Here is a 46037-nt window from a genome sequence, read left to right as displayed (position 1 = left end):
AAGAATTGCTTGACGACCATAGAGCGTTGGAACCACCTGATCCCATCCCGAACTCAGTAGTGAAACGACGCATCGCCGATGGTAGTGTGGAGTTTCTCCATGTGAGAGTAGGTCATCGTCAAGCTCCTATCCCAAGACCCCTGGTCAGCTTCGCTGGCCGGGGGTTTTGCTTTTATGGCGCGAAAAAAGGACGCCGCTCGACGTGGAAACGTTGATCTCTACCTTCATCCTGCTCGGCGTCCTGAGCCTCAGCGTCGGTCAGTTGCTTGCCTTCGGCCTGCTTGTTAAACGAGCTGGGCCAGCTGCGATTCTCGCCTTGATCATCCCGGGATTCGGCTTCTTTCTCGGGCGCCGGCACGGCATCTACAAATGGCTCCTGCTGCCGTACCTGGTGTGCATGGGCTGCTTCCTCGTGGCCATGATCATGGCGGGTTGAGGCGCGCTGCGCGCCGCAAACGTTCGCTGGCTGAGCTGAGAGCAGCGCTCATGGCCTCTCTAGAACGGCCATTTCAGCCCTTCTTTTCCTCTCCTGCGGGTAGCGGCGCTCCTGTTACAAAACGCCTGCTGTCTCACTGATGGCATTTCATCCAACTGTCACATTCGCGTCATAGAGTCTTCATGCGGCCTGACGATACTGGCCCCCGTTCCATCCAACCCCATTCTCCTCAAGGAGCAAGGCATGAAACTCAAGCGTTTGATGGCGGCCCTGACTTTTGTCGCTGCAGGCGTAGGCACCGCCAGTGCGGTAGCCGCGATCGATCCGGCCCTGCCGGAATACCAGAAAGCCAGCGGTGTGTCGGGTAACCTGTCGAGCGTCGGTTCCGACACTCTGGCCAACCTGATGACCATGTGGGCGGAAGAGTACAAGCGTCTGTACCCGAACGTGAACGTGCAGATCCAGGCCGCCGGCTCCTCCACCGCGCCGCCGGCTCTGACCGAAGGCACAGCGAACCTCGGCCCGATGAGCCGCAAGATGAAGGACGTCGAGCTGCAGGCCTTCGAACAGAAGTACGGCTACAAGCCGACCGCTGTTCCGGTTGCCGTGGACGCCCTGGCGATCTTCGTGCACAAGGACAACCCCATCAAAGGCCTGACCATGCAACAGGTCGACGCCATCTTCTCCTCCACCCGCCTGTGCGGCGGCAAGTCGGACGTGAAGACCTGGGGTGACCTGGGCCTGACCGGCGACTGGGCCAACAAGCCCGTCCAGCTGTTCGGCCGTAACTCCGTGTCCGGCACCTACGGCTACTTCAAGGAAGAAGCCCTGTGCAAAGGCGACTACAAGCCGAACGTGAACGAGCAGCCGGGTTCGGCTTCCGTGGTTCAGTCGGTCAGCCAGTCCCTGAACGGCGTTGGCTACTCCGGCATCGGTTACAAGACCGCTAGCGTGAAGACCGTTGCCCTGGCCAAGAAAGAAGGCGGCGAGTTCATCGAAGACAACGAGGCGAATGCCCTGAACGGCACTTACCCGCTGTCGCGCTTCCTCTACGTCTACGTCAACAAGGCGCCGAACAAGCCGCTGAACCCGCTGGAAGCACAGTTCCTGAAGATGGTGCTCTCCAAGACCGGCCAGCAGGTTGTCGTGAAAGACGGCTACATCCCGCTGCCGTCCAAAGTCGCCGAAAAAGCGATCAAGGATCTGGGTCTGTAATCAGCCCTCCAACCGGGCGGAAACCGCCGCCCGGCATGGGCTGACGCTTACTCGACCGGGCCCGCCAGCATGGCTCTGCTGGTGGGCTTTGTCGCGTCACTTCCATGTCATCTTTCTGTCATACAGAGCCGCTAGGGTGTCACCCCATGAACGACATGGCCAACTCCCCGATGACTTCTTCTCTCCCCGAGCGGATCGATTTCAATACGCCTGCCCTGCAGCGCAAGCGCCGTATTCGCGCGCTCAAGGATCGACTGACCCGTTGGTACGTCCTGGTCGGCGGTCTCGCCGTGCTGGCGGCCATTACCCTGATTTTCTTCTACCTCGCCTACGTCGTGTTGCCGTTGTTCCGCGGCGCCGAACTGGAGACCCGCGATCCCCTGGCGCCCGCCTGGCTGAAGACGGCCCAGGCGCCGCTGCTGCTGAGCATCGAAGAGCAGAACATGGTGGGTATGCGCGTCGCCGCCAACGGCGAAGTGGTGTTCTTCGACGCCAAGAAAGGCGACGAGATGCAGCGCGTTGCGCTGAAGCTGCCCGCCGGCGCCAGCGTCACCTCCATTGCCGAGGACCAGCCGGGTCATCCGACCGTGGCGCTGGGCCTGTCCAACGGCCAGGTGCTGGTGTTCAAGCACAACTACCAGGTCACCTATCCGGACAACAAGAAGACCATCACGCCGCACATCGACTATCCCTACGGTGAAGCGCCGATGAACCTGGATCCCCAGGGGCGCCCGCTGGAGCACGTGGCGATTGTCTCGGGTGATGACAGCCTGTTGCTCGCCGCATCCACCGGCAGCGAGATGCTGCTGCTTGGGCTGACCCAGCAGGAAAACATGCTGACCGGCGAGAGTACCCTGCAGGAAGAGCGCATCAACCTGCCGCAGATCGCCGAGCCGGTGAAGGCCATCTACATGGACCCGCGCAAGCAGTGGCTCTATGTGCTCAATGGCCGCGCCCAGGCCGACGTGTTCGACCTCAACAGCCACCAGCTCAACGGCCGCTACAAGCTGCTGGATGACGCCTCCGCCGAAGTGACCGCCAGCAGCCAGCTGCTGGGTGGTATCTCGCTGATGGTCGGCGATTCCAAGGGCGGCATCGGCCAGTGGTTCATGGCCCGTGGCGAAGATGGCGAACCGCGCCTGTCCCACGTGCGTGACTTCAAGCTGGGCGACCAGCCGATCACCAGCATCGCGCCGGAGCAGCGCCGCAAGGGCTTCCTGGCCCTCGACAAGCAGGGCAACCTGGGCGTCTTCCACAGCACCGCGCACCGCACGCTGCTGGTGGAGAACGTCGCACCGTCCTCCGGCCCGATGGCCCTGTCGCCGCGCGCCAACCGCCTGATCCTCGAGCAGGGTGGCGAGCTTCGCCGCTTCAGCCTCAGCAACCCGCACCCGGAAGTGTCCTGGAGCGCGCTGTGGGGCAAGGTCTGGTACGAGAGCTACGACAAGCCGGGCTACGTCTGGCAGTCCACCGCTGCGACCACCGACTTCGAACCCAAGCTGAGCCTGTCGCCGCTGACCTTCGGTACCCTGAAGGCCGCCTTCTACGCGATGATCCTCGCCGCGCCGCTGGCCATCGCCGCCGCCGTCTACACCGCGTACTTCATGGCTCCGGGCATGCGCCGCAAGGTCAAGCCGGTGATCGAGCTGATGGAGGCGCTGCCGACCGTGATCCTCGGCTTCTTCGCCGGCCTGTTCCTGGCGCCGTACGTCGAAGGCCACCTGCCGGGCATCTTCAGCCTGCTGCTGCTCACCCCGCTGGGCATCCTCGCTGCCGGCCTGATCTGGAGCCGCCTGCCCGAACGCATCCGCCTGAGCCTGCCGGCCGGCTGGGAAGCGGCGATCCTGATCCCCGTGGTCCTCGCCACCGGTGCCTTCGCCCTGTGGATGAGCCCGCACCTGGAGACCATGTTCTTCGGCGGCGACATGCGCCTGTGGATCAGCCACGACCTGGGCATCACCTACGACCAGCGCAACGCCCTGGTTGTGGGTCTGGCCATGGGCTTCGCGGTGATCCCGAACATCTTCTCCATCGCCGAAGACGCCATCTTCAGCGTGCCGCGCAGCCTGACCTACGGCTCCCTGGCCCTGGGCGCGACGCCCTGGCAGACGCTGACCCGCGTGGTGATCCTGACCGCCAGCCCGGGCATCTTCTCCGCGCTGATGATCGGCATGGGCCGCGCGGTGGGCGAGACCATGATCGTGCTGATGGCCACCGGCAACACCCCGGTCATGGACGTGAACATCTTCCAGGGCATGCGCACCCTTGCGGCGAACGTCGCGGTGGAAATGCCCGAGTCGGAGGTGGGCGGGACTCACTACCGCGTGCTGTTCCTCTCGGCACTGGTGCTGCTGTCCTTCACCTTCGTGATGAACACCCTGGCAGAGCTGATCCGTCAGCGCCTGCGCAAGAAATACGCGTCGCTCTAAGCGACGCCCGACGAGGCTACGTTCCGTGAAACAGAAACAGGAATCCGTCAAAGCGTGGTTTGCCAGCGGTTCTCCCTGGGTGTGGATGAACGCGGGTGCGGTATCCATCGCCGTGATCATGACCATCGGCCTGCTCGCCGTGATCGCCGTGCGCGGTCTCGGCCACTTCTGGCCGGCGGACGTGATCGAGGCGACCTACACCGTCCCCGGTGAAGCACCCAAGACCCTGATCGGCGAAGAAGTGCAGATCGAGCAGGTGCCGCGCGAGCGTCTGCGCGGCGCCGGCCTGCCGGTGCCGGACAACGGCCCGGAGTTCATGACCCGCGAGCTGCTCAAGCTGGGCAACCGCGACCTCTACGGCAGCGATTTCTCCTGGGTGATCGGCGAGTGGCTGAACGACCGTCGCCACCCGGCTGACCTGGTGACCCTGGAGCGCCGCGAGTGGGGCAACTTCTATGGCTACCTGCTGAGCGTGAAGGAAAACGGCAAGGTGGTCGCCGAAGGCCCGGGCGCCATGGCCGAGCTGCAGACCCGCCTCAAGCGCGTCGATGAGCTCTACGCCAAGCTCTACCAGCTGGAGAAGAAGGACATCGGCGGCATCAACCATGGTCTGGAGCGCCTGCGCCTGAAGGAACGTGGCCTGCAGTTGAACAACAAGCTGGATGCCACCGCCGAGGCCGACATCGCTGCCGGCCGCGCCGAGCTGAACGCCCAGTATAAGGTGCTGGAAGAGCAGCTCAACGCCCTGCACCAGGAGTTCAACCGCGACAGCATCGTCATGCGCGATGCCAGCGGCCAGCAGACTGAAATCAGCATCGGCAAGCTGGTGCATGCCTACCAGCCGAACCAGATGGGCGTGGCCACCAAGCTGAGCTTCTACTTCAAGAAGCTGTGGGAATTCCTCAGCGACGACCCGCGTGAGGCCAACACCGAAGGCGGCATCTTCCCGGCTATTTTCGGCACCGTGATGATGACCCTGGTGATGGCCGTGATCGTCACCCCGTTCGGTGTGATCGCCGCCGTCTACCTGCGCGAGTACGCCCGCCAGGGTCTGCTGACCCGCATCATCCGCATCGCGGTGAACAACCTCGCGGGCGTTCCGGCGATCGTCTACGGCGTGTTCGGCCTGGGCTTCTTCGTCTACGTGCTGGGCGGTTCGCTCGACCGGATGTTCTTCCCCGAAGCCCTGCCGGCGCCGACCTTCGGCACGCCGGGGTTGTTCTGGGCTTCGCTGACTCTGGCCATCCTCGCGGTGCCGGTGGTGATCGTGGCCACCGAGGAAGGCCTGGCGCGCATCCCGCGGGCCACCCGCGAGGGCTCGCTCGCCCTGGGCGCGACCAAGGCCGAGACCCTGTGGAAAGTGGTCCTGCCGATGGCCAGCCCGGCGATGATGACCGGCCTGATCCTTGCCGTGGCCCGTGCCGCCGGTGAAGTGGCGCCGCTGATGCTGGTGGGCGTGGTAAAGCTGGCTCCGGCGCTGCCGGTGGACGGCAACTACCCGTACGTGCACCTGGACCAGAAGATCATGCACCTGGGCTTCCACATCTATGACGTCGGCTTCCAGAGCCCGAACGTCGAGGCCGCGCGCCCACTGGTGTACGCCACCGCGCTGCTGCTGGTGATGGTCATCGCCCTGCTGAACTTCTCGGCCATCGCCATCCGTAACCGCCTGCGCGAAAAGTACAAGGCGCTGGAAAACTGATTCTGCCGGCGGCGGGCCGTGCCCGCCGCCAAGCCTCCCAAGGAGACTGAACATGCAACATGAAACCGCAACCCACGGCATCGACATCGGCGCGCTCGGCCGCGGCGACCGCCAGGGCATGAACCTGGAGAGCGAGACCGTCGCCCTCCAGGTACCCGGCCTGAGCCTGTTCTACGGCGAGAAGCAGGCATTGTTCGACGTCAGCATGAACATCCCCAAGCAGCGCGTGACCGCCTTCATCGGCCCGTCCGGCTGCGGCAAGTCCACCCTGCTGCGTTGCTTCAACCGCATGAACGACCTGGTCGACGGTTGCCACGTGAAGGGCGAGATCCTGCTCGACGGCCATAACATCTTCGCCAAGAACGTCGACGTCGCCGAACTGCGCCGCCGCGTCGGCATGGTGTTCCAGAAGCCCAACCCGTTCCCCAAGAGCATCTACGAGAACGTGGTGTACGGCCTGCGCATCCAGGGCATCAACAAGAAGCGTGTGCTCGACGAAGCCGTCGAGTGGGCGCTCAAGGGCGCCGCGCTGTGGGACGAGGTGAAGGACCGCCTGCACGAATCCGCACTCGGCCTCTCCGGTGGCCAGCAGCAGCGCCTGGTCATCGCCCGCACCATCGCCGTGGAGCCGGAAGTCCTGCTGCTCGACGAACCCTGCTCGGCACTGGATCCGATCTCCACCCTGAAGATCGAAGAGCTGATCTACGAGCTGAAATCCAAGTTCACCATCGTCATCGTGACCCACAACATGCAGCAGGCCGCGCGCGTCTCCGACTACACGGCGTTCATGTACATGGGCAAGCTGATCGAGTTCGGCGATACCGATACCCTGTTCACCAACCCGGCCAAGAAGCAGACGGAAGACTACATCACCGGTCGTTACGGCTAGTTTCGCGGGCTTGCGTGCGCGGTAGAACTTCCCGGAGAACATCACAAGCCAGCGGCCCGGAGCCTGCGGCTTTCGCGGAGCGAACATGATCAACAAAGAAAGCCTCACCCACCACATCTCGCAGCAGTTCAACGCCGAGCTGGAAGATGTGCGCAGCCATCTGCTGGCCATGGGCGGCCTGGTGGAGAAGCAGGTCAACGACGCGGTCAACGCGCTGATCGACGCCGACTCGGGCCTGGCCCAGCAGGTGCGCGAGATCGACGACCAGATCAACCAGATGGAGCGCAACATCGACGAGGAATGCCTGCGCATCCTCGCCCGCCGCCAGCCGGCCGCCTCCGACCTGCGCCTGATCATCAGCATCTCCAAGTCGGTGATCGACCTGGAGCGCATTGGTGACGAGGCGTCGAAGATTGCCCGCCGCGCCATTCAGCTGTGCGAGGAAGGCGAGTCGCCGCGCGGCTACGTCGAGGTGCGCCACATCGGCAACCAGGTGCGCAAGATGGTGCAGGAGGCGCTGGACGCCTTCGCCCGCTTCGACGCCGACCTTGCGCTATCGGTCGCGCAGTACGACAAGACCGTCGACCGCGAATACAAGACCGCCCTGCGCGAGCTGGTCACCTACATGATGGAAGACCCGCGCGCCATCTCCCGCGTGCTCAACGTCATCTGGGCCCTGCGTTCGCTGGAGCGCATCGGCGACCACGCGCGCAACATCGCCGAGCTGGTGATCTACCTGGTGCGCGGCACCGACGTCCGCCACATCGGCCTGACCCGCATGAAGGAAGAAGTGCAGGGCACCGCCGGCAAGGCCGACAAGGCCGAATAAGCCTGACGCCCGTACCAGAACGGACCCGGCCCTGGCGCCGGGTTCGTCATTTTATGGCCGAGCGGTCCCTCACCAATGGCATGTAGCCACCCGGCAAGGCTATCCTTCGCCCTATCGTTTTCGGGAGATGCCGATGGGCAAGGTCAGTGTACTGGTCGTGGATGACGCTCCGTTCATCCGCGACCTGGTGAAGAAAGGGCTGCGGGACCATTTCCCCGGTCTGCAGATCGAAGAAGCGGTCAACGGCCGCAAGGCGCAGCAGTTTCTCGCGCGCCAGGCCGTGGACCTGATCCTCTGCGACTGGGAAATGCCCGAGATGTCCGGCATCGAGCTGCTCACCTGGTGCCGCGAGCAGGACAGCCTGAAGACCACGCCCTTCATCATGGTCACCAGTCGCGGCGACAAGGACAACGTGGTACAGGCCATCCAGGCCGGCGTCTCCGACTTCATCGGCAAGCCGTTCTCCAACGACCAGTTGGTGAGCAAGGTGAAGAAGGCGCTGTCGCGCGCCGGCAAGCTGGAGGCCCTGGCGGCCCAGGCTCCGCAGCGCAGCCTGGTGGGTTCCATGCCCAATGACTCGCTGGCCGCCCTTACCGGTGGCAAGGCCGAGGTGGTCCGCCCCGCCGCCGTACCCGCTGCGCCGCGTCCGGCGGCTCCGGCAGCGGCTGCCGCTGCTCCGGCCGCCCGCGGTGGCGCCAAGGGCCAACAAGGTCAGTTGCGCCTGCCTTCTGCCAGCCTGCCTTGCGTGATCAAGGCCCTCAGCCTCAAGGAGGCGCTGCTGGTGGTGAAACGTGGCGCGCCGCTGCCGCAGGTGCTGGAAAGCGCCGTGCTCGATCTGGAGGAAGACAGCGACGTTGCCCGCCTCAACGGCTACCTGCATGCCGTGGCGGCCCTGGAGCCCAGGCCGGACAGCGAGTGGCTGCAGCTGACCTTCCGCTTCGTCGACCGCGATCCGCAGAAGCTCGACTACCTGTCGCGCCTGATCGCACGAGGCAGCTCGCAGAAGCACTACGTGCCCGGCGCCTGATCGGTTACAAAATGCACCGGCCGCCGGGTAGTACTGCTTCACACCCCGACCGGCGGCAGGTCGCGACGCAAGGGCTACGCTGCTAGTCTTGCCTGCGTCGCCATACCTATAACCAGAGTCGACATGCTAGGGCGCAGTATCCTCCTGTGCGGTCTTCTGGCCGCATCCGGGACGGCTTCGGCCGTGACCATCTACAAGTACACCGACGCCAACGGCGTGGTCACCTACACGGACAAGGCCGTGGCGGGTGCGGCTGTCTTCGTTTTCCGCGACCGCATGGTCGAGCACCTGGAAGAACAGGTGAAGCTCGAGACCAGGAAGCACGCTGGCGGCGAGACCCTGCAGGTGCGCAACGACCTGTATGCGCCAGTGGAGGTCGAGCTCAGCGTGAGCGGCGCGCAGAACGCCGTGGGCGCGCCGGAACGACCGATCCGTTGGGTACTGCCGCCGCGCAGTTCGATCCGCCTGGCGACGCTGACGCCGCTCGATCCCGCCAAGCCGCTGCGCTACAAGCCGAAGCTGCGCTATGCACTGGGTGATCCGCGTCCGGCCCCGCTGTCCTACCAGTACGCCCTGCCGTGGGTAGGCGGCCCGTTCCGCCTGACCCAGGGCGCCAATGGCCGCTACAGTCACTACACCCGCAAGGGCCGCTATGCCATGGACATCGCCATGCCAGTGGGCACGCCCATCGTTGCGGCGCGGGGCGGCACCGTGGTGAAGATCGAGAACGGCCAGAGCGGGCGTGGCAAGAATCCGTCCGGCAATTTCGTGCGGGTTTTGCATGACGACGGCACCATGGGGGTCTACCTGCACCTGATGCGCGGCTCGGTGCTTGTGCGAGAGGGGCAGCGTGTCGCCACCGGCTCGCCGCTGGCAAAGTCGGGCAACACCGGCAACAGCAGCGGGCCGCACCTGCACTTCGTGGTGCAGCGCAACGTCGGCCTGGACCTGGTTTCGATTCCCTACGACTTCGCCCAGCCGGTGGATACGCTGCCGAATTTCGCGGTGGTCCGGGAGCACTGAGCGCAGCGCGGTGTCCGTGTCGGGGCGCGCTTGCTCGCGAACCCGTCCGGCTCCGGCGTATCGGCGAGTACTGTTCGCGAGCAAGCTCGCTCCTACTCAGAGCCCAAGAAAAAGGCTGCCCGAGGGCAGCCTTCTTCGTTCAGGGGGTGAAGTGCTCAGTCGAGCTTCACCACCTTGGCGAGGACGATCTTCGGGCCCTTCATCTTCTTCACGATGATGCGCAGGCCTTCGGTATCCAGTACTTCCTCTTCTTCCGGCACACGCTTGAGGGTGTCGTAGACCAGGCCGGCAAGGGTGTCCGCCTCGACATGGTCCAGGTCCAGCCCCAGCAGGCGTTCCAGCTTGAACAGCGGGGTGTCGCCGCGCACCAGCAGTTTGCCGGGCTGGTAGGCCACGATGCCGCGCTCGGCCTTGCGGTGTTCGTCCTGGATATCGCCAACCAGCACTTCCAGCACATCTTCCATGGTCAGGTAGCCGACGACCTTGTGGTCGGCTTCCTCCACCAGCGCGAAGTGCGAGCCGCCCTGGCGGAACTGTTCCAGCAGGCGCGCCAGCGGCAGGTGCTTGGTGACCTTCTCCAGCGGATGGGTCAGTTCGTCGAGGTCGAAGGACTCCGGCAGGCTGTCCAGCGTGGCCAGAGCCAGCAGCAGGTCCTTGATGTGCAGCAGGCCGATGAACTCGCCCTTCTCGCTGTCGTACACGGGGTAGCGGCTGTACTTGTGGCGGCGAATGGTGGCGAGGATGTCGTCCAGCGGCGCGTTGCGCTCCAGGTAGACCAGGTCTTCGCGGGAATTGGCCCAGTCCACCACTTCCAGCTCGCCCAGCTCCACCGCGGAAGCCAGCACGCGCATGCCCTGGTCGCTGGGGTCGTGGGCGCGGCTGGAGTGCAGAATCAGCTTGAGCTCGTCACGGCTGTAGTGGTGCTCGTGGTGCGGCCCCGGCTCGCCTTGCCCGGCGAACTTCAGGATGGTGTTGGCACTCGCGTTGAGCAGCCAGATGGCCGGGTACATCGCCCAGTAGAACAGGTACAGCGGCACCGCCGTCCACAGCGACAGCAGCTCCGGCTTGCGGATGGCCCAGGACTTGGGCGCCAGCTCGCCGACTACGATGTGCAGGTAGGAAATGATGAAGAACGCAGTAAAGAACGACACGCCGCGGATGACTTCCTCGGAGTGCACACCGACCATGGCCAACAGCGGTTCGAGCAGTTCGGCGAAGGCTGGCTCGCCGACCCAGCCCAGGCCCAGGGAGGCCAGGGTGATGCCCAGCTGGCAGGCGGAGAGGTAGGCGTCGAGCTGGTTGTGCACCTTGCGCAGGATGGTGCCGCGCCAACCGTGCTGGTTGGCGATGGTCTCCACGCGCGTGGAACGCAGCTTGACCATGGCGAACTCGGCGGCGACGAAGAAACCGTTGAGCACGACGAGGAACAGGGCGAACAGGATCAGGCCGAAATCGGCGAAATAGGTCAGGAAATTGCTACTAGGGGAAGGGTCCATGGTTCTGTTGGTTCAAGAATGGACGGACAAGAATGCGGTTCTCGGGGCCTGGCTGGCAAGCCCGTCTATACCAGAGTCGAAGTCAGCCGCCGTTATGCGCGGCTCTCCACCTGCTGCGGCGGGAAGTGGCAGGTGAAGCTGCTGCCCTTGCCCGGCACGCTGCTGATGTCCAGGGTGCCACGGTGGCGCAGCAGCACGTGCTTGACGATGGCCAGGCCCAGGCCGGTACCGCCGGTGCTGGCGTTGCGGCTGGAATCGACGCGGTAGAAGCGCTCGGTCAGGCGCGGCAGGTGCTTGGGGTCGATGCCAATGCCGCTGTCCTGTACGGCCAGGTGCGCACCTTGCTCGTCCGCCCACCAGCGGATGCGGATCTCGCCTTCGTCGGGGGTGTACTTCACGGCGTTGAACACCAGGTTGGAGAAGGCGCTGCGCAGTTCCGCCTCGCTGCCCTTGAGCTTCACCTTCGAGTCCGCTTCCAGGCTGATGCGGTGGCCGCGCGTGCCGGACAGTGCCTGGGCGTCGTTGCGGATCGACAGCAGCATCAGGTCCACCGCCACCGGCTTGTTGTCCGCCGGGTAATCGGTGGCTTCCAGCTTGGCCAGCAGGAGCAGGTCGTTGAGCAGGTTCTGCATGCGCCCTGCCTGCTGCTGCATCTGCTGCAGCGCGCGGGTCCAGCGCGGGTTCACGTCGTCGACGTTGTCCAGCAGCGTCTCCAGGTAGCCGGCAATCACCGTCAGCGGCGTGCGCAGCTCGTGGGAGACGTTGGCGACGAAGTCCTTGCGCATCTGTTCCAGCTGGTGGACGCGGGTCACGTCGCGCACCAGCATCAGGTGCTCGCCGGCGCCGTAGAGGGTGATGTGGAACTGCAGGCGCAGGTTGTCGTTGATCGGCGATGGGAGCTCCAGCGGCTCGCGGTAGTCCTCGCCCTCGAAGTATTCCTTGAAGCGCGGATGGCGGACCAGGTTGGTCACCGGCTGGCCACCGTCCTGCGGGCTCTTGAGGCCCAGCAGGCGCTCGGCGGACTGGTTCCACCACTCCAGGTTGCCGTCGCGGTCGAGCAGGATCATGCCGTCGCGCAGCGCCGCGGTGGATTCCTGCATGCGGTCGATCACCGCCTGCAGCCGCCCGCGGGCGCGCTGGTTGCGCCGCTGCAGGTGGTAGATGCTGTCGAATACCTCGCCCCACAGGCCGTAGCCATCGGGCGGGGCCTCATCGGGCTGGTGGTTCTTCAGCCACTTGTGCAGGCGCAGCAGCTGCCAGGTCGACCAGCCTAGGTAGGCGGCCAGCGCCACGGCGATGGCCCAGCCGTACTGGCCGGTGATCAGGCCGAGCAGCGCGCCCGCGGCTACGACCAGCAGCAGGTGGCGTATCAGCACGCCACTCCAGTTCTGGGTCACGACATTCCGTTCCTTGTGCCCGCCAGATGAGAAGCCGGGTCAGCTTTTGGTCGAGAAACGATACCCGGTGCCGCGCACGGTCTGAACCAGATTTTCGTAGACCTCGCCCAGGGCCTTGCGCAGCCGGCGGATATGCACGTCGACGGTGCGCTCCTCGACGTAGACGTTGCCGCCCCAGACCTGGTCCAGCAGCTGGCCGCGGGTGTAGGCACGCTCCTGGTGGGTCATGAAGAACTGCAGCAGGCGGTATTCGGTGGGGCCCATTTCGGCGGGCTTGCCGTCGATGGTGACGCGGTGGCTGATCGGGTCGAGCAGCAGGCCGCCGACTTCGATCGGCGTCTCGCTGTCGCCAGCGCCGGTGCGGCGCAATACGGCCTTCAGGCGGGCAACCAGTTCGCGCGGGGAGAAGGGCTTGGTGATGTAGTCATCCGCACCGACTTCCAGACCCTGGATCTTGTTGTCCTCTTCACCCTTGGCAGTGAGCATGATGATCGGGATGGCCGAGGTCAGCTCGTCGCGCTTGAGGCGGCGCGCCAGCTCGATGCCGGAGGTGCCGGGCAGCATCCAGTCGAGCAGGATCAGGTCCGGCTTGCGATCGACGATCACCGCATGCGCCTGCTGGGCGCTGTCGGCCTCCAGACATTCGTAGCCGGCCATCTCCAGGGCCACGGCGATCATTTCCCGGATCGGAGCTTCGTCATCGACGATGAGGATTGTCTTGCCAACCATGCTGAGGCCTCAGAATTTCTGTAATGCGCCGCATTAGATAACGGAAATATTTCATGAATGTGACACCGCGATGGTAGCCGAGCCTTGTCGCAGAGCGCTCGTCTATGCTGAAAGGCGCGCCGCACGATCCCTGCGCGGCACACAAAAAACCTCCGGCCTTGTCGGCGGTGTGCCCTGCAGCGAGCCTGCCGGAGCCTTGCGATGACGGTAGCGAGGGCCTTGTCGATGTCGCCCTGGCCGGCCCTGCCTGCAATCCCGCCGGCCTTTGCGCCGATGCTCGCGCCGTTTCCACCTCACCAGAGGAGAAGCCTGATGAAACTGCTATTCCCGGCCCTGGCACTGGGTCTGATGCTGCCGGCGATGTCCGCCCTGGCCGCCGAGCCCGGTATGGAGAAGAACGGCATGCTGGTCGATGCCAAGGGCATGACGCTCTACACCTTCGACAAGGACGGCGGCGGCAAGTCGGCCTGCAACGGCGGCTGTGCACAGAACTGGCCGCCGCTGATGGCTTCCGCCGATGCCAAGGCGAAGGGCGAGTGGACCCTGATCAAGCGCGATGACGGCACTGTGCAGTGGGCCTACAAGGGCAAGCCGCTTTACACCTTCGTGCAGGACAAGAAAGCCGGCGACATGGCCGGCGAAGGCAAGATGGGCGTCTGGCACATGGCCAAGCCCTGAGGCTCTGCGTAGGAGCGGACTGTGTCCGCGATGGTCTCCGGCACAGTATGGACCTATCGCGGACGGAGTCCGCTACTACGCCATGTCCAGCTTCAGCGCAGGGCGAAATCCAGCACGGTGCCGAGGAAGATCGCCAGCCCCGCCCAGTGGTTGTGCAGGAAGGCCTTGAAACACTTCATCGGCTCGCGGTCACGGGTCGAATGGAACTGCCAGGCGAAGCAGCCCGCCGCCACGGCCAGGCCCAGGTAGTAATAGAGATGCATCGCCAGCTTGTTGCCGGCCAGGATCAGCAGCAGGAGCATCAGACCCTGCAGGCTCAGGTTGATCACCCGGTCGGCGTCGCCGAAGAGGATCGCCGTGGACTTCATGCCCATCTTCAGATCGTCTTCACGGTCGGTCATCGCGTAGTAGGTGTCGTACGCCACCGTCCACAGCACGTTGGCGAAGAACAGCAACCAGGCCACCGCCGGCAGGGTGCCGCTGGCCGCGGTGAAGGCCATCGGGATGCCCCAGGAGAACGCCGCGCCCAGCACCACCTGCGGGTAGTAGGTGTAGCGTTTCATGAAGGGGTAAAGCGCCGCCACCGCCGCGCCGCCGAAGGACAGCCAGATCGTCTGCTGGTTGGTGCACAGCACCAGCAGGAAGCTCAGCCCCAGCAGGACGAAGAAGGCGATCCAGGCCTCGCGTACGGTGATTCTGCCGGTCGCCAGCGGGCGTGCCTTGGTGCGCTCGACGTGGCCGTCGAGCTTGCGGTCGGCGAAGTCGTTGATCACGCAGCCGGCGGCGCGCATCAGCACGGTGCCGACGACGAAGATCACCAGGTTCTTCACGCTGGGTATGCCACCGCTGGCCATCCACAATGCCCACAGCGTCGGCCAGAGCAGCAGGTAGATGCCGATAGGCTTGTCCATGCGCGTCAGCTGGATGAAGTCCCAGGCGCGGGGATGCAGGCGGGCGAGGGGTTTGATCAGGGCGACGAACATGGTGGCCTCCGGAAACGATCCGGGAATTATACGGGCTGTTGTTCCACGCGGCGCCACAGGGAGGGCAGGAAAACCTCGGCGACCAGTACGCCCAGGCCGTCGCGGCTGAAGCAGGAGCGGCGGCCCCACAGGCGCTCGGCGCGCACTTCGGCCGGCAGGCTGGCGGCCGGGTAGCGGCACACCTTGATGGGGCCGCGCTGGAAGGCGCGGTCGCTGAACAGCAACTCACCCAGCGAGCGCGTGCCGAGCAGCCGCAGGTCGAAGCCGGAGCCTTCCAGTGCCGAGCGCGCGGCCACGCTGCGGGCAAACACCCAGGGCGTGTCGTGGCCTTTGAGGTACACCTCGCGCACCCAGCCCTGGCTGCCGTCCGGCACGCCGAGCGCGGCGCACTCGTCGGTGCGCAGGCGGTGCCAGCCCTCGGCCAGCGGCTGCACGGCGAAATGGTCAGCGCAGAGCGCGGTCAACCGGCGCGTTAGCGAGCCTTCGTCGAACAGCCAGTCCACCACCTGGGCGGCGGGAGCGGGGTGCAACTGGGCGGCGGTGAGCCAGCGGGGCGGGTGGATCAGGGCGGCTTCGGGCACGGCGTGGACTGCGGTTGGCCAGGGACGCGGCAGCTTAACACGGCGCCTTTGCGCGGCCGATTGCGTTGTCCGCAAGGGTGCATTACGCCAGACCCCACCAAAGGTTTGGCCGGCCATCCGAGGTTTTTCCAGGGACTTGCGCGCCAAGCCCATCGCCAGTACAAAGCCGGACATTGGATGCACCGACGTCCAAGCGACAAGAACCTGAAGGTGATAGCTGATGAAGAAGTGGCAATGCGTGGTTTGTGGCCTGATCTATGACGAGACCAAGGGTTGGCCGGAAGAGGGCATCGCCGCCGGTACCCGCTGGGAAGACGTGCCGGAAGACTGGCTGTGCCCGGATTGCGGCGTCGGCAAGCTGGATTTCGAGATGATCGAGATCGGCTGATCCCGACAGGATGGGTTCCCGCGACGGCGGCCTTCGGGCCGCCGTCGGCGTTTGCGCACCCGGCAGGCCGACGCCTGACACGGTAGACTGCAAGTGCGCCGGGTTGGCCCTGCTGACGGAGCCCGGCGTCGCGCCCGCCGTTGGCCGGTGCGCGCCGATACGTTAGCTTCAGCGCAAATCGCAGGAGGGCTTGGCCGATGCGCAAATGGCAATGCGTGGTCTGTGGCTTCATCTACGACGAGGCACTGGGCCTGCCGGACGAGGGCATCGCCCCCGGCACGCGCTGGGAAGACATCCCGGCGGACTGGGTCTGCCCGGATTGCGGCGTCGGGAAAACAGACTTCGAGATGATCGAGATTTCCTGAACCCGACCCGACGAATTCATGCGGCAGCCTTGCCGCCTTTACGAAATGGCGTGTTTTGAGGTGAGAGAGCAATGAGCGACAACGCACCGCTGGTGATCATCGGAACTGGCCTGGCCGGCTACAACCTGGCCCGCGAGTGGCGCAAGCTGGACAGCGAGACGCCGCTGCTGCTGATCACTGCCGACGACGGTCGCTCCTACTCCAAGCCGATGCTCTCCACCGGTTTCTCCAAGGACAAGGACGCCGATGGCCTGGCTATGGCCGAAGCGGGCGCCATGGCCGACCAGCTCAAGGCGCGCATCCTCACCCACACCCGTGTCACCGGCATCGACCCCGGCCACCGGCGCATCTGGATCGGCGAGGAAGAAATCCACTACCGCGACCTGGTGCTGGCCTGGGGCGCCGAGACCCTCCGCGTACCGGTCGAGGGCGATGCGCAGGACCTGATCTTCCCGATCAACGACCTGGAAGACTACGCGCGCTTCCGCAGCGCCGCCGCCGGCAAGCGCCGCGTGCTGCTGCTGGGCGCCGGCCTGATCGGCTGCGAGTTCGCCAACGACCTCTCCAGCGGCGGCTACCAGCTCGACGTGGTGGCGCCGTGCGAGCAGGTCATGCCCGGCCTGCTCCACCCGGCCGCCGCCCAGGCGGTCCAGCAGGGACTGGAAGGCCTGGGCGTGCGCTTCCACCTTGGCCCGGTGTTGAACAGCCTGATGCGCGGCGCAGACGGCCTGGAAGCGCACCTCTCCGATGGCCAGGTGATCCCCTGCGATCTGGTCGTCTCCGCCGTCGGCCTGCGCCCGCGCATCGACCTGGCCGCTGCCGCCGGCCTGGATATCAATCGCGGCGTGATGGTCAACCGCGAGCTGCGTACCTCCCACGACAACATCTACGCCCTGGGCGACTGCGCCGAGGTCGATGGCCTCAACCTGCTCTACGTGATGCCACTGATGTCCTGCGCCCGCGCGCTGGCGCAGACCCTGGCCGGCAAGCCGACGCCGGTGACCTACGGCGCCATGCCGGTGACCGTGAAGACGCCGGTGTGCCCGCTGGTGGTGTCGCCGCCGCCGCGTGGCAGCGAGGGCGAATGGCACGTGGAAGGCTCTGGCCCGGACCTCAAGGTGCTGTGCCGGGATACCGCCGGTCGATTGCTCGGATATGCCCTGACTGGGGCCGCCGTGAGCGAAAAACTCTCGCTGAACAAGGAGTTGCCGGCTCTACTGGCGTGACAGGCGTCGCCAATGGCGTTTTTGCCTTGGGAAAGTGCCCGCAAATTGTCAGACGATACTGGCGTACCAGCCGGCGGCGTGCCATTCTCCCCCCGTCTGCCGCAGCCTAGAGCCTGTACGGCAAGCCTGCGGTGCCTTGGGCGCTGTTGGGAAGACAGCACGGACACAACAACAACAAACCGTCAAAGAGGCATTTATGCGTAAACCAGAACTCGCCGCCGCGATCGCCGAGAAGGCCGACCTCACCAAAGAACAAGCCAACAAGGTGCTGAACGCGCTGCTGGATGAAATCACTGGCGCGCTCAACCGCAAGGACAGCGTTACCCTTGTCGGTTTCGGTACCTTCGTTCAGCGCCATCGTGGCGCCCGTACTGGCAAGAACCCCCAGACTGGCCAGCCGGTCAAGATCAAAGCCAGCAACACCGTTGCATTCAAACCGGGCAAGGCGTTGAAAGACGCGGTCAACTGATCGCTCTTGGCCCGGAGCCAGAGCGGCTCCGGGTTGCCTCCTCCAGTTACACAATCCCTCCAAAAGACCGGATGTAGTCCGTTTTTAAACTGGCTACAATGCGCAGACTATTGTCTCGAACGTCGAGGTTTGTGCATGAAATTCCGTCTACTCCTGTGGATGCTCGGTCGCCTGATGGCCAAGGCCAGCCGCGAAAACCCGGCGTTCCGGAAGCAGCTCGAAGGCAAGGACCTGGTGTTCCAGCTCCACACCCTCGACGGCAAGGTCGCCCGCCACTACATCGTCCAGGATCTCAAGGTCAGCGCCCGTCGCGGCACCCATCCGCAGCCGGCCTTCGCGCTGGGCTTCAAGGACGGCGCCTACGGCTTCGCCACCATGACCTCGAAGAACCCCCAGCTGGCCTTCATGCAGGGTATCCAGAACAAGGACATCCAGATCCAGGGCAACCCCGGCCTGGTGATCTGGTTCCAGGGCCTGGTGAAGTACCTCAAGCCGAAGAAGAAGGCTGCGCCGGGCAGCGACAAGAAAGCCGCCTGAGCGTTTCTCGCGGACGGAAAAAAGGCCCCTGACGGGGCCTTTTTCGTGTGGCCATCGCGATGCTTCAGTGCGCGGGATTGAACTGGCTGGCCAGCTCGCGCAGCACCGCTTCGGCGTCGAGTACCTTGCGCACAGCGTCCTCGGCCTTCTCGCGCGGAATATCCAGGCGATCCAGCAGGTCCTGCGGAATGTCGGTCTCGGGGCCGCTGCCGATGCCGTGGTTGCGCAGCAGGCGGGTGGCCAGGCACACGAGGTTGGCGTAGGCCGAGCAGTCGCCGGCGTAGGTCGGGTCATGCTGGAAGCGCAGCGCGGTGTAGATCTCTTCCGGCATGTCCCAGGTGCGCATCAGCCAGGCGCCGATCTGCTCGCGGGTGATGCCCAGCAGGTGCTGCTCGACGAGGTTGTGCTCGACGTGCGGGTTCACCTCCAGGTGCCGGCAGATCAGCGAGAAGTGCGGCGGGAAGATGTGCGCCAGGACCAGGTAGCCGATGCTGTGCAACAGGCCGCCGAGATAGGTCAGGCCAGCTTCCGGGCGCTCGGCGCGCGGCACGGCGCGGGTCAGGCCCTCGATCACCGCGGCGGTGTAGATCGCCTGGTGCCAGTAGGGCGTGGCGTGTTGCGGCTGGTCCTTGGGCAGGCTCAGGGTCTTGCCCAGGGCCAGGCCGAGGGCGAGGTTGATCACCAGGTCGAAGCCCAGTACGCGGACGATGGCATCTTCCACCGAGCGAATCTTGCCGGGCGCGGCGTAGTAGGGCGATGCCGCCCAGCTGACCACCTGAGCCGCCAGCGCGGGGTCGGTTTCCACCACGCCTGTGATGTCGTCCACCGTGGCGTTGGGGTCCACACGCAGCTTGATGATCTTCTGCGCGGTTTCCGGCAGCGGCGGGATCTCGATGGTTTCCTCGAGGCGCTGCTGGATGCGGCGGGCGGTGAAGGCCTGCACGGCCTGGGAGATTTCCTTGCGGTCGTCGTCCGGGCGGTCGAGGTTCGGTCGGATCGATTCCAATGCCACGCCAAAGCGCGCTGCGCTGGCTTTCTCCAGCAGGCTGCGGAAGGACGCGGTGGGAATCTCCAGCAGCGTGCCGGCCGTGCCGGACTCGATCAGCAGCTGGGATTCCTGCAGCAGGCGCTCGTCATACAGGCAGGGCGAGCTGGTCAGCGGCGGCAGCGCCGGCAGACGGCCGAGCTGGTGCTTGCCGAGCATGCGCTCCAGGCGATCGGGCTTGACCGCCACCAGCTTGCGCCCGGTGAGTTCGGCCAGGCGGTTCAGGTCCAGCAACTGGCTTTGCGGGAACAGCACCAGCAGGGTGCCGACGGCATCCTCCAGCAGGCTCGCCTGCACCCGGCGCGCCGCCGGAAGGGTGGTGGCGTCGCTGACCTCGCGAGAGGGAATGCCCAACTTGGCGAGCAGCTGCAGGATGACCTCGGGGGCCTGCGAGGAGTCGGATGGGGCGCGTGCAAGGTCGCTCATGAATGTGATCCGGTTATCAACGGCTGGGTCGGAGTATAACCACGCAGTCAGCGTGACCGAGCGGTCAACCGACCGGCGAAAGTGAAATAGATCACACTTGTCCGTATTGCTGCCCGTGCCGCAGCCAGCGCGCCAGCAAAGGGCTGACCGATTGCGGCCAATGGGCCAGCAGGGACTGGGCGGCATCGCGCACCGCCGGAAGCAGGTCGGCGTCGCGCATCAGGTCGGCCACCTTGAATTGCAGCAGGCCGGTCTGGCGGGTGCCGAGCATTTCGCCGGGGCCGCGCAGTTCCAGGTCCTTTTCGGCAATCACGAAGCCATCGCAGGTCTCGCGCATGATCCCCAGGCGCTCGCGGCCGATCTGCGACAGCGGCGGATGGTAGAGCAGCACGCAGTGGCTCGCCGCGCTGCCCCGGCCGACGCGGCCGCGTAGCTGGTGCAGTTGGGCCAGGCCCAGGCGCTCGGGGTTCTCGATGATCATCAGGCTGGCGTTGGGCACGTCCACGCCGACCTCGATCACCGTGGTGGCGACCAGCAGCTGCAGCATGCCTTCCTTGAAGGCTTCCATGACCACGGCCTTGTCCGCCGGCTTCATGCGCCCATGGATCAGGCCGACGCGCAGTTCACCCAGCGCCGAGGAGAGTTCCTCATAGGTGGTTTCTGCGGCCTGGCAGGTGAGTTCTTCGGATTCCTCGATCAGCGTGCACACCCAGTAAGCCTGTCGCCCTTCGGCGCAGGCGGCGCGCACCCGCTCGATCACTTCGATGCGGCGGCTGTCGGCCACCAGCACGGTGTTCACCGGGGTACGGCCGGGCGGCAGCTCGTCGAGGATCGAGGTGTCCAGGTCGGCGTAGGCGCTCATCGCCAGGGTCCGCGGGATGGGCGTGGCGGTCATGATCAGCTGGTGCGGGCAGAGCCGCCCGTCGACGCCTTTCTGGCGCAGGGCGAGGCGCTGCTGTACGCCGAAGCGGTGCTGCTCGTCGATGATCACCAGGGCCAGGCGCTTGAACTTCACTTCGTCCTGGAACAGTGCGTGGGTGCCGACGATCATCGGCGCGCCGCCGGCGATCTGTTCCAGCGCATTGGCGCGGGCCTTGCCCTTGAGCTTGCCGGCCAGCCATGCGACTTCGATGCCCAGCGGCTGCAGCCACTTGGTGAAATTGAGGAAGTGCTGCTCGGCAAGGATCTCGGTGGGCGCCATCAGCGCCACCTGGTAGCCGGCTTCCAATGCCTGCAGGGCGGCCAGGGCGGCGACCACGGTCTTGCCGGCGCCCACATCGCCCTGCACCAGGCGCAGCATGGGTTCGGGTTGGGCAAGGTCGTAGGCGATCTCCGCGCCGACTCGCTGCTGCGCGCCGGTGGGCTTGAAACCGAGGTTCTTCAGGTACAGCGCCGGCAGGCGCTTGGCCGGCGGCAGCTGCGGCGCGGCCTGGGAGCGCACGCTCTCGCGCAGGCGCTGAAGCGACAGCTGGTGGGTCAGCAGTTCTTCGAAGGCGAGACGGTGCTGGGCCCAGTGGCGGCCTTCGGCGAGTTCTTCCAGGTCGGCGTCCGGCGGCGGCCGATGCAGGTAGCGGATGGCTTCGTCCAGCGGGCCCAGGCGGTAGTCGCGGGCCAGCTCCGCCGGCAGCCAGTCCGGCAGGCTCGACGGACCCAGGCGCGCCAGGGTCTGCTCGCTGAGCTGGCGCAGGCGCTGCTGGGTCAGGCCTTCGGTGGTCGGGTAGATCGGTGTCAGCGTCTGCTCCACCGGCGCCGCGGCGGCGTCGGTGAGCGAGCGGTATTCGGGGTGGTAGATTTCCAGACCCGATGCGCCGGGGCGCGCCTCACCGTAGCAACGCAGGTGCGTGCCGCGCTTGAGATTCTCTTTCTGCGCCTGGCTGAAGTGGTAGAAGCGCAGGCTCAATACGCCGGTGCCGTCCTGCAGGCGCACCAGCAAACTGCGGCGCTTGCCCATCACCACGTCGGCGCCGGAGACCACGCCCTCGACCACCGCATCCTGTCCCGGACGCAGCGCGCCGATGGGGGTGATGCGGGTGCGGTCCTGGTAGCGCAGCGGCAGGTGGAAGAGGATGTCCTGGAGGTTCTCCAGGCCGACCTTCGCCAGCTTCTCTTCCAGTGCGGCGCCCACGCCCTTGAGCGCAGTGACCGGGACGTTCGACAGATCGGTCATGCCGGCTCGGCTTCACCCTTGACGGTCGGCTTGACGACCGAGCACAGGCGGATCGAGTCGGCCAGCACCTCGATGGCGCGCGGCCGCGGGAAGCTGGCGCGCCAGGCGATGGCGACGGTGCGGAAGGGGACTGGCGCACTGAACGGACGCACTTCCAGCACGCCCGGCGCGTAGTGGTGGCTGTCCACGGCGGAGAACGGCAGCACCGACACGCCAAGGCCGGAGGCGACCATGTGACGGATGGTTTCCAGTGAGCTGGATTCCACCGTGGTGTGCTTGTTCTCGCCGCCCTTGTGGGTGGTCGGGCAGGCTTCGAGGACCTGGTCGCGGAAGCAGTGGCCCTCGCCGAGCAGCAGCAGGCTCTTGTCGTTGAGCAGTTCCGGGTCGATGGTTTTCTTCGCGGTCCACGGATGGTCCGCCGGCATCAGCACGTAGAACGGCTCGTCGAACAGCTGCAGGGTCAGCACGTCGGCTTCCTGGAACGGCAGGGCGATGATGATCGCGTCCAGCTCGCCGGTGCGCAGCTTGTCGCGCAGGATGTGGGTGAAGTTTTCCTCGATGTACAGCGGCATCTGCGGAGCGACCCGGTGCAGCTGCGGGATCAGGTGCGGGAACAGGTACGGGCCGATGGTGTAGATGGCGCCGACCTTGAGCGGCGAGGTCAGCTGGTTCTTGCCGGCCTGGGCCAGTTCGCGGATGCCCTGCGCCTGCTCGAGCACCTTCTGCGCCTGCGCGACTATGCCTTCGCCCACCGGGGTCAGGCGCACCGCACTCTTGCTGCGCTCGAAGATCAGCACGCCGAGCTCGTCTTCGAGCTTCTTCACGCCCACCGACAGGGTCGGCTGGCTGACGTGGCATCGCTCCGCGGCGCGGCCGAAGTGTTGCTCCTGGGCAAGCGTGACGATGTAGCGCAGTTCGGTAAGGGTCATGGCGACTAAGTCCGTTGAGGTGGCCCAAGCATAGCGGCTGCACCGCCGCGAACCAACCGCGCTAAACTGCCGAGCTTTGATTCGCGGAGCCAAGCATGAGCAAGAGCACCTTCCCCAGCCTGATGATCGTCGGTTGCGGAGACGTCGGCAGCCGCCTGGGACGTCAACTGGCCGCCCGCGACTGGCGCGTCCACGGCCTGCGCCGCAACGTCGCCGCGCTGCCGCTGGAAGTGCTGCCGGTGACTGGCGACCTGGACCAGCTCGAATGTCCCGACACCTGGCCGGTGGGCCAGCTGGACTACCTGGTGTTCTGCGCCGCCGCGACCCAGCACGACGAGGCTGGCTATCGCGCCACCTACGTCGAGGGCCTGCGCAACACCCTCGGCTGGCTGCAGCAGCGCGGGCAGTTGCCCAAGCGCCTGCTGTTCGTCTCCAGCAGCGGCGTGTACGCCCAGCGCGATGGCGAGTGGATCGACGAGACCTCGCCCGCCCGGGCCCAGAGCTATTCCGGCAGCGTGATGCTCGAGGCCGAGCAGGTGGCGCTGCAGAGCGGCATTCCCGCCAGCGTCGTGCGCCTTACCGGTATCTACGGTCCCGGCCGGGAGTGGCTGCTCAGGCAGGTGCGCGAGGGCTACCGCGTGGCCAGTGAGCCGCCGCTTTACGCCAATCGCATCCATGCCGAGGATGCCGCCGGCCTGCTCGCCGCGCTGCTGGAGGCGGACCGCCGCGGCGTTGCGCTGGAGGAGTGCTACCTTGGCGTCGACAACGAGCCGGCGGCGCTGCACGACGTTGTCGGCTGGTTGCGCGAACATCTGGGCATCACCCATTGGGCTGACGAGCAGACCGTACGCCGCGCCGGCAGCAAGCGTTGCAGCAATGCCCGCGCTCGCGCGCTGGGCTGGGAGCCGCGCTACCCGAGCTTCCGCGAAGGCTATGCGGCCATCCTCGCCGGCAAACAGGACTGAGATGGACGCCAACCGGCTGCTGGCGCGCCCGTGGTTACCGGGGGTGGAGTTGTTCCATGCGGACTTCTCCGGCCAGCCGTTCGGGCGCCACAGTCATGATGCCTTCGCCATCGGCGCCATCCTCCACGGCGCTGGTGGTTATCAGTGCCGCGGCGCGCACCACGTGCTGCCGGCCGGCACCCTGTCGCTGATGAACCCGGAGGAGCCGCACACTGGCAATGCCGAGTCCGAGCGGCTGGTCTATCGCATGCTCTATATCGAAGAGTCGCGCCTGCTGCCGCTGCTGGGCCGCAAGCAGTTGCCGCGCGGCTTCCAGGCGCTCAATCCGCACGATGACGGGCAGGTGGCGGAGGCGCTGCGCCGTGTCGCCACGGAGTTCGAGCGCAACGACGCGCTGGCGCTGGAGAGTGAACTGCTGGCGCTGCTGGAATTGGTGTTCGTCCGCCACGGAGGCCTGCGCCCGACTGCCTCGGCGTCGCGCGACGGCAGCGTCACCGCCAGGCTGCGCGATTACCTGGAAGCGCATTACCGCGAGGCGGTCAGTCTCGAAGCGCTGGCCGCATTGCTGCAGCGCCATCCGCGCCACCTGATCGAAGCCTTCCGCAACGCCTACGGCGTGCCGCCGCACACCTACCTGCTGCAGCGGCGCATCCGCGAGGCCAAGCGCCTGCTGGTGGCCGGCGAGAAGCCGCTGGAGGTCGCGCTGAACCTGGGGTTCTACGACCAGGCGCACTTCTCCGGGACCTTCCGCCGCTTCACCGGCGTCACGCCTGGTCGCTTCCTGCGCGCCACACGCACCTGACTTTCTTCCAAGACCGGCGCTTCCCGGAGCTTGCAGACTGCGCGACGCCGCTATTCGGGAGATCGCCATGTTCGCCGCCTTTGCGCTGGTCGCCAGCACCCATTTCGCCGCCCTGCTGTCGCCGGGACCGGACTTCTTCCTGCTGATCCGCGCCGCATTGCTGCGCGGTCGGCGCCACGCCGACGGCTGCGCGGCGGGAATCGCCCTGGCCAATCTGGCGAGCATGCTGCTGGTGCTCTTCGTCCTCGGTCTGCTGCCTGAAGTGGCCAGTCACGGGCTGCGGGGCGTGCAGTTGCTGGGCGGCGTTTACTTCGCCTGGCTCGGCGCGCAGGCGCTGCTGGCGCGGCGAGAGCTGGAGATTCCCACGGAGCTGGGCGAGTTGCGCAGCGGAGGATTTCTGCGGGGTATGCGCGAAGGCCTGCTCGCCAGCAGCCTGAACCCCAAGCTACCGATTTTCTATACCGGGCTGTTCGGCGTGCTCGGGCAGTTCCAGCTGCCGGGCTGGGCACTGGGCGTCTGCGTGCTGTGGATGGGCGCGGTGGTGCTGTTCTGGGACATGGCGCTGGTGCGCCTGCTGGACCGCCCACGCTGGCGCGGCTGGCTGAAGCGCCGGGTAACGGCGCTGGATCGCCTTTGCGGCGGCCTGCTGCTGGTGCTGGGGGGCTGGCTGCTGTGGAGCGGGCTGCGCTGACGTTCCGCCAGTCGCGCCCGCTCGCGCGGATCAGTCGCGCTCCAGGGTCCAGACCTTGTTGCCCGGCGCGTACTGCGGCATCTCGTCGGCCTGGGCGCGGTTCACCGCCTCGAACAGTTCCAGCTTGTCGCCGTCGCGTTCGAAGAGGAATTCGCGGCCCTGCTGGCCCTGTTGCAGCCAGATACTGTCATTGTCGCCGCTCATCGCCGCACAGTCGCCGGCCAGGCACAGCGCGTAGCGATCGAAGCCGGGCATGCCTTCGAGGCTGCCGTTGGGCAGGAACTTCACCTTGCTGCCCTGGCCCTGGCCTTCCTCGATCACCCAGGTGCCCTTGAGGTAGGTGGCGTACAGGGCGTTCTCGAAGGTGCTGCCAGCCGGGCCCTGCGCGGCGGGCTGCTCCTTGGGACGCAGGAAGCGCTGCTCGGGCCAGTTGTCGCTGCCCACCTGCACCAGCTCCTTGCCGTCCAGCTCGAGGGATTCCTGGTTGCTGCCGTAGAAATCGACGCGGTAGTGCTTGGGGTCGGTCTGGGTCAGCTGGCCTTCGCCCAGCTCGAAGCCATTGCTGAAGGTGGCCTGGCTGGCCTTGGTGTCCAGCTTCCATTCCAGGTTCGGGCCGTAGGCCAGCAGCGCCTCGCGCAGCTTGCCGCCCTTGCCGGCGGCGTCGATGGCCGCCTGGTTGACCCAGACGCCGGAAGGGTCGGACGGGGTGCCGGCGCAGCCGGTGAGCAGGCCGATCAGGGCGCACAGGATCAGGGCGCGACGCATGTTTGCTCCTTGCAGACAAGAGAACGGGGCCGCTGGGGCCCCGTGGGAATCACGTAACGCTTACTCCAGGACGACGATGGCGTCCATCTCGACCTGGGCGCCCTTGGGCAGCGCGGCAACGCCGATGGCGGCGCGGGCCGGGTAGGGCTGGACGAAGTACTTGCCCATGATCTCGTTGACCTTGGCGAAGTGCGACAGGTCGGTGAGGAAGATGTTCAGCTTGGCCACGTCGTGCAGGTAGCCGCCGGAAGCCTCGATCACGGCTTTGAGGTTCTCGAAGACCTGGACGGTCTGCTCTTCGAAGCCCTCGACCAGTTCCATGGTTTTGGGGTCCAGCGGGATCTGACCGGAGACATAGACGGTGTTGCCAGCCTTGATCGCCTGGGAGTAGGTGCCAATGGCGGCCGGTGCCTTGTCGGTGTGGATAACGGTCTTGGTCATGTCGACTCCTTGGGGTGGGGATCAGCTGCGCATGCGGGTGATGCGGATCACGCCCTTGAGCGCGCGCAGCTTCTTGATGACGCGGGCCAGGTGCACACGGTCATGCACGCTGACGACGAGCTGGACCACGCTGATGCGACCGTCGCGCTCGTCCATGCTGATCTTCTCGATGTTGCCGTCGGCGGCGTTGACACTGGTCGCCAGCAGGGCGATCAGGCCGCGCTGGTGCTCCAGCTCGACGCGCAACTCGACGTTGAATTCGCCGGTGACATCCTTGGCCCAGCTGAGCTGGATGCACTTTTCCGGGTTGTGGCGGATTTCACTGATATTCCGGCAGTTCTCCAGGTGCACGACCATGCCCTTGCCGGCGGACAGGTGGCCGACGATCGGATCGCCCGGGATCGGCGTGCAGCACTTGGCATAGCTGAGCACCAGGCCTTCCGTGCCGCGGATCGCCAGCGGCCCTTCGGCGCTGGGCGCTTCCTCTCCTTCGCTGGATAGCAGGCGACGCGCGACCACGTAGGCCATGCGGTTGCCCAGGCCGATCTCTTCGAGCAGGTCCTCGAAGACTTCCATGCGGTATTCGGTGAGCACGCCCTGGATGCGTTCCTGCGGAATTTTCTCCAGGTGGCTGTCGAAACCGGCCAGGGTCTTGTTCAGCAGGCGCTCGCCGAGGTTGATCGACTCGGAGCGGCGCTGCAGCTTGAGCGCGTGGCGGATGTGCGTGCGCGCCTTGCCGGTGACCACGAAGTTCAGCCAGGCCGGGTTCGGCCGGGTGCCCGGCGCGGTGACGATTTCCACCGTCGCACCGCTTTGCAGCGGTTCTGACAGCGGTGCCAGGCGGCGGTTGATGCGACAGGCGATGCAGCTGTTTCCCACGTCGGTATGCACCGCGTAGGCGAAATCCACCGCCGTGGAGCCTTTGGGCAGCTCCATGATGCGGCCCTTGGGCGTGAAGACGTAGACCTCGTCCGGGAACAGGTCGATCTTCACGTTCTCGATGAATTCCAGCGAGTTGCCGGCGCGTTGCTGCAGTTCGAGGATGCCCTTCACCCACTGGCGGGCGCGGGCGTGGGTACCTTTCTGCGCTTCCTCTTCATTGGACTTGTACAGCCAGTGCGCGGCGATGCCGTGGTTGGCCATCTCCTCCATCTCGCGGGTGCGGATCTGGATTTCGATGGGCACGCCATGCATGCCGAACAGCGTGGTGTGCAACGACTGGTAGCCGTTGGCCTTGGGAATCGCGATGTAGTCCTTGAAGCGACCGGGGAACGGCTTGTACAGGTTGTGCACGGCACCGAGTACGCGGTAGCAGGTGTCGACCTTGTCGACGACGATGCGGAAGGCGTAGACGTCCATGATCTCGTTGAACGCCTTGCGCTTGCCGCGCATCTTCTTGTAGATGCTGAAGAGGTGCTTCTCGCGGCCCAGCACCTGGCCTTCCATGCCTTCGCGGGCGAGGCAGTTGACCAGCGATTCCTGGATCTTGCCGACGATCTCGCGGCGGTTGCCGCGGGCCTTCTTCACTGCCTGGCGGATGCGCTCGGAGCGCATCGGGTGCATGGCCTTGAAGCCCAGGTCCTCGAATTCCACGCGCATGCTGTGCATGCCCAGCCGGTTGGCAATGGGCGCGTAGATTTCCAGGGTTTCCTTGGCGATGCGGCGGCGCTTCTCGCCGGACAGCACTTCCAGGGTGCGCATGTTGTGCAGGCGGTCGGCCAGCTTCACCAGGATCACGCGAATATCGCGCGCCATGGCCATGGCCATCTTCTGGAAGTTCTCGGCCTGCGCCTCGGCCTTGGACTCGAAGTTCATCTGGGTCAGCTTGCTGACCCCGTCCACGAGTTCCGAGACGGTTTCGCCGAACTGCGCGGTGAGCGCTTCCTTGGCGATGCCGGTGTCCTCGATCACGTCGTGCAGCATGGCCGCCATCAGGCTCTGATGGTCCATGTGCATGTCGGCGAGGATATTGGCGACGGCGAGCGGGTGGGTGACGTAGGCCTCGCCGCTGCGGCGGCGCTGCCCGTCGTGGGCCTGCTCGGCGTAGTAGTAGGCGCGGCGGACCAGGTTGACCTGGTCCGGGCCCAGATAGCTCGACAGACGATCAGCGAAGGCGTCTATGCTCGGCATGGGTCGACCCCCTGCCGCGCGGCCAGCTTTAAAGCACCGATTCGTCGGTCGGACATCGACTTACAGGGCCTCGTTGTTGGCCTCGTCTTCGAAGGCAGCGAACAGCGGCTCTTCTTCAACCACGTCCTCCAGCAGAACGATTTCGTTGTCGATCAGGCCGGAAGCGATTTCGCGCAGGGCGACGACGGTGGGCTTGTCGTTTTCCCACGGTACCTTCGGCTCCTTGCCGCCGGTGGCCAGCTGACGCGAACGCTTGGTGGCGAGCATGACCAGCTCGAAACGGTTATCGACGTTGTCCAGGCAGTCTTCAACGGTGACGCGGGCCATGGTGTTCCTCGTACTCAAATGTAGGCCCGGAAAATGCCGGGCGGACTGGATAGTCTAAAAAATCGCCAATCTTTATGGAAGTGCCTTCTCTCGGCGACTTCAGGCCAGCAGGCGTTGCAGCAGCTCGGTGTGGCGCTGCTGCTGGGCGTCCTGGCGCAGCTGGCGGGCGCGGAAGATCGCCTTGAGGTCTTCCAGCGCGTGGGCGAAATCGTCGTTGATCACCAGGTGATCGTATTCCACATAGTGGCTCATTTCGCTGACGGCTTCCTGCATGCGCCGCTCGATCACCTCATCGCTGTCCTGGCCGCGGTTGGTCAGGCGCTGGCGCAGCGCTTCCTGGCTCGGTGGCAGGATGAAGATCGACTGCGCCCGGGGCATCAGCCGGCGTACCTGCTGCGCGCCCTGCCAGTCGATCTCCAGGATCAGGTCGTTGCCTTCGGCGAGGGTCTTCTCGACCCAACGCTGCGAGGTGCCATAGAGGTTGTCGAAGACCTGCGCGTGCTCGAGGAATTCGTTGCGTTCGAGCATGGCGCGGAAGGTGTCGTGGCCGACGAAGTGGTAATTCACCCCGTCCACTTCGCCCGGGCGCATGCTGCGGGTGGTGTGGGAGACGGAGACGCGCACGCTGGGCATGACGTCGAGCAGGGCCTTGACCAGGCTGGTCTTGCCGGCGCCCGACGGCGCGGAAACGATGTACAGGGTGCCGGACATGGCGCTTTCCTGGAGTTGCGGTTGACGGGGGAAGCCGGAGGCGTCCGGCTTACTCGATATTCTGCACCTGTTCGCGCATCTGCTCGATCAGGACCTTGAGGTTGACCGCGGCCTGGGTCGAGCGCGGGTCGAAAGCCTTCGAACCTAGCGTGTTGGCCTCGCGGTTGAGTTCCTGCATCAAAAAGTCCAGGCGCCGGCCGGCGGCGCCGCCGGCCTTGAGCACGCGGCGTACTTCGGTGACGTGGGTGGTCAGGCGGTCCAGTTCCTCGGCGACATCGCTCTTCTGCGCCAGCAGGACCATTTCCTGTTCCAGGCGCTGCGGCTCGAGTTCGGCTTTCATCTCGGTGAAGCGGTCGAGTACTTTCTGGCGCTGGTTGGCGAGCATTTCCGGCACCAGTTGGCGCAGATTGGCGACGTCTTCCTGCATGGCGGTCAGGCGCTCTTCGATGATCCTTGCCAGCTCAGCACCTTCGCGGGCGCGGCCGGCCTTGAGTTCGTCCAGTGCCTGGGTGAAGGCGGCCAGCGCGCTGGCGTTGAGCGCCTGCGGGTCGGCGGCATCGCCCACCAGCACGCCGGGCCAGGCCAGCACGGCCAGCGGGTCGAGCGGGGCGGGCTGCTGGATCAGTCCGGCGACGGTCTCGGCGGCGGCAACCAGTTGCGCGGCGCGCTCGCGGTCGACCTGCAGCGGCTTGCCGGCGTTTTCCTCGTTGAAGCGCAGGGTGCACTCCACCTTGCCGCGCGACAGGCCCTGGCGCAGCGCCTCGCGCACCGCGCCTTCGAGGTCGCGGAAGGCTTCGGGCAGGCGCAGGTTGGGTTCCAGGTAGCGGTGGTTGACCGAGCGCAGCTCCCAGCTGAGGGTTCCATGGGTGCTGGCGCGCTCGACGCGGGCGAAGGCGGTCATGCTGTGGACCATGGAGTCACCTCTCAAAAAGGGCTGGGAAAACGGCCGACAGGTCGTCGGAAACCGGTAATTGTACCCCAGCGTAGCGCGCAGCCGCACGCCGGCGGTGGTTGCGCCCGTCCGCTGGCCTCTATAATGGCGGACATTCCCCCGCCAGCAATCTGTACAGGATGCCTCCATGAACCGTCCCAGTGGCCGCGCCGCCGACCAACTGCGCCCGATCCGTATCACCCGCCATTACACCAAGCACGCCGAGGGCTCCGTGCTGGTCGAGTTCGGCGACACCAAGGTGATCTGCACCGTCAGCGCCGAGTCCGGTGTGCCGCGATTCCTCAAGGGCCAGGGCCAGGGTTGGCTGACTGCCGAATACGGCATGCTGCCGCGTTCCACCGGCGAGCGTAACCAGCGCGAAGCCGCGCGCGGCAAGCAGGGTGGCCGCACCCTGGAAATCCAGCGCCTGATCGGCCGCTCCCTGCGTGCCGCGCTGGACCTGTCCAAGCTGGGCGAGAACACGCTGTACATCGACTGCGACGTGATCCAGGCCGACGGCGGTACCCGCACCGCCTCGATCACCGGCGCCACCGTGGCACTGATCGATGCCCTGGCCGTGCTGAAGAAGCGAGGCGCGCTCAAGGGTAACCCGCTCAAGCAGATGGTGGCTGCGGTTTCCGTGGGCATGTACCAGGGCGAGCCCGTGCTGGACCTGGATTACCTGGAGGACTCCGCCGCCGAGACCGACCTGAACGTGGTCATGACCGATGCCGGCGGCTTCATCGAAGTCCAGGGCACTGCCGAAGGCGCGCCCTTCCAGCCGGCTGAACTCAATGCCATGCTGGAGTTGGCGCAGCAGGGCCTGCGCGAACTGTTCGAGCTGCAGCGCGCCGCGCTGGCAGACTGACCCGGCGGCGGCCAGCCCGCCCGATCTTCAAGTGCAAGGAGCGAAAGGATGAGCGACGAAGTACCGGTACAGCAGGTTCAGCCGAGCCAGGAGGCCCGGCAGTGGGCGATGTTCTGCCACTTCGCCGCCTTTCTCGGCTTCATCTTTCCGTTCGGCAACCTGCTCGGGCCGCTGATCGTCTGGCAGATCAAGCGTGAATCGGACCCGTTCGTGGACCGTCAGGGCAAGGAAGCGCTGAACTTCCAGATCACCGTGAGCCTTGCGGTGGTGGTCAGCTGCCTGCTGATGCTGGTGGTGATCGGCTTCTTCCTGCTAGGGCTGGTGAGCATCGGCGCGCTGGTGCTGACCATCATTGCCGGGATCAAGGCCAACGAGGGGCTGGATTACCGCTATCCCTTCACCTGGCGCCCGATCAAGTAATCCCGGGCACGAAAAAGCCGGCGCTAAGCCGGCTTTTTTCTGTCCGCCGAGGGCGTACGAATCGGGACTCAGATGCTCAGCGTCCAGTCGTAATCGACGATCAGCGGCGCATGCTGCGAGAAGCGCGGCTGGCGCGGCAGCTTGGCGTTGCGCACGAAGCGGCGCAGACCCGGCGTGAGGATCTGATAGTCGAAGCGCCAGCCCAGGTTGAGCAGCTCGGCCTGTTCGCTTTCCGGCCACCAGCTGTACTGGTCGCCTTCGCGGTTGACCTCGCGCAGGGCGTCGACGTAGCCCATGGTGCCGAAGATCTCATCCATCCAGCCGCGCTCCGGCGCCATGAAGCCCGGAGATTGCTGGCATTCGCGCCAGTTCTTCACGTCCAGCTTCTGGTGCGCGACGTACAGCGAGCCGCAATAGATGTATTCGCGGCGCTTGCGGCGCTGCTTGTTCATGTACTGGGCGAAATCGTCCATGAACTTGAACTTGTGGTTCAGGTTCTCGTCCCCTTCCTGCCCGGTAGGCAGCAGGAGAGTGGCGATACTCACCTTGTCGAAATCGGCTTGCAGGTAGCGCCCGTAACGATCGGCCATCTCGAAACCCAGGCCGCTTATGACAGCCTTGGGTTGCAGACGACTATAGATTGCGACGCCGCCCTGACTGGGCACTTCGGCATCGCAGGCGTACAGGAAGTAGCCATCCAGTTGGTAGGACGGGTCATCCAGATCGAAAGCGGAGGCGCGGGTATCCTGCAAGCAGATCACGTCGGCATTCTGGGCTTGCAGCCAACTGAGCAAACCACGCTCGGCTGCAGCCTGAATACCATTCACGTTCACACTGATGATCCGCATAAATGGCCCCCAAAATCACGTGTGTGTATGATACCCGAGCTCAAACGGTTTAGCTAAATTCATACCGGCCGGTTCTCTCCCATGCACGCATATCAACGCGATTTCATCCGCTTCGCCATCGAGCGCGGCGTTCTCCGCTTCGGCGAGTTCACTCTCAAGTCCGGACGTACCAGCCCGTACTTCTTCAATGCCGGTTTGTTCAATACCGGTGTTGCGCTGTCCCAGCTGGGTCGTTTCTACGCCAGCGCGGTGGTCGACAGCGGCATACCTTTCGACGTGTTGTTCGGCCCCGCCTATAAAGGAATCCCGCTGGCGGCCGCTACAGCCATTGCGCTGGCGGAACAGCACGGCCGTGACCTGCCCTGGTGCTTCAACCGCAAGGAAGCCAAGGATCACGGCGAAGGCGGCACGCTGGTCGGGGCTCCGCTGACCGGCCGCGCGCTGATCATCGATGATGTGATCACTGCCGGCACCGCGATCCGCGAGGTCATGCAGATCATCGACGCCCAGGGCGCGCAGGCGGCCGGCGTACTGATCGCGCTGAACCGCCAGGAGCGCGGCAAGGGCGAGCTGTCGGCGATCCAGGAAGTCGAACGGGACTTCTCGATTCCGGTCGTCAGCATTGTTTCGCTGGAGCAGGTGCTGGAGTATCTGGCTGGCGATGCGCAGCTCAAGCAGCATCTGTCGGCAGTCGAGGCGTATCGAGCGCAGTACGGTATCTAACCGGAACAAGGGTGTCGGGCATGGCCAAGCAGGGTGCTTACTGTTACAGGGTGTTGATGGGGCTTCTGGGAGCCATGCTCGCGGGCGGGGCGCTGGCGGCCGGGCAGCCGGCCGGCCAGGTCGAGATGTACCGCTACGTCAACGACAAGGGCATCACCGTCATCGACCGCCTGGGCGTGCCGCCTCAGTACATCGGCAAAGGTTACCAGGTGCTCAACGACCAGGGCCGGGTGATCCGCGAGGTGCCGCCGGCGCCCACCGCCGCCGAGATCGAGCAGCGCAAGGCGGCCGCCGCCCGCGCCAGTTCCGATCAGCAGCTGATGCGCATGTACACCAGCGTCGAAGATGTCGACCGGGCCCGTGAGCGCAAGCTGGCCGAGCTCGACGGGCTGACCAGCGTGGCCAAGGGCAACCTGCAGTCGCTGAAGACGCAGCAGGCCAACCTGCAGGCTCGCGCCGCCGATCAGGAGCGCGCCGGGCGCCCCGTGCCTGATGACCTGGTCGCCCAACTGGGCAACCTGCGCAGCGACGAACAGCGCTTGCGACAGGACATTGCCCGCTATCAGCAATTGCGCGAGCAGGCGGTGCGCAGTTTTACCGAAGATCGCGCCCGCGTCGCCCAACTGGTGGGCAACTGAGCCCAGGCTGCGCCGCTCACTGTTGCGGCGAGACTCGTTCGAATTCGTTGATCTTTCCGCGCAGCCAGTCCGGCAGGGGCTGGCTCGTCCGGTCAACGCCAGCGTAGGCGTAGATCAGCTCGCCCAGCGTCAGCAGGGTTTCCTCGCACCAGATCGATACCTGGAAGGTCAGGCTGCTGCGGCCCAGCCGGCTGACGCGCACGCCCATTTCCAGCCAGTCGTCGAAGCGTGCGGGCGCCAGGTACTCCAGGGTGGTCTTCACCGCGAACAGATCGCCGCCGCCGCGCAGCAGGTCGGCCGGGTAGCTCACACCCAGGTGGCGGTAGTACTCGGTGGTGGCGACGTCGGCATAGGTCAGGTAGTTGCCGTTGAAGACGATGCCTTGCGGGTCCACCTCAGACCAGCGTACGCGCAGGCCGTGGAAGAAGCTGAAGTCGTTGCGGGAAACGGGAGACGCGGCCATGCGGAGGCTCCAGACGGAAATACACCCGCGAGGATCGCTCCTGGCGGGTGTCTTTTGATCAGCGCTGCTTGCGGTTGGTGATCAGGGTGCCGACACCGCTGTCGGTGAAAATCTCCAGCAGCACGGCGTTGGGCACGCGGCCATCGATGATGTGCGCGCTGGTCACGCCGCCCTGTACCGCCTCGAGCGCGCAGCGGATCTTCGGCAGCATGCCGCCGTAGATGGTGCCGTCGGCGATCAGCTCGTTGACCTGCTCGGTGGTCAGGCCGGTGAGTACCTGGCCCTGCTTGTCCATCAGGCCGGCGATATTGGTGAGCAGCATCAGCTTCTCGGCCTTCAGCGCCTCGGCCACCTTGCCGGCCACGAGGTCGGCGTTGATGTTGTAGGACTCGCCGTTGGCGCCCACGCCGATCGGCGCGATGACTGGGATGAAGTCACCCTGCACCAGCATGTTCAGCAGGTCGACGTTGACGCCGGTGACTTCGCCCACATGGCCGATGTCGATGATTTCCGGCTTGGTCATCTCCGGCGTCTGGCGGGTGACGGTGAGCTTTTTCGCACGGATCAGCTCGGCGTCCTTCCCGGTCAGGCCGATGGCGCTGCCGCCATGACGGTTGATCAGGTTGACGATGTCCTTGTTCACCTGGCCGCCGAGGACCATCTCCACCACGTCCATGGTCTGCGCGTCGGTGACGCGCATGCCATCGATGAAGTGGCTCTCGATCGACAGGCGATTGAGCAGGTCGCCGATCTGCGGACCACCACCATGAACCACCACCGGGTTGATGCCGACGGCTTTCATCAGCACCACGTCGCGGGCGAAGCTGTTCTTCAGCTCGTCCGTCTCCATGGCGTTGCCGCCGTACTTGATCACCAGTGTCTTGCCGACAAAGCGGCGGATGTAGGGCAGGGCTTCGGCAAGGACGCGGGCAACCTGGGCGGCGTCATCGCGGCTCTGGGTCATGGTGGGCTCCGGCATGAGTGCTACAGGGTCAGAAGGGCAGGCTGAGGGCGGGGTCGACCGCTTTCAGCTGGGTGCGGAACACTTCCTTGATGCGTTCCAGTTCGTCCTGGGAGTCCGCCTCGAAACGCAGCACCAGCACCGGCGTGGTGTTGGATGCGCGAACCAGGCCCCAGCCTTTGGGGTAATCCACGCGCACGCCGTCGAGGGTGGTGAGGTTGGCTTCACCCCACTGGCCGCGGGCCTGCAACGCCTCGATCAGGGCGAACTTGCCCTCGTCGGTGACGGTGATGTTGATTTCCGGGGTGGAGATGTCCAGCGGGAACGCGGAGAACACGCGCTCGGCGTCGCGCTTGTCCAGGCTGATGATTTCCAGCAGGCGCGCGGCGCTGTAGATGCCGTCGTCGAAGCCGTACCAGCGTTCCTTGAAGAAGATGTGGCCGCTCATCTCGCCAGCGAGCAGGGCGCCGGTTTCCTTCATCTTCTTCTTGATCAGCGAGTGACCGGTCTTCCACATCACCGGGCGACCGCCGTAGCCGCTGATCAGGGAGATCAGGCGGCGGGTGCATTTGACGTCGAAGATGATGTCGGCGCCCGGGTTGCGCGATACCACGTCCTTGGCGAACAGCATCAGCAGGCGGTCGGGGTAGATGATGGTGCCTTCGTTGGTCACCACGCCCACGCGGTCGCCGTCGCCGTCGAAGGCCAGGCCGAGGTCGGCGCCGGTTTCTTTCACCTTGGCGATCAGGTCTTCCAGGTTCTCGGGCTTGCCCGGGTCCGGGTGGTGGTTGGGGAAGGTGCCGTCGACATCGCAGTACAGCGGGATCACGGTGCAGCCCAGCGCTTCGATCAATTGCGGGGCGATCACGCCGGCCACGCCGTTGCCGCAGTCCACCACCACTTTCAGCGGCTTGGCCAGGGCGATGTCGTCGCGGATCTGCTGGAAGTAGCGCGGCAGGATGTCGACCTGCTGCACGCTGCCCACGCCGGAGGCGAGGTCTTCGTTCTGGATGCGCTCGCGCAGGGCCTGGATCTGCTCGTTGGCCAGGGTCTCGCCGGCGACGACGATCTTGAAGCCGTTGTAGTCCGGCGGGTTGTGGCTGCCGGTGAGCATCACGCCCGACTTGCCTTCCAGGACATTGGCCGCGTAGTACAGGACCGGCGTGGGAACCATGCCGATGTCGGTGACCTGGCAACCGCAGTCGACCAGGCCCTGGATCAGTTGCTGGACCAGTTCGGGACCGGACAGGCGGCCGTCACGGCCTACGGATACGCACGGCTCACCGCGCGCCAGGCTTTCGGAACCGATCGCGCGGCCGACCCAGTAGGCGGTCTCGGCGGTCAGGGTGTCGCCGACCACGCCACGGATATCGTAGGCGCGGAAGATGCTGGCGGGCAGCTGTGGGGTTTTAGGCGTGCTCATAGCGGATGTGTGCTCCAATCCCAGGAGATCCTGGTCTTCATCAAGAATATCGATGTCCAGAATGTCGGTGTTCTGGAACAGCGGATCGACCAATGGCGGTTCGGTGGCAGCGACCGGGCCTCTGGCGGCAGCGACAGCCGGGGTCGGCTGAACGGCTGCGGCCGGGGCGGCGGGAGCGCTGGCACTGGGTGTTTCGGTCTTGCGGCGTGGCTGGCGGGCCAGCGCCTGAGCCAGGGCCTGCAGGCTCGGCAGGCTCAGCTCAGGAGCTTTGGCAGTACGTTGGCCGGCGAGTTCCTGAATGAACTGCCCCAATGCCTGGGCATCCTTGCTGACCCGGCGCTGCATCGCACTTTGCGCAAGATAGAGGCCGAGCAGCCCGCCGGCCAGTGCAAGCAGCGCGGCGATACCCAGCAGGGACGGCGAATAGAGCTGGCCGGTCACGCTCGGGCCGGGGGTGAAGCTCAGCTTCCAGTTCGGATTGCCGCTGGACAGCTCCATCGGCGTGGCGTCGCCGGCCTGACCGCGTTGCAGCAGGACCTGCGCCGGTGAATTGCCGAACTGCTGGGAAAGCTTCAGCTGGCCGATGTCGGCGGACATCGGTGGCAGGTTGCCGAGCAGGCGTTGCAGGTCGACGACCAGCAGCAGGGAACCCTGGATCGAGTTGTCCGCCGCGCGCAGGGCGGTGGGGCTGTACACCAGCCAGCGGGTACCGACCTTGTAGGCCTCTGGCGCCACGGCCTGGCCGCTTTCGACGCGGTGCAGCATGTCCAGCGCGGCATAGTTCAGCGGACCGGGGCGAGCGGTGTCCTGCACGGCCTGGCCGTTGGCGTTGAGGTGGACGTCCACCAGGCCGTCCAGGTGACCCTGGGTCATTGCCTTCTCCAGCGCGGCGATGCGCGCCGGGTCATTGCCCTGCAGGGTGGGCAGCAGTTGCGGATCGCCCGCCATGGCGCGACTGTCCGCAGCCAGCAGGTTCAAGGACTGGCGCAATGCGCCGGACTGGTTTTCCGACCAGGCATTGCTCAGCTGGGCGACGTGCGCGCGATCGGCCTGACCGAACAGGCTGAACCACAGCAGCGCACCGGCTGCCGCCACGCCGCCCACGGTGAGGACCAGCGATGGCAGCAGCGGCTTGAGGTCGACCCTGGAAGCCGGTCCTTTGACGGGCTTCTCCGCCGGCACGAGCTCTGGCAGTTCGGCGCTGTCCTTGGCAGTGCGTTGGAAAAGTTTCATGCAACGTCTCCTCGGCGATTCATCCTGAAAAGGGAAAGGTCAATGGCTACCGGAGTGACCGAAGCCGCCGGCGCCGCGCTGGGTTTCGTCGAAGGTTTCGACCAGCTCGAAATGCGCCTGCACCACCGGCACCAGCACCAGTTGGGCGATGCGTTCGCCGATGGCGATCTTGAACGCCGTCTGCCCGCGGTTCCAGCAGGAGACCATCAGCTCGCCCTGGTAGTCCGAGTCGATCAGGCCGACCAGGTTGCCCAGCACGATGCCGTGCTTGTGGCCCAGGCCCGAGCGCGGAAGGATCAGCGCAGCCAGGCCCGGATCGGCGACATAGATGGACAGGCCGGTGGGGATCAGCACGGTCTGGCCCGGTTCGAGGACGCAGTCCTCCTGGAGCATGGCGCGCAGGTCGAGGCCGGCGGAGCCCGGAGTGGCGTATTGCGGCAGCGGGAAATCGCTGCCCAGGCGGGGATCGAGGATCTTGGCTTGCAGGGAATGCATTGAGTTCTCAGTGTTGATTGATGCGTTCGGCGATGAAGGCAATCAGCTGGCGGGCAATCTTGCCCTTGCTGGTCTGGGCGAACGCAGTCTTGTGCAATTCGCGGTCGATGACCGTGATGGCGTTCTCTTCACTATTGAAGCCAATGGACGGATTAGCGACGTCATTGGCGACGATCAGGTCGAGATTCTTGTCCTTGAGCTTGCGCGAGGCGTATTCGAGCAGGTTCTCGGTCTCGGCGGCGAAGCCGACGCTGAAGGGCCGATCCTCGCGCAGCGAAAGGGTGGCGAGGATGTCGGGATTGCGTACCAGCTGCAAGAGCAGGCCGTCACCCTTGGTGGGGTCTTTCTTGAGTTTCTGCGGCGCCACCAGCTCCGGGCGATAGTCGGCCACGGCGGCGGAGGCGATCAGGATGTCTGCCGGCATCGCCGCTTCACAGGCGGCCAGCATGTCGCGGGCGCTGACCACGTCGACACGGCTGACCCGGTCGGGGGTCGGCAGGTGCACCGGGCCGGTCACCAGGGTCACGCGGGCGCCGGCTTCGGCGGCCGCTTCGGCCAGGGCGAAGCCCATCTTTCCGGAGCTGTGGTTGGTGATGTAGCGCACCGGGTCGATGTTTTCCTGGGTCGGCCCGGCGGTGATCAGGATGTGCTGGCCGGTCAGGGCCTTGAACTCGAAGCAGTCGGCGGCGCGCTGTGCCAGCTCCTCGGCTTCGAGCATGCGTCCCGGGCCGACGTCTCCGCAGGCCTGGCTGCCGGCGGCAGGGCCGAAGAAATGCAGGCCGCGGCTACGCAGCAGCTCGGCATTCACCTGGGTGGCCGGGTCGCGCCACATGGCCTGGTTCATCGCCGGGGCCAGGGCGACCTGTGCGTCGGTGGCGAGCACCAGGGTGGTCAAAAGGTCGTTGGCCACGCCCTGGGCCAGCCGCGCCATGAGGTCGGCAGTGGCGGGGGCGATCAGCACCAGGTCGGCCCAGCGAGCCAGCTCGATGTGCCCCATGGCCGCTTCGGCGGCGGGGTCGAGCAGGTCCAGGTGGACCGGATGGCCGGAAAGGGCCTGGAGCGTGAGCGGGGTGATGAACTCGCGGCCGCCCTGGGTCATCACGACACGCACCTCGGCGCCCTGGTCGCGCAACCGGCGGACCAGTTCGGCGCTCTTGTAGGCGGCGATACCGCCGCCGACGCCCAGAACGATGCGTTTTCGATAGAGCCGCTGCATAGGCCAGCCTTAAATACGGAAATGGATGACGCGCGCTGAAGCCGGCGACGCCTCCCCAGGCCTCCGGCTGCGCGAAGCGAGGGGGCTAAGATAGCACAGCGCCTGCGCCGGAACAGCGGGCGGCCTGACGGGGAGGTCCCTTGAGTATTCGTGACTGGCCAGCGGCGGAGCGCCCGCGGGAAAAATTGCTCGAAAGAGGAGCGGCGAGCCTGAGCGACGCCGAGTTGCTCGCCATCTTCCTGCGTACCGGCGTGGTTGGCTGCAGTGCTGTCGATCTTGCGCGGCGCCTGCTGAGCGAATTCGGCAGCCTGCGCGCCTTGCTGGAGGCCGATCTGGATTCGTTCTGCAGTCACCTGGGCCTGGGCGTCGCCAAGTTCGTGCAGTTGCAGGCCGTACTGGAAATCGCCCGGCGTCATCTTGCCGAGCAGCTCAGCCGCAATTCGGCGCTGGAGAGCCCCCAAGCCGTGCGCGACTTCCTCAAGGCGCGGCTGCGCCACGAGCCCCACGAGGTCTTCGCCTGCCTGTTCATGGACAACCGCCATCGGGTGCTGGCGTTCGAGATACTGTTCCGCGGCTCCATCGACAGCGCCAGCGTCTATCCCCGGCAGATCGTCAAGCGCGCCCTGGCGCACAACGCCGCCGCGCTGATCCTCGCGCAGGACCTTATCGCAAGTAGCTTCGTTGACTTTTTTGATCGAAATTACCGTGGCGTGCCTCCGAATCTGGGCTGTAGGTCCTACATCTGGCCATGGTGATGGAGTCAACGGTGACACCGGATGCCGCGAGGCGCTTTCGCCAATGCCGTCAGCTCAGCAATTCATCCAGTTCTTGTATCACGCGTTTAAGTGTCCTCTCCCGGTCTTCCAGGGTGCCTTCCTTGATTAGGTAGGTGATGGCGAACAGCGTGGCTGGGTGAACGGCGAGCACGCTGCATAGATCCTCGATCTTCTCGATCGTTGGAGCGGTGGCTCCTCGCTCCAGCAAGCTCACGAAGGTACGGCTGCTAACCACAGAGAAATCCTCTTGAGTCAGCCCCCGTTTAATTCGTGCCAGTCGCAACGCTTTGCCGAATGCCTCTCTGACTTCCATTTTGTGATTCCACAAAAAGGAAGGATGAAGCGGCATTGAACAATATATGACTACAAAATATATTGTTCATTAACGTCTTCTCATTAAGGTTAGGAGGGTCCTGCTGTGTTCCTGACGAACCGCAAATCGGAATTTTTCGGCGGGCTACTTCGAGGCTCTAACGGGGACCAGCTCTGGTCTCTCGTGGAGCAGGACTTGATCCTGCCCTGGTTCTATCTCCAAATCGTTCGAGCGCATGGCAAGGCGTCGTACCGCAGCATGATGCTCATCCCTACCGTCCAAGAGCTCCAGGATTTCGTGGCGAAGATCGGCAAAAGGCTTTGGATTGAAGAGGCCTTGGTCGTAACCCCTGCTGCTGTGAATTCAGCGGGCCACTGGCTCATGGAGCCTCTGCTTGAAGTCAGTGAAGTTGTGGACAGGCGTGGCGAGATGACCGGATACCGCATCCGCGTAGAAGGAGGGCAGATCTATCTAACGGCGACGTCTGAACGCCCGGAGTTTTGCACTCCGGCAGCAATGGTGTTCGATGCCGAGGTTCATCTTCAGCGCGCTTCGTAATCTGCCTGCAGAACCCCTCGGCTTGGGAGCATTAGGAAGCTGCGGGGTGCTGTGTAGCTGGCGTGGAAGGCAATTTGATTCGAAATGACCGGGGCCTCTCTTGTGCAGCCGCATCAAAAAACTGTTCTGAGAACTGCCAATGTTCAAGAAAAAGTGGAAAGGAAAGTCACAACTCATTGCCGAGTACCAAGCTGAAGCTAGGCGCCTGGCCGGAAGCATGACGGAGTTCGAGGAGCGTCTTATCAGAGTCGGACTGTCGAAGGGGCGGGAGCTTGAGCCCGCCGGCAGGTTAGCCGGATCAGTGGGCGTCGAAGGAAATGTTCCGGACAAAAGCTAGGTACATGTCGGGTGCGTTTATCTGCCGAATCGACGATCCAAGACGGCCCATTTCGAGCCTTGTGCTTAGCTAGGTAGCTGCGTTTTGCCGGTTGAGACCTCTGATGCAATTGCGATCAGAGGTTTCAGGCCGCCACCCATTTTTGCTCCATTTTTTCTCTGAGATAGGTTGCCAACTCTTTATTTCTTCCATGCCCATCAAGCAAGTCGAGGTACTGGATGAATGGGCTGGCGAAGTAGGCGGGATACGCGGAATAGGACTCCCTAAACTGCAGGCTGGTGCCTCCACGCTCGACGATCGTGACGTTGCTGCCTTTTGACGCGGGCTTCATTTTTAAGGCCAGCCTCAGAATTTCTGCATACCCCGGTGGAACGATGATTTCAGCGGAATTAACACTGGTGAGTAAGGGGGCATAGATATTGGCTGCCGCTGCTCCAGTAAAAGCCCAAGGAAAGTCCACTCCAGACTCCGTCACTAGGTAGGCAAGCTGATCGATCAACAGATGAGGATTTTCGACGAAGACGTAACCGCGGCATCTGTTTACGCTTCTCTTTTGCCAATCTGCAGCCCAGTCGTCGAGGAGCTGTCCTGGTTGAATGAGTCTGCGCCGCTTGGTTCTGCTGGCTCCTTGGGCTTCGCACCACATTCGGCGCTCTAGCTCCTGTAGAACAACAGAGCAGGTGTAGGTGGAGGTCTGTGATAGCTCTGCGAGGTCCGCACCTGCCATCCACTGAAAGGCGTTCCTGAGCAGTCCATGTACTGCCCCTTCTCGGGCTTCTGTGAATAAGTCAGTAGCCTGTGCTCGGGGTGGAAATTTCGCTGGGCGCTCGATGTTGACGAACATTTTTTTCATGCGCAGAAAAAGACTGCCGCTGCGCTCAAAGAAGGCGTAGCCGTTATCTTTGAGTATCGACTTCGCACCAGGGCTGAGGTGATCCGCTGCGACCAGCTTGATGAGAGCTCCTGGCTTTGCTTTTTCGCGGCGTAGTGCCAGTCCATCGAGGTGCCACATCACTCCAGGGATATCCCGTGGATAGGCGGTTCGAATGACCTCTATCGCCACGAATACAGGTTCTCCGTCCCAGTCGAACTTGAGCAAGCCATCAAGTCGCCCTGAGGGGGTGATCGTCGATCTGGTGGCTACTCGGACATCTCTGTCGATAGCCTCTGTCAGGGCCTGCCTGACCAGGCCAAGCATCTCTTGCTCGAAGGGGGATTGCTGGAGCTTGTCCGAGGAATGCGCCATCGCAGAAGCGGTTACCCTGGTTGATTGGCTGGCCAGAAGGCCAGGATAAGTTAGCTAAAATCGTATGATTAGCTGTACAGCTAATCAGCGAAGAATAGCTAATCAAAGCGAGATAGAAATCTGCAGACTCACAGCGCATCAGATGCCTACTCTTGCTATCCCGTCTCCCCCTTAGGCATAGTGAACTCGCAGTAGCTCTGTTTGCGTCAAAGTGCTGACGCTAAGAGAATGGCGAAGGCTAGATTCACTCGCAGCGTTACTGATTAAGGAAAAATAAAAGGAGACCGCAAGGATGCCGTTCGCTATCAACCCCGCACTCGCAGCACCCGCCCCTCGCGTCCTTGTCCTTATTTTTCAGTTTCCTTGGCCCGCCTCCGCCAACGACTTCGGCTGCATTTAAATTGCTAGCCGTATTGGCCGGAAAGAGCTGAAATCAACTGAATCATAACAGCCAAGCCAGGGCGTTACACTAAATGCAAGGAAGGCTTATGACGGCTTTTGAATTAATCGCAGCCCTTCAGGCTCGTGACATTTCGTTTATTAGCTTTCGAAATGCACTGAAAGCAAATGAATTGCCAGTGTCTACTGGCTGGGCCGCCACGGTAAAAAAGCTAGAGCCGTATGCTAAAGACCCGGCCAAGAAAGATGAGTTTCGGGATACAATCCAGACCATCCACGACGAGCTCACGCTCTACACCGATAAAGCAGTTGTAATCTACGATCTTGGCAAGTCTCTGGCTGCGGACTTGCTTATCGCTCTATCCGCAGACTTTATTGACTCCGAGTCGCCATATCTCGAGTCCTTCCCAGTACCACTCTCTCGCGATGAGCTTCTGGAAGCGCCACTTGAAGTGACCTGCGTTGATCAATGGGACTTTGAGGGAGGCTCTAACTTCATTTTCTGCTCTCGCCAAAATCTTACCGAACGTGCAGAACTCCCAGCAGAGCTGATGGACGAGGAGGCTCGGGAGAATTACGGAAGTTTCGATGAGCTAATCGGCATACGTCGGACTCCTGTCCAGCTCTTTGACTCTGTCTCTATCTCTAAAGTCCATAATACGCTTGAAATCAGGGTAGATGGCATCAAGAAATTCAATAGCGATGATGTGCAAAAAAGGCTTCATCGCATAAGGCTGGTAATTCAGAACAAATACAAGGAAGTATTTTCGAGCAAGTTGCAGTGGCCGGCCCCCGTCAATTTCTATGACGCACTCGACAGGCTCTATGCTGATAAAGATGGAATAGTGGGTGAGCTCGGTCACCTGACTGACGCCTCAGGAATGTACCACGAAAGGATGCGCCACAAGACCATGGACGTTCGATCCGATCCTTACCACAACGGTGGCGCCGATGCGGTTAAAGGGTTGAATATTCACCAGATTTCCAAGCACTGGCTGTCCCCCTCAGGATATGGGCATCCCGAAGTAAGCATTCCGTCGAATTTTATTGTCGCCAGCGAGTCAGAACCCGCCGTTAATATCATTCATGTGCTAAACTGCGCATCCGAAGATGATTATAACTTCGTGCTAAACAAGGTTCTGTAATTGTGGACAAGGCGTACTTACTCGAGTTAATTGCTGATGATTGCGGCGGGCAGCCAATTGCCGACGCATCCGCAATTATCGTCGAATTCCTGTACGCCACCCCCTCTGTGAAGCACCTCACCTTTTCTAGAATCTGTAAGATTCTTGAGACGCACGACCCAGGTTTTGTACTGCGTGTAATTCAGTATCTTTCTGGTGCGAGATTGCAAGCTCTAGAAGTTAAATATGAGCTCATCATTGGGGATGAAACGATTCTGCTAGAGGATGAATACCTAGAGCAGATGCATGCAGAAGGTGTTCTGTACAATCCAGAGACTGGCGAGCCCGTCCCTGATTTCAAAAGTAAAGTCTATCCATTTTTCGCTCCAGGGAAGGCCATTCTAGGAGATGTTGCGTAATGGCTACTGAGCTTAAAGACTTTACTCTTGAAGATCTTGAGAAGCTATCCGGGTATATTCCGGAGCTCGCCAACTTTCCTCGTCGCTTGCTCGCAACTACATATCAAGATTTTGTCGATGTCTTGTATGAAGATCTGGAGTCAATTATCGCTGAAATGCAGCTCAATCCTGAGTTGATGAAGGACGATGGAGAGGATCGTATCTCGTTAGAGCTGAAGCGTACTCTTAATGTATTAGGCTACAAGGCCACCCACGATGAGAAAATCGGCGGTCACTCTGACATTGCGGTGAGACACCGCAGGAATTTTCTGTGGATCGGCGAAGCAAAGATTCATAGCGGCTACGACTATTTATTCCAAGGATTTCAACAGCTTTGTACTAGATACTCGACTGGGGATGAAGGGCAAGATTGCGGCGGCCTGCTAATTTATATCAAGACTAACAATGCTGCAGATGTCATCAAAAACTGGCGAGCAGATCTGCAAGGTCGGGGCCTTCAAGATTACTCTGACTATGACAACGCAACTCGCAGCACATTCGTCTTCAATTCGATACACAAACATGATCGTTCAGGAACACCCTTCAACGTTCGACACATTGGTGTGATTCTTGGGTTTGAACCGAAGGACAAAGATGTTCGGCAGAAGAAAAAGAAGGTAGCTGACGCGACAGCAAAGCCTGTGAAAGAACGTAAGCCACGCGCCCCTAGGAAGGCGTCCGCAGCCTGAGATTGTATTCTTCTGCTTGTAGCCAGCCCTGCTTCTCTGCTTTAGAATTGAGAAACTTTATTATTCTTGATTTGGAGTGGTATATGTCCAGGCTTGCCGAATTCCGTGCAGCTGAAAAGG

The 46037-nt window shown here is 63.9% G+C and carries 48 protein-coding genes, 1 rRNA gene and 1 pseudogene (1 of these 50 only partly in view); 28 read left to right on the top strand and 22 right to left on the bottom strand.

Annotated features, from left to right (window positions below):
- Positions 1–8: 8 nt before the first annotated feature.
- The 9 genes from rrf (at position 9) to MJ122_RS22025 (ending at position 9550) form a co-directional block, all read left to right on the top strand.
- Positions 9–124: ribosomal RNA gene (rrf, locus tag MJ122_RS22065) — 5S ribosomal RNA — on the top strand.
- 78 nt (positions 125–202) lie between these two features.
- A complete protein-coding gene (locus tag MJ122_RS22060; protein WP_239746032.1) occupies positions 203–436 on the top strand; it encodes a hypothetical protein in 234 nt (77 codons plus the stop codon).
- A 243-nt stretch (positions 437–679) separates the two neighbouring features.
- Positions 680–1651: a phosphate ABC transporter substrate-binding protein PstS gene (pstS, locus tag MJ122_RS22055; RefSeq protein WP_017520680.1), complete on the top strand. Its 972-nt coding sequence runs from the start codon at positions 680–682 to the stop codon at positions 1649–1651.
- A 395-nt stretch (positions 1652–2046) separates the two neighbouring features.
- A complete protein-coding gene (locus MJ122_RS22050; RefSeq protein WP_239746040.1) occupies positions 2047–4080 on the top strand; it encodes an ABC transporter permease subunit in 2034 nt (677 codons plus the stop codon).
- Positions 4081–4105: 25 nt separating this feature from the next.
- Entirely contained in the window at positions 4106–5782 is a 1677-nt protein-coding gene (gene pstA / locus MJ122_RS22045) for a phosphate ABC transporter permease PstA (protein WP_239746031.1), read from the top strand.
- A 52-nt stretch (positions 5783–5834) separates the two neighbouring features.
- Complete coding sequence (pstB, locus tag MJ122_RS22040) at positions 5835–6671, top strand: phosphate ABC transporter ATP-binding protein PstB (RefSeq protein ID WP_017520683.1); 837 nt, start codon at positions 5835–5837, stop codon at positions 6669–6671.
- Positions 6672–6756: 85 nt separating this feature from the next.
- Positions 6757–7500, top strand: a complete 744-nt coding sequence (phoU, locus tag MJ122_RS22035) for a phosphate signaling complex protein PhoU (protein WP_045217747.1) — start codon at positions 6757–6759, stop codon at positions 7498–7500.
- 133 nt (positions 7501–7633) lie between these two features.
- A complete protein-coding gene (locus tag MJ122_RS22030) occupies positions 7634–8527 on the top strand; it encodes a response regulator (RefSeq protein WP_239746030.1) in 894 nt (297 codons plus the stop codon).
- Between the two features lie 123 nt (positions 8528–8650).
- Positions 8651–9550, top strand: a complete 900-nt coding sequence (locus tag MJ122_RS22025) for a M23 family metallopeptidase (RefSeq protein ID WP_026079232.1) — start codon at positions 8651–8653, stop codon at positions 9548–9550.
- Positions 9551–9705: 155 nt separating this feature from the next.
- On the opposite strand, the gene MJ122_RS22020 is transcribed toward MJ122_RS22025, so the two are convergent.
- The 3 genes from MJ122_RS22020 to phoB all read right to left on the bottom strand — a co-directional run bounded on the left by MJ122_RS22020 (position 9706) and on the right by phoB (position 13172).
- Positions 9706–11046, bottom strand: coding sequence for a hemolysin family protein (locus tag MJ122_RS22020; RefSeq protein ID WP_017520687.1), 1341 nt, complete (start codon positions 11044–11046; stop codon positions 9706–9708).
- A gap of 92 nt (positions 11047–11138) precedes the next feature.
- The gene (phoR, locus tag MJ122_RS22015) at positions 11139–12443 is read right to left on the bottom strand and encodes a phosphate regulon sensor histidine kinase PhoR (protein ID WP_088419839.1); all 1305 of its coding nucleotides are present in this window, start codon (positions 12441–12443) and stop codon (positions 11139–11141) included.
- 39 nt (positions 12444–12482) lie between these two features.
- A complete protein-coding gene (gene phoB / locus MJ122_RS22010) occupies positions 12483–13172 on the bottom strand; it encodes a phosphate regulon transcriptional regulator PhoB (RefSeq protein ID WP_017520689.1) in 690 nt (229 codons plus the stop codon).
- Positions 13173–13484: 312 nt separating this feature from the next.
- On the opposite strand from phoB, the gene MJ122_RS22005 reads away from it, so the two are divergent.
- A complete protein-coding gene (locus MJ122_RS22005; RefSeq protein WP_088419841.1) occupies positions 13485–13850 on the top strand; it encodes a hypothetical protein in 366 nt (121 codons plus the stop codon).
- Positions 13851–13942: 92 nt separating this feature from the next.
- Here the strand turns inward: MJ122_RS22005 and ubiA are convergent, their stop codons facing one another.
- Together ubiA and MJ122_RS21995 are read right to left on the bottom strand one after the other, a co-directional pair.
- Positions 13943–14833, bottom strand: coding sequence for a 4-hydroxybenzoate octaprenyltransferase (gene ubiA / locus MJ122_RS22000; RefSeq protein ID WP_239746029.1), 891 nt, complete (start codon positions 14831–14833; stop codon positions 13943–13945).
- 26 nt (positions 14834–14859) lie between these two features.
- The gene (locus MJ122_RS21995; RefSeq protein WP_239746039.1) at positions 14860–15399 is read right to left on the bottom strand and encodes a chorismate lyase; all 540 of its coding nucleotides are present in this window, start codon (positions 15397–15399) and stop codon (positions 14860–14862) included.
- A gap of 235 nt (positions 15400–15634) precedes the next feature.
- On the opposite strand from MJ122_RS21995, the gene MJ122_RS21990 reads away from it, so the two are divergent.
- From MJ122_RS21990 to MJ122_RS21970, 5 genes are all read left to right on the top strand, one after another.
- Positions 15635–15802: a rubredoxin gene (locus MJ122_RS21990; protein ID WP_015479573.1), complete on the top strand. Its 168-nt coding sequence runs from the start codon at positions 15635–15637 to the stop codon at positions 15800–15802.
- A gap of 197 nt (positions 15803–15999) precedes the next feature.
- Positions 16000–16167, top strand: a complete 168-nt coding sequence (locus tag MJ122_RS21985; protein ID WP_088419847.1) for a rubredoxin — start codon at positions 16000–16002, stop codon at positions 16165–16167.
- A gap of 71 nt (positions 16168–16238) precedes the next feature.
- Positions 16239–17393, top strand: coding sequence for an FAD-dependent oxidoreductase (locus tag MJ122_RS21980; protein WP_239746028.1), 1155 nt, complete (start codon positions 16239–16241; stop codon positions 17391–17393).
- A 196-nt stretch (positions 17394–17589) separates the two neighbouring features.
- Positions 17590–17862, top strand: coding sequence for an HU family DNA-binding protein (locus MJ122_RS21975; RefSeq protein WP_017520695.1), 273 nt, complete (start codon positions 17590–17592; stop codon positions 17860–17862).
- A gap of 135 nt (positions 17863–17997) precedes the next feature.
- Positions 17998–18399 (top strand): helicase, encoded by a 402-nt coding sequence (locus MJ122_RS21970; protein WP_088419851.1) that lies wholly within the window; start codon positions 17998–18000, stop codon positions 18397–18399.
- 64 nt (positions 18400–18463) lie between these two features.
- Here the strand turns inward: MJ122_RS21970 and MJ122_RS21965 are convergent, their stop codons facing one another.
- The 3 genes from MJ122_RS21965 to MJ122_RS21955 all read right to left on the bottom strand — a co-directional run bounded on the left by MJ122_RS21965 (position 18464) and on the right by MJ122_RS21955 (position 22966).
- The gene (locus MJ122_RS21965) at positions 18464–19870 is read right to left on the bottom strand and encodes an aminoacyl-tRNA deacylase and HDOD domain-containing protein (protein WP_088419853.1); all 1407 of its coding nucleotides are present in this window, start codon (positions 19868–19870) and stop codon (positions 18464–18466) included.
- 91 nt (positions 19871–19961) lie between these two features.
- Complete coding sequence (gene recG, locus MJ122_RS21960) at positions 19962–22037, bottom strand: ATP-dependent DNA helicase RecG (protein WP_239746027.1); 2076 nt, start codon at positions 22035–22037, stop codon at positions 19962–19964.
- The gene (locus MJ122_RS21955; RefSeq protein WP_088419857.1) at positions 22034–22966 is read right to left on the bottom strand and encodes a hydrogen peroxide-inducible genes activator; all 933 of its coding nucleotides are present in this window, start codon (positions 22964–22966) and stop codon (positions 22034–22036) included. The genes recG and MJ122_RS21955 overlap by 4 nt, the downstream gene beginning before the upstream one ends.
- A 95-nt stretch (positions 22967–23061) precedes the next feature.
- Here MJ122_RS21955 and MJ122_RS21950 point away from each other — a divergent pair, with 95 nt between their 5' ends.
- From MJ122_RS21950 to MJ122_RS21940, 3 genes are all read left to right on the top strand, one after another.
- Positions 23062–23931, top strand: a complete 870-nt coding sequence (locus tag MJ122_RS21950; RefSeq protein ID WP_088419859.1) for an NAD-dependent epimerase/dehydratase family protein — start codon at positions 23062–23064, stop codon at positions 23929–23931.
- 1 nt (position 23932) lies between these two features.
- The gene (locus MJ122_RS21945; RefSeq protein ID WP_239746026.1) at positions 23933–24733 is read left to right on the top strand and encodes an AraC family transcriptional regulator; all 801 of its coding nucleotides are present in this window, start codon (positions 23933–23935) and stop codon (positions 24731–24733) included.
- Positions 24734–24800: 67 nt separating this feature from the next.
- Entirely contained in the window at positions 24801–25424 is a 624-nt protein-coding gene (locus MJ122_RS21940; protein WP_239746025.1) for a LysE family translocator, read from the top strand.
- Positions 25425–25454: 30 nt separating this feature from the next.
- Here the strand turns inward: MJ122_RS21940 and MJ122_RS21935 are convergent, their stop codons facing one another.
- The 6 genes from MJ122_RS21935 to MJ122_RS21910 form a co-directional block, all read right to left on the bottom strand.
- Positions 25455–26189 (bottom strand): hypothetical protein, encoded by a 735-nt coding sequence (locus MJ122_RS21935; RefSeq protein ID WP_239746024.1) that lies wholly within the window; start codon positions 26187–26189, stop codon positions 25455–25457.
- A gap of 60 nt (positions 26190–26249) precedes the next feature.
- Positions 26250–26630 carry a RidA family protein gene (locus tag MJ122_RS21930; protein ID WP_017520704.1) on the bottom strand — a complete coding sequence of 127 codons (381 nt, stop codon included), beginning with the start codon at positions 26628–26630 and terminating at the stop codon, positions 26250–26252.
- A gap of 21 nt (positions 26631–26651) precedes the next feature.
- Positions 26652–28760, bottom strand: coding sequence for a bifunctional GTP diphosphokinase/guanosine-3',5'-bis pyrophosphate 3'-pyrophosphohydrolase (spoT, locus tag MJ122_RS21925; RefSeq protein ID WP_017520705.1), 2109 nt, complete (start codon positions 28758–28760; stop codon positions 26652–26654).
- Positions 28761–28820: 60 nt separating this feature from the next.
- Positions 28821–29087, bottom strand: a complete 267-nt coding sequence (gene rpoZ, locus MJ122_RS21920) for a DNA-directed RNA polymerase subunit omega (protein ID WP_045217709.1) — start codon at positions 29085–29087, stop codon at positions 28821–28823.
- 99 nt (positions 29088–29186) lie between these two features.
- Positions 29187–29798, bottom strand: coding sequence for a guanylate kinase (gene gmk, locus MJ122_RS21915; RefSeq protein ID WP_088419867.1), 612 nt, complete (start codon positions 29796–29798; stop codon positions 29187–29189).
- Positions 29799–29847: 49 nt separating this feature from the next.
- Positions 29848–30711 (bottom strand): YicC/YloC family endoribonuclease, encoded by an 864-nt coding sequence (locus tag MJ122_RS21910; RefSeq protein ID WP_239746023.1) that lies wholly within the window; start codon positions 30709–30711, stop codon positions 29848–29850.
- 166 nt (positions 30712–30877) lie between these two features.
- Here MJ122_RS21910 and rph point away from each other — a divergent pair, with 166 nt between their 5' ends.
- Positions 30878–31597 (top strand): ribonuclease PH, encoded by a 720-nt coding sequence (rph, locus tag MJ122_RS21905; RefSeq protein WP_015479557.1) that lies wholly within the window; start codon positions 30878–30880, stop codon positions 31595–31597.
- A 48-nt stretch (positions 31598–31645) separates the two neighbouring features.
- On the top strand, positions 31646–32017 hold the full coding sequence (locus MJ122_RS21900; RefSeq protein WP_088419871.1) for a DUF4870 domain-containing protein: 372 nt from the start codon (positions 31646–31648) through the stop codon (positions 32015–32017).
- Positions 32018–32085: 68 nt separating this feature from the next.
- On the opposite strand, the gene MJ122_RS21895 is transcribed toward MJ122_RS21900, so the two are convergent.
- Positions 32086–32865: an exodeoxyribonuclease III gene (locus MJ122_RS21895; RefSeq protein WP_017520710.1), complete on the bottom strand. Its 780-nt coding sequence runs from the start codon at positions 32863–32865 to the stop codon at positions 32086–32088.
- 81 nt (positions 32866–32946) lie between these two features.
- Here MJ122_RS21895 and pyrE point away from each other — a divergent pair, with 81 nt between their 5' ends.
- Both pyrE and MJ122_RS21885 read left to right on the top strand, forming a co-directional pair.
- Positions 32947–33588: an orotate phosphoribosyltransferase gene (pyrE, locus tag MJ122_RS21890; protein ID WP_088419875.1), complete on the top strand. Its 642-nt coding sequence runs from the start codon at positions 32947–32949 to the stop codon at positions 33586–33588.
- A 20-nt stretch (positions 33589–33608) separates the two neighbouring features.
- The gene (locus MJ122_RS21885) at positions 33609–34226 is read left to right on the top strand and encodes a DUF4124 domain-containing protein (RefSeq protein ID WP_239746022.1); all 618 of its coding nucleotides are present in this window, start codon (positions 33609–33611) and stop codon (positions 34224–34226) included.
- Positions 34227–34242: 16 nt separating this feature from the next.
- Here MJ122_RS21885 and MJ122_RS21880 read toward each other — a convergent pair whose 3' ends face one another.
- From MJ122_RS21880 to coaBC, 5 genes are read right to left on the bottom strand one after another with little or no spacing between them, the layout of a single operon-like run.
- A complete protein-coding gene (locus MJ122_RS21880; RefSeq protein ID WP_088419879.1) occupies positions 34243–34689 on the bottom strand; it encodes a thioesterase family protein in 447 nt (148 codons plus the stop codon).
- Between the two features lie 58 nt (positions 34690–34747).
- Entirely contained in the window at positions 34748–35653 is a 906-nt protein-coding gene (gene argB, locus MJ122_RS21875; RefSeq protein WP_017520714.1) for an acetylglutamate kinase, read from the bottom strand.
- Positions 35654–35681: 28 nt separating this feature from the next.
- Complete coding sequence (locus MJ122_RS21870) at positions 35682–38306, bottom strand: phosphomannomutase/phosphoglucomutase (RefSeq protein WP_239746021.1); 2625 nt, start codon at positions 38304–38306, stop codon at positions 35682–35684.
- 39 nt (positions 38307–38345) lie between these two features.
- Entirely contained in the window at positions 38346–38801 is a 456-nt protein-coding gene (gene dut / locus MJ122_RS21865) for a dUTP diphosphatase (RefSeq protein WP_017520716.1), read from the bottom strand.
- 7 nt (positions 38802–38808) lie between these two features.
- Complete coding sequence (gene coaBC / locus MJ122_RS21860; RefSeq protein ID WP_088419883.1) at positions 38809–40017, bottom strand: bifunctional phosphopantothenoylcysteine decarboxylase/phosphopantothenate--cysteine ligase CoaBC; 1209 nt, start codon at positions 40015–40017, stop codon at positions 38809–38811.
- Between the two features lie 140 nt (positions 40018–40157).
- On the opposite strand from coaBC, the pseudogene radC reads away from it, so the two are divergent.
- Positions 40158–40670, top strand: a pseudogene (gene radC, locus MJ122_RS21855) (DNA repair protein RadC); the annotation flags it as partial.
- A gap of 151 nt (positions 40671–40821) precedes the next feature.
- On the opposite strand, the gene MJ122_RS21850 reads toward radC, so the two are convergent.
- Positions 40822–41106, bottom strand: coding sequence for a helix-turn-helix transcriptional regulator (locus tag MJ122_RS21850; protein ID WP_239746020.1), 285 nt, complete (start codon positions 41104–41106; stop codon positions 40822–40824).
- A 195-nt stretch (positions 41107–41301) separates the two neighbouring features.
- Between MJ122_RS21850 and MJ122_RS21845 the strand changes: the two genes are divergently transcribed.
- A complete protein-coding gene (locus MJ122_RS21845; RefSeq protein WP_239746019.1) occupies positions 41302–41664 on the top strand; it encodes a hypothetical protein in 363 nt (120 codons plus the stop codon).
- Between the two features lie 461 nt (positions 41665–42125).
- Here the strand turns inward: MJ122_RS21845 and MJ122_RS21840 are convergent, their stop codons facing one another.
- The gene (locus tag MJ122_RS21840; RefSeq protein WP_239746018.1) at positions 42126–43199 is read right to left on the bottom strand and encodes a type IV toxin-antitoxin system AbiEi family antitoxin; all 1074 of its coding nucleotides are present in this window, start codon (positions 43197–43199) and stop codon (positions 42126–42128) included.
- A gap of 536 nt (positions 43200–43735) precedes the next feature.
- On the opposite strand from MJ122_RS21840, the gene MJ122_RS21835 reads away from it, so the two are divergent.
- From MJ122_RS21835 to MJ122_RS21820, 4 genes are all read left to right on the top strand, one after another.
- Positions 43736–44791 (top strand): hypothetical protein, encoded by a 1056-nt coding sequence (locus MJ122_RS21835; protein WP_239746017.1) that lies wholly within the window; start codon positions 43736–43738, stop codon positions 44789–44791.
- 2 nt (positions 44792–44793) lie between these two features.
- On the top strand, positions 44794–45189 hold the full coding sequence (locus tag MJ122_RS21830; RefSeq protein WP_239746016.1) for a hypothetical protein: 396 nt from the start codon (positions 44794–44796) through the stop codon (positions 45187–45189).
- Positions 45189–45917 (top strand): hypothetical protein, encoded by a 729-nt coding sequence (locus tag MJ122_RS21825; RefSeq protein ID WP_239746015.1) that lies wholly within the window; start codon positions 45189–45191, stop codon positions 45915–45917. The genes MJ122_RS21830 and MJ122_RS21825 overlap by 1 nt, the downstream gene beginning before the upstream one ends.
- 83 nt (positions 45918–46000) lie before the next feature.
- A protein-coding gene (locus tag MJ122_RS21820; RefSeq protein ID WP_239746014.1) for a histone-like nucleoid-structuring protein, MvaT/MvaU family crosses the window boundary here: on the top strand, positions 46001–46037 show its start. Its footprint extends 326 nt past the window's final position; 37 of the gene's 363 nt are visible here — the first part of the coding sequence; it begins with the start codon at positions 46001–46003; the stop codon falls past the right edge of the window.

Origin of the sequence: Pseudomonas sp. DP-17, assembly GCF_022380625.1 — a bacterium.
GTDB lineage: Bacteria > Pseudomonadota > Gammaproteobacteria > Pseudomonadales > Pseudomonadaceae > Pseudomonas > Pseudomonas nitroreducens_A.
This window is presented reverse-complemented; position numbering and strand designations above follow the sequence as displayed.

Excerpts from the sequence above, each read along its gene's own strand:
- MJ122_RS21975 (WP_017520695.1), top strand. The coding sequence starts at position 17,590 with ATGCGTAAACCAGAACTCGCCGCCGCGATCGCCGAGAAGGCCGACCTC.
- MJ122_RS21835 (WP_239746017.1), top strand. The coding sequence starts at position 43,736 with ATGACGGCTTTTGAATTAATCGCAGCCCTTCAGGCTCGTGACATTTCG.
- MJ122_RS22020 (WP_017520687.1), bottom strand. The coding sequence starts at position 11,046 with ATGGACCCTTCCCCTAGTAGCAATTTCCTGACCTATTTCGCCGATTTC.
- MJ122_RS22005 (WP_088419841.1), top strand. The coding sequence starts at position 13,485 with ATGAAACTGCTATTCCCGGCCCTGGCACTGGGTCTGATGCTGCCGGCG.
- MJ122_RS21945 (WP_239746026.1), top strand. The coding sequence starts at position 23,933 with ATGGACGCCAACCGGCTGCTGGCGCGCCCGTGGTTACCGGGGGTGGAG.
- phoB (WP_017520689.1), bottom strand. The coding sequence starts at position 13,172 with ATGGTTGGCAAGACAATCCTCATCGTCGATGACGAAGCTCCGATCCGG.
- spoT (WP_017520705.1), bottom strand. The coding sequence starts at position 28,760 with ATGCCGAGCATAGACGCCTTCGCTGATCGTCTGTCGAGCTATCTGGGC.
- ubiA (WP_239746029.1), bottom strand. The coding sequence starts at position 14,833 with ATGTTCGTCGCCCTGATCAAACCCCTCGCCCGCCTGCATCCCCGCGCC.
- gmk (WP_088419867.1), bottom strand. The coding sequence starts at position 29,798 with ATGTCCGGCACCCTGTACATCGTTTCCGCGCCGTCGGGCGCCGGCAAG.
- MJ122_RS21910 (WP_239746023.1), bottom strand. The coding sequence starts at position 30,711 with ATGGTCCACAGCATGACCGCCTTCGCCCGCGTCGAGCGCGCCAGCACC.
- MJ122_RS21985 (WP_088419847.1), top strand. The coding sequence starts at position 16,000 with ATGCGCAAATGGCAATGCGTGGTCTGTGGCTTCATCTACGACGAGGCA.
- argB (WP_017520714.1), bottom strand. The coding sequence starts at position 35,653 with ATGACCCAGAGCCGCGATGACGCCGCCCAGGTTGCCCGCGTCCTTGCC.
- MJ122_RS22030 (WP_239746030.1), top strand. The coding sequence starts at position 7,634 with ATGGGCAAGGTCAGTGTACTGGTCGTGGATGACGCTCCGTTCATCCGC.
- rph (WP_015479557.1), top strand. The coding sequence starts at position 30,878 with ATGAACCGTCCCAGTGGCCGCGCCGCCGACCAACTGCGCCCGATCCGT.
- MJ122_RS21970 (WP_088419851.1), top strand. The coding sequence starts at position 17,998 with ATGAAATTCCGTCTACTCCTGTGGATGCTCGGTCGCCTGATGGCCAAG.
- pyrE (WP_088419875.1), top strand. The coding sequence starts at position 32,947 with ATGCACGCATATCAACGCGATTTCATCCGCTTCGCCATCGAGCGCGGC.
- MJ122_RS21940 (WP_239746025.1), top strand. The coding sequence starts at position 24,801 with ATGTTCGCCGCCTTTGCGCTGGTCGCCAGCACCCATTTCGCCGCCCTG.
- MJ122_RS22025 (WP_026079232.1), top strand. The coding sequence starts at position 8,651 with ATGCTAGGGCGCAGTATCCTCCTGTGCGGTCTTCTGGCCGCATCCGGG.
- MJ122_RS21955 (WP_088419857.1), bottom strand. The coding sequence starts at position 22,966 with ATGACCCTTACCGAACTGCGCTACATCGTCACGCTTGCCCAGGAGCAA.
- MJ122_RS21930 (WP_017520704.1), bottom strand. The coding sequence starts at position 26,630 with ATGACCAAGACCGTTATCCACACCGACAAGGCACCGGCCGCCATTGGC.
- phoU (WP_045217747.1), top strand. The coding sequence starts at position 6,757 with ATGATCAACAAAGAAAGCCTCACCCACCACATCTCGCAGCAGTTCAAC.
- MJ122_RS21950 (WP_088419859.1), top strand. The coding sequence starts at position 23,062 with ATGAGCAAGAGCACCTTCCCCAGCCTGATGATCGTCGGTTGCGGAGAC.
- MJ122_RS21895 (WP_017520710.1), bottom strand. The coding sequence starts at position 32,865 with ATGCGGATCATCAGTGTGAACGTGAATGGTATTCAGGCTGCAGCCGAG.
- MJ122_RS21880 (WP_088419879.1), bottom strand. The coding sequence starts at position 34,689 with ATGGCCGCGTCTCCCGTTTCCCGCAACGACTTCAGCTTCTTCCACGGC.
- coaBC (WP_088419883.1), bottom strand. The coding sequence starts at position 40,017 with ATGCAGCGGCTCTATCGAAAACGCATCGTTCTGGGCGTCGGCGGCGGT.
- MJ122_RS21885 (WP_239746022.1), top strand. The coding sequence starts at position 33,609 with ATGGCCAAGCAGGGTGCTTACTGTTACAGGGTGTTGATGGGGCTTCTG.
- MJ122_RS21990 (WP_015479573.1), top strand. The coding sequence starts at position 15,635 with ATGAAGAAGTGGCAATGCGTGGTTTGTGGCCTGATCTATGACGAGACC.
- recG (WP_239746027.1), bottom strand. The coding sequence starts at position 22,037 with ATGACCGATCTGTCGAACGTCCCGGTCACTGCGCTCAAGGGCGTGGGC.
- MJ122_RS21870 (WP_239746021.1), bottom strand. The coding sequence starts at position 38,306 with ATGAAACTTTTCCAACGCACTGCCAAGGACAGCGCCGAACTGCCAGAG.
- MJ122_RS21840 (WP_239746018.1), bottom strand. The coding sequence starts at position 43,199 with ATGCTTGGCCTGGTCAGGCAGGCCCTGACAGAGGCTATCGACAGAGAT.
- pstB (WP_017520683.1), top strand. The coding sequence starts at position 5,835 with ATGCAACATGAAACCGCAACCCACGGCATCGACATCGGCGCGCTCGGC.
- MJ122_RS21965 (WP_088419853.1), bottom strand. The coding sequence starts at position 19,870 with ATGAGCGACCTTGCACGCGCCCCATCCGACTCCTCGCAGGCCCCCGAG.
- pstS (WP_017520680.1), top strand. The coding sequence starts at position 680 with ATGAAACTCAAGCGTTTGATGGCGGCCCTGACTTTTGTCGCTGCAGGC.
- dut (WP_017520716.1), bottom strand. The coding sequence starts at position 38,801 with ATGCATTCCCTGCAAGCCAAGATCCTCGATCCCCGCCTGGGCAGCGAT.
- MJ122_RS21935 (WP_239746024.1), bottom strand. The coding sequence starts at position 26,189 with ATGCGTCGCGCCCTGATCCTGTGCGCCCTGATCGGCCTGCTCACCGGC.
- MJ122_RS21850 (WP_239746020.1), bottom strand. The coding sequence starts at position 41,106 with ATGGAAGTCAGAGAGGCATTCGGCAAAGCGTTGCGACTGGCACGAATT.
- MJ122_RS21825 (WP_239746015.1), top strand. The coding sequence starts at position 45,189 with ATGGCTACTGAGCTTAAAGACTTTACTCTTGAAGATCTTGAGAAGCTA.
- rpoZ (WP_045217709.1), bottom strand. The coding sequence starts at position 29,087 with ATGGCCCGCGTCACCGTTGAAGACTGCCTGGACAACGTCGATAACCGT.
- MJ122_RS21900 (WP_088419871.1), top strand. The coding sequence starts at position 31,646 with ATGAGCGACGAAGTACCGGTACAGCAGGTTCAGCCGAGCCAGGAGGCC.
- MJ122_RS21980 (WP_239746028.1), top strand. The coding sequence starts at position 16,239 with ATGAGCGACAACGCACCGCTGGTGATCATCGGAACTGGCCTGGCCGGC.